A 57,671-nucleotide genomic window follows, 5' to 3' on the forward strand; every position below is an offset into this window, starting at 1 on the left:
TCAACACCAGGCGACATCAATCGTTCCCAAAAACCAACAAAACAGTGCGAACAAACCCCAGTTCATATCACATTGTTTGTTTCCTTTTTGGCTGCACGCCTGGTCTTGTTTTTCTTGTGGGTTGATGCTTCGGTGCTGGTGCTGGTGCTTGTAGCGGCGGGGTTATACTGGGGGCGTATTTCTTGCAGGGTGTCCAATACTGGGGAAGTGTTGCAATGAAGGCCATCGTTTTTCGTGACTGGCGTTTCTATAACAGGCCCACGAGGTGGGCCATGATCGTGGCCGTGCCGATCATGGTGATTCTGATGCAGGCGGGGTTCGCGATGGCGTTTCCTTTTGGCCATGACACCTTACTTCTTATGGCTATGATTTTCGTTGCTTGCGGTTCCTATATGGCGTATGTTCCGGCGTCTCTTGCGGTGGCTGCGGTGTTGGAGGATGTGGCTTCCGGTGTGGTGGTGTCGGTGCATCTGGCTGGCATGGGCATGTGGAGGTATCTGCTGTCGAAGATGGTGCTGCCGGTGGTGTTCACGTTCGGCGGTGTGATATTGGATTTGCTGTATCTGTGGTATGCCGGCGTGCTCACCACTGGGGTGATACCTGGTGTGGCGATCGGTTTCTCGATGCTGGCGGCTGGCACCCTGCCGCTGTTGCCGTTCTGCATGGGTACCGTCCCCGAGCGGGCGCATGGCAAGCAGAACAGTCTGAATTTCGTGCAGATTATCATCATGCTGCTGTTCATAGGATTGGCGTTTATCGGTGGGATCAACGGCACGCTGGTGCTGTATGGCGTGTGCGTGGCGCTGCCGCTGCTGCTTGCGGCTGCTGGCATGGTGGTGACGGTGGTTCGCCTGAATCGCATGTATCCCCGGACGGTCGTGGATTTGTAGCGTGGGGGATTGGTGCTGGCGTGTGTGCAAGCGTGTTGGGCGTTGTAGGCGAAGGGGGTTGCTGTGAGTGTTGATGGGGATGTGGCTGTCGCGGTGGAGCATGTGTGGTTCGGCTATCGCAAGGCCGGCAGTGTGCTGGAGGACGTCGATTTCAGGGTGCCTGCGGGGCAGTCGCTGGCGATACTGGGATATAACGGGGTGGGCAAGACGACCCTGCTGAATCTGATCGTCGGCCTGCTTCGGCCTTCCAAGGGTCGGGCCGTGATCAACGGGAAGCTTATTGCCTCGGTGCGTGAGGTGTTCGAGCTGACCGAGCGCAGCAATCTGATCGATTCGATGAGCGTGCGCGACAACATCCGGTTCCGTGATCTCCTGTTCTCGGGGCAGGGGCCTGCCCGGCCGACGCCTGGCATGGAGCATCTTGATAGGGAGCGGCTGGTCGTGGCGTTCGGTTTGGCGGAGCATCTGGACAAGCGGGTCGACGAACTGTCTTCGGGACTGCGCAAGCGTGCCGGCCTGGTGGCTGGACTGCTGTTCGACCCGCGTCTCATTCTGCTGGACGAGCCGACGAATTCGATTGATCCGCTGACGCGCAGCCTGCTGCTCGACTGCGTCGGCCAGCTGCGCGGGGATGGTCGCACGCTGGTGACGGTCACGCATGATCTGGACTACTGCTGGAAGGTGGCCGACCGGATCATCGTCCTCGACGACAAGCGCATCGCCCTGGATCGCATGACCCATGACTTCGCCGACTTCGACGCGTTCAAGAAAGCCGCCACCCTGGGAAGGCAAGCCACCCACACCGACTTCGGACTCACCCACGACACAGCCACCACCATCAAATAAACGAAGGAGTGTTAGACGTCTGTTTTGTTATGTGGTGTACGGTATCGCTTGGTGTGGTGTATTTGGTGCTCTGCCGTATTGCTGTGGTGGCTGTTGCCGGTCAGTCTTGGTGATGTTCGGGATGTTGGGATTTGATATGGGTGTTGCTGTGAATCGTGAGCGTAGGATTCAGACGGTTATAGGTCTGCTCGTCGTTGCCGTTGTTGTGCTGATCATCATGGGTGCCGGGGTTGCTGTGTATCTGTCCCATCGGCGTGCCGAACATGTTCAGACGAGTTCCTTCGATGAGCTTCAGCAGGTCGGCACTAAATCCGGGAGCGCAACGGACGAGGGTGGCATACCCGTTTCGGTCAACGGCCATGGGCATGTCGCCGATGCACCTACCGTTGAGGTTTACATTGATCCCATGTGTCCTGCCTGCGGACAGGTGGATCGTGCCCTGAACCCCACGTTGCTGCGGTTGGTTCAATCGGGGCAGGTTAGCGTCGAACTGCATCTGATTGCCTTCCTGGACAGGGCGTCCAGTGACAGCTATTCGACCAGGGCGTCTTCCGCCCTGGCGTATGTCGCCGAGCACGACCCTCGACATGCCGTTGCGTTCATGGGTGCCTTGTTCGAACCGGGGTATCAGCCTGACGAAACGCGCTATGTTCCCACGGGCGATGACAAGATAGCGAACCAGGCCATCCATGCAGGCATGGATGCCGCACTGGCACGCAAGGCCGTATCGGGAGAATACCGGCAGTGGGTCGATGCTGCCACTACGTATACGGTATCAAGAAAAGCATTGCAGGATCCCGACCGTGGCAGTTTCGCCACGCCCCTGCTGAGAATCAACCATAAGAACTGGCCGATCCCTGCGGTGGAACTCTCGACGCTCCCTGAAACGTTCTTGAAAAGCCTTGGTCTGGCACCGGAGAATATCGGCAGCGCCTCCATCAAACCAATCATAGGGGCCAACGGAACGCCAAGCTGACCAAGCCCAATAAACAGCCCAATGACGGAACAACTAGGGCGGGATAGTAGATGTTGATATTTAAGGAGGAGCACCAGTGAATCAGCACCTTATAGATCCTTCCAACGGGAAAAGAAGCATTCCATCTCCTACGCTAACTAGCGATGCCACTATCAAAATCAAAGACGGTAATTAATACGTATGTGAAGTGTGGAAGACATTTAACAATCACCGATATGCGATAGTCAGTAATGGGGAGGGGGAGAGTCTTGTCAATGCTCGAGAAAGCATTGAAGATACCATCAGGACGCAGTTTCAGAATGCCCAAGTAATTGAGTATTGGCCCTAAGAAGTCTCTTCAGGTCAAGATGTAACGGGATTCTATAAACCATATCCTTATGAGTTAACTAAAGACGAAATGAAAGGGCTGGGGCTGCAGCCAGCAAATACTTTACCGTGACGTTCCATTAATCGAAGGTTTAAAAGGAATGAAGTGATAAAGAATAGCAACAGCCATGCGGCAGCATCCTGTAGAAAGAGTCGATTGATGTGGGTGGTGGCGCGCCTACGTGCAGATGGTGTGGCCGGTGACTACCCGGTGACGGCGAGTTCGTGGTTCCCGCGACGGCGGTGATTGCGGTGGTGCTTCTCGGGCTACCGGCCGAACCTGTCGAGCTGGATCAGCTCAATCGTTGTCCTGGCGCACGAATCAAAAACGGCGTTGATTCGCTTGCCTATGGGGATAGGTGAATGCTGAGAGGGGGTAGGAGCAGCGATTTTTACCTGGTTTTGCATGTAGCGGTGGGGTTTTCATGTGTCTCGGGCGATGTTGTAAGAGAAGGTGGAGGGTTGAATGATGTTTATGAAATGGGTTTCTCGATGGTGGATAGTCGGGGCTGTAGTCGCGGTTGAAGCAGTGGCTTTTTGGGTGCTCTGGAATTCCGGGCACTTATCAAGGCATATCGGTGTGGTGGTGCAGATTTCGGTGACGGCGTTCACGACCGTGTTCGTTGGTGTACTTGGCAGAAACAACTCCAAGGAGCAAGGGAAGCAGGCGCGAGAGAGAGCCGAGGAAATCGATCTGCGGTCGCGTAGTAGTGAGCTGATGGGCCACCAGGCTGACGCCATAGATCATCTGGAATCCCAGAACGCAGTGGTCTGCGCTGCCGGCATCAGTGAGCTCGTCTGGCTCATTCGCGGATGGACCACGCTCACCAAGGATTCATTGAAGATCACGGGACACGAGGATGCACCGAAGCGCTGGAGCGAACACGTACAGGGGCTTGCAGATCTCGCCTTTGATAGGAACGTAGCCATACAGTTTTTGGAAGTCGAAATAAATGAAAGCGATGAGAAAAGAAGGCATTTCAATGATGTCCGTTCGAAGGATTTTCGCAGGGTTGTGTCTGAGTTGAAGAGGGCGACGGCATTCAAACCTCCCGATATCACTTTCAGAGAAGTTTCTCTGGATGGTCTCTGTTTGGGTGGTCTGAACTGTTCCACAAAGGAACACGATGGCCCATTCTGTACTGCTCATTTCGAGGGTGCTCATTTCGGGGGTGCTCACTTAGAGGGTGCTCACTTCGGGGGTGCTCACTTAGAGGGTGCTCACTTCGGGGGTGCACACTTAGAGGGTGCTCACTTAGAGGGTGCTCACTTAGAGGGTGCTCACTTCACGGATGCTAATTACATGACTGCTGACTCCATAAGTGTTCAATCAGAGAATGCTCACTTAGAGGGTGCTCACTTAGAGGGTGCAAGTTACAACACAGAGACAGAGTTCCCGTTTGATTTTAAGCCAAAGGATAAAAGCATGATTGATGTTTCTCAGAATGAACGGGATACGACTGTCCATTAATCGAAGGTTTTTATACAAATCGTGCCCATGTAATTATGGTGCAGTGTGCTGGATGAAATATGTAAATTAACCCGTCTATTTATCAATGGTAAGAATCTATTGTCCATTCATGTGCTGTTGGACAGGCGGCATCGGAAGGGCCGGCTACTGTGCAGTGGTCGGCCCCTCTGTGCGGGTTCGCTATTCAGAGCTGTTCGAATTCGCCCTTGTTGAGTGTTTCGAGATTTTGTTCCCAGAAGGCTGTATCTTCTTTGAGATCTCGGTCTCTCTTGGTGACGAAGTCAACAATTTCCGTTAATCGATATCCGTCGCTGGTTTTTTTGATTTCGTAGTATTCTGCCGCATCGGGCCCGAGACTTATTTTGTTGCGTGTGTCGGTACGTATAATTCTCGGTGCCCTTTCCTTTTGCTTGGTACCCATGATGCCATTTCCTTTTGTACTGTGTGCTGTTACTATTCCTGGATTGCTTTGTGCCACCTAGCGGTGCATACCATGAAATGTAGCACAAATGCTGAAATCGCGCAATCAGCAAGTGTGCGAATGCAGCAATGCTGCATTCGCATGGTACGATGGTGGCATGATCTTCAACAATCTCAGATTCAGCCCGGATGCGGCCAAGGAATACAAGTTCGTGAAGAGCACCAACCCACGATTGGCTGATGCCTACACGGTGACACTCTCTCAGATAGATGCTAACACCATCGTAGAGGATGGAAGTAGAAAGGTGGAGGGAGGGAAACTGTTTCATTTTGTGTGGGTCGATCTCCCGGGCGCCGATGAACCTAATCGAGTCGTCATATGGTTCACACAGAAAAACGGCATCTCATTCATCACGTATCTCGGATTGCGTCAATAGAGGTGGTCCCAGGTGATTATCGGCTATGCCAGGGTAAACCACCCTGGAGCAGAACGAGCAGTTGCAGACCGACGCGCTCGACAGAGCCGGATGCGAACGACCGTTCATCGACCATGCGTCGGGCGCGAAGGCGCAACGGCCAGAACTCGACCATGTGCTCGACACCATCCGCAAGGGGAACATGCTCGTCGTGTGGAAGCTCGACCGGCTTGGGCGTAGCGTGCAGAACCTCGTGGATCTCATGAACCTGCTGCAAGGAAGGGGAGTGGGGTTCAAAAGTCTGACGGAGAACATGGACGCCACCACGCCGGGAGGCGTGCTCGTCTTCAACGTGTTCGCCGCGAATGACAGTCCTTAATTTTCCACCCAACGGTCATAACTTTTTCTTCATGTTAATTCAAGCCTTCGCATGTTTTATGGTAGTGCCTGGTGGTTTGCGTACTTTTGATTCTGTCGGTCTATGTGCGTTTTCAGTTCTCCTCCTGTACGGTGTCGCCGAGGCGGGACATGTTAAGGTAACGTCGTGTGGACCAGTCGTTGTCGATGACATAGCGGATTCTTGCGCTGATAAGCATTAATGCAGATTTACCATCCGGGAACGCGCCCACGAGGTGGGTCCTGCGTCGCATCTCGCGGTTGAGCCGTTCAATCATGTTGCTGATGTGGATATGCCCGGGGGTTCGACCGGAAAGCCTCTCAACGGGTACGTGGTTGTCTCGCCGTTGCCCTTGCGCAGTCACTTGGCTGCTCCTTGAGTTTTCTGGACTATATCTCGGCCGCAACCGTCTTGGCGTTGGACAGCGCCGAGACGCGTGGCTCCATAGCAAACACGGCCTTCAGCGCGTCGGCGGCTCACAGGATGTGTCGCGGAGATCCCGGTGAGCACGCCCGCGCATGGAGTGCACCATGCAGCGTTGGTAGCGAGCCTCGGGCAGCGATTCACCGACTGTATTCACCAGCCCGGCGCACCGGTCACCATCCGCACGCCGTCCATGAACGCATTCGAGAGCAGTAGGCGCACGAGCAGCTGGACCGGCTCGTCGACAAGGTGCTTAGATTCCCAAAGACATGTCACGCAACCGAGGATCGTCCCATGCTTCGTTTCGCTCGGCATAAGGGGCTCGCAGACGTCAGAGCATAGTGAGTTATATAACTCACTAGTTATGCTTTGATGACGCTGTAGATGGTTTTCCGGCTGACGTGGTACTGGTCGGCTATCTCCTGCACCGTCAGACTACTCTCAGCATAGAGTTCGCGGATGCGCCCGCGCTGCTTTTCAGGGAGCTTGGATGGCCTGCAGCCGAGGTGTCCCCTGGCTCTGACTGTCTGGAGTCCTGCGCTGGTGCGTTCACGGATGAGGTCGTGTTCGAACTGCGCCATCGCGGCGAACACGTTGAAGATCAGCACGCCGCCGGGCGTGGTGGTGTCCATGCTCTCCGTCAGACTTTTGAACCCCATTCCCTTGGATTACAGCAGACCCATGAGATCCATGAGGTTCTGCACGCTACGCCCAAGCCGGTCGAGCTTCCACACGACCAGGGTGTTTCCGTCGCGGATCACATCGAGCATATGGTCGAGTTCGGGACGGTGCGCCTTCGCGCCCGACGCGTGATCGGTGAACAGCCGTTTTCACATCCGGCACTGTCGAGGGCATCGGTCTGCAACCCTTACCCTGGCATAACCCACGATCACGCTCAGGCGTCCTGCAACCGGTGGTGCTGGTGCTTCATCTCCTGCTCGATGAGCATGCGCAGATACTCGGACTTGTTGCGCAGTCCCGAACGTTCACGCTGCTCGTCCACGAACGCAGCCATCGACTCGGACGCCTTGAAATGAATTTGCACGCTCTTCTCCCGGGGCCTGTCCCCAAGGCGAGGCCTGCCCATCAGCACAGCCACGGCATCCGCAACATTATCCGTGCCGGCCGCCTCCATCAAATCGCGCTCGGCCTCGACCTGAGCCTGAGCGCCGGTACTCTCCACCGCCTGAGAATCATCCCACTGCCACGTCTCGTCCTGCAATGCCATCAGATTCACCTGACCTTTCAATCCTTGTCCCAGAAATTGCCCTGCTCCGCGTTCACATGGAACACCACGATGCCACGCCCCGGCATGATCTTCATCATGACCTCGATGCTCGGCACCAGCGGGTCACCGTGATGCCGTCCAGTGAACTTAAGATAGCGTTCACCACCACGCACCAGCAGCCTGCGACGAATCGGATGCTGATACGCAAACAGCACATCGGCAACCGTGAAGCCATGACGCTCGGCCGAGCGGGCAAACACCATTCTTGAAGACATGACATAAGTATAGCACACTTTCGTGCTACATACAGGTCATTATGTGAAGAAACTCAACCCAACCAAGCGATTACTGCACTCTGATTCTTACACGGGTTTATATATACGTTTCGGCATGAAAACGGCCTAGATCGACAGGACGCGGGACTGTATAGAAAACGTTCGTTTAATGCGATAACAGTGGGGTAAGAGTCGATATATAAAGTGTCGTTTCCTTCACATAAAACCTTCTCTTCGAGCTGATGCTTATTGTGTGCACTTGTCCTACGGCAAACCTTATTCCAAATGCTCTTAAGACACATACATAATCGCCCCGGATGACCACTTTGTTCTGACCCTGCCCGTCGGCCATTTTCGGGGCTTTCACCGCCTTCTTGGCCTTATCAGCGGCAGCCTACAACACCTGCGGATCGTTGTAATAGGTGATCCGCCCCCGCCCGATTCTCCTGCCATAGGCCGGACGCCCAGGCATCCTTTGGATGCTGCGGAATTGAGAACACGTCTGAAGGAAACAGGCTGTATGGTCCATGCCAATCATATTGTCGTCCGTGAAGTATTGCCGTCCGCGGAGAAGTGGTACCGGCCTGCGTTGACACGTTCGAGAAAGTCTTCAAGCCATCGTCGTTCTGCTATGAAAGCCTCTTGTTCGAGCCAGAATATTTCTTGCAGATACAATGTGTCGGAATCGTCGGGAAACCATTGCTTCATCTGATTGTCGAATGCATTGAGGAATGCTGTGATGCGAGTGATGCGACGCTGGCATGATTCAATAATCTCCTGCTTTGAGAGTGAAGGGAGGAAGCACAGCACGGGCAGCATGTCCAGTGGCTGCGGTTGTTGGTTGTTAAGTATGGCGTGCAACAAATCGAAAAATTCGTTATCCCCTTTTTCTGTGAGTCTGTATAGGTTTTTGCTTGGCATCTTTCCGGTTTGCGACACCGAGTCGAATTCAAGCATGCCCGTTCGGACCAGGCTTTTGAGCTGGTTGTAGACGGATCCTCTGGCGATGCCTGCCCATCTGTCGGAATTCCATGATTTGAGTTCCTTCTCAATCTCGTATCCGTATGTTGGTTGCCGTAGCCGTACGATTCCGAGTACCAGCAATCTTGTTGTCTGAACGCTCAACTGTGGTCATTTCCTTTGCCTGTATTCGTGCTTTTGCGTGTCGGTGGTCACGAATTGACCGCTACATCACAGTAACCGACTTTGACATTCTAGCAAGAACATATACTCTAATTTATATAGTCAAATTTGTTTAGTTTATATTGACTATAAAACATTGACCAAATAGAAAAGACAATCGTATGAAGATCGCAATGTCTACGAAAATTGAGCATCGTGCTGGGAATGTTCGGCCGTCGACCAAGTTCGGTGGTGGCGTTATTACAGGAGGCGCAAAGCATGACATCACGTGGCGGCATCTGCTCGTTTGGCTGCCGTGTTCGAGACCGTTCAACGGTTTGTCAAAGATGTGCCCCCCAATCTATCGGTCGTTTCTCTTTAAGGCGTGAGGCAGTATGCCGGAGCATGCTTCATGCCTTTCAAGGATATAAGGAGTACACCACATGATCGAAGTTCATGATTTAGTAAAAAGATACCGATACAGGGGAAAAGTAAAAACTGCCGTGTTAGACCTTTCATTTTCTCTGAACGACGGGAGAAGTTTGGGCGTCTTAGGACCTAATGGAGCTGGGAAAAGCACCACGATGCGAATTCTCGCAACTCTGATGAAGCCCGATTCCGGCGGTCAACGGCGCAGAGTCGACATCGCGATGGGGCTCGTCAATAATCCGTCGGCCGCTTTTTTGGATGAGCCATCTGCCGGGCTCGATCCTGATGCCCGTGAAGATTTGTGTAATCTCCTGCTGTCGGTTCGAAAACAGTTCGGGACTTCAATTGTGATTACAACCCACTATATTGAAGAGGCAGAACGGGTAGCCGACAACATTATGGTCATGGACAAAGGGTCTATAGTTTCCGAAGGATCGCCTCAGCAACTATCCAATCAATATGCGCAGGATACAATCACTCTTGCTATCAAAAATGCAAGGAAAGATGACTTGTCTTCGATCTTTTCTGCCATGTCGGCAATAGATGAATCGTTGCTGCTCAACGAAGATGATTCCATCTGTAATGTGCAGATTAAGGCATTGCATTCACCGAAAGTTCTTCCAGACATATTGAGGGAAATGAATCGAATCGGTGCTGAAATAACATCGATTGATGTGCGACAAGGGAGTCTTAATGATGCATTTTTGCGTCTTACAGGAAATGAGGCGACACCGTGAATGACAATGTTCAGATCACTGAAACGACGCTCATCAATTCGGTAAGTAGTTCTTCATGGGTAAAAAGTGTATGGCTGTCATTTGCTCGAGAAATGCGTCATACCTTTGCCAATCCGTATTTTATTATAGGTTCCTTGATGCCGCCAGGAAATCCTCATCAGGCGTTTACGATTCTTCAGTGCAACGGGGAATTGCAATCGGCGTCGTATCAGCAGCCGTCTCCTTCCTTCTGGCAGCGAAGGCATGTAATTCACGCAAATAAAAAATAAAATAGGGGGAGGAACTGTTATGAATTTTTTCACAAGTGACTTGCACCAAACCGACATCCATGATCCAAACTATGCCGATATCGGTATTCTGCTGCATAATATGGGCGCGACCGTGCGCGTTGGTGCCAATTTGGACATACGTTTCCGTTATTGCAAACCTTCCGACTTCCGTATATCTCGCGGCGCGAAATCGTTCGTCATCGAAAACACCGTGTCACCCGAGGAACATTTCGATCCGATGCATTGGTGGCGCTTCCCCCGTCTGGACATCATGCTTCCCTCCCAAGAGCACTTCCAGTCTTTGAGGCTGGAAGCGGATCATTCGGGATTGATTGTCTCTGATGTTTCCGTGCATACGATGTCGCTGCAGATCATAGATGGCTCATGCAAACTCAATCGAGTTATGGCAGACGAAACCTCCATTCACATCGATTCAGGGAGCATTCGGTGGCATGGACAGCCCAATGACATATCGCTTGATTGCAAAAACGGAAGCGCGAACATCCATGGCATGCCATCCGACTTCGGCTACGATGCGAATCTCCGCAACGGACACATGAGGCTAGGCAGCCGACGCCTTTGGGGAGGATCTTCTTCCGAGCACAAGACTGGTGCGCCATATGCCGCCGTTACCTGCCAAAACGGCACTGTCAGCATTGACTAGCATTCACTGCGGTCTGGTTTTCCCATAGGGGTGGATGTTCGGCGACTGAAATCGCACATAGACGATGGGCCATACTCTCCCAAGCCAAAGAGCTCAAGCACTTTTGTGCAATAAACCGGACGTTATCCTGCTAAGCGGACTGCTCAATACCAACATATGGACGCGGATACGACAAGCAATACGATCCCGATACGAGCCGCATCGCCGTCAAAGTCATGGTGTAGAACTCGTCCTTGAGATGGCCGAACACCTGTTCGGTGGCCGCGTTGTCCAGGCAGTTGCCTTTGTGGCTCATTGACTGGCGGATGCCAAGCGTATGCAACCGTTGCCGCCACCAGCGGTGTTGATACTGCCAACCCATGTCCGAATGCAGGATTGGGTGCCTGCCATGGGGCAGTCTGTCTTCCAGCAGGGCCAAAAGACGTTGCTGCTGCGCGAGATCGGGATGCCGGGATATATCCCAGGCGATGATCTCCTTGGTGGCCGTGTCGTGGACGGGAGCGAGATACGCCTTGGTGCCTTCAACTCACTGCATGCTTTGGAGTGTGGGGATTGCGTTCTCTGGTGGGGGAAAAGTCTCGCATAAAATGTACATGCTGTAGTATGTTATTCATATTGTGTATTTCGCTGGGAAGGGGTGTCTTCCTGGTGCGGCAAGCGACATTGTTAGTACGGATGGGGTTGGTGTGATGACTTACCACGAGGGTGTATCAGGGAAGGGGCGTGCCGCCTTCGCGCATAGTGCGGGGAGTGGGCGCGGGCATGCGGGTAATTCCGGGCGCATTGGTGACTTGGGGCATTCGGATAGTGTGGCGCGCAAGAGCAGCCTGAGGCATGGGGGCAGTCCGGCGCATAGGGGGCGTCATGTATCGCGCAGTGTTCGGCTATCGCTGTGGCTCACGTTTTTCGGTGCGTTGATCGTGCTGTTTCTGAGCATGTACTTCCGTCCCGCTCCCGAAGCCATCGCAGATCCACCTGCCTTCGGTCCTGATGGCTATTTCAGCACTTTGAATGTTGGTGACAGGCCGGTGGTATCGGATGGTTGGGATTCGGCGCGTCGGATTGTGTTTGGGAAAACCGATTCTTCGCAGACCTATCAGAATAAGTCGGTGTCTGGTGGGTATAAGACCTTGGCGAAGGGTGCCGTGGAAAGTGTTGCTGACGCTGATATTGGTGTGGGTCAGAGTTATTCGAAGTCTGCTACGACGTCAGTGCTTGCGGGTGAGGCGTTGCTGTTCGCTGATAATACGGTGACGTCAGGTTTTACGTTTGATTCGTCGGGTAACCCGTTTACAAATGATTTTGACTCCGGTGCTGCGAACACGGGGTATAGGTCTGGTCCTGCTCTGGCGTCTGTTGGTGTGGCATCGCAGAATTATTCCGTGTTCGAGCAGGGGTTGTTGCGTTCTGCCCCTGTTGAGGGTGTGTGTACGAATGCTTCTGGCTGTAAGTCTGGTAGTTACACGCAGCAGACTGATTCGGTGAATTCGTATAGAGTGTTTCCGTTGTCTACTGGTGATGTGAAGCAGTATTTCAATCACACAAGCGGCTTGTCGGTTGACTCCAATCTTGCTTGTCCTTCGAAAATTTGTGTTAATAATTCTTCTGGCTTTTGGTTGCGTTCTGCTAGATGGAACGGTGTGGCCTATGCGTACGATGTGTGGAACGACGGTGCACCGAGCTCTGACAATACGAGCTTCGGTAGTTACGGATTGCGTCCTGCTCTTCGTCTGAATCTTGATAATCTGTTGCTGTCGTCCAAAAGCACGGATTATGCACAGCCATCCAACTCTGATGCGGCGTCATCACTGACCTTAACATTCAAGGACGAATCGCTACCCGCACTCGGTGCAATAAATCTCGATAGCTCGAATCGCGTCGAAGAGAGCACTTTCAGCTTGCCTCTAGGTTCTACGTACCCGCTCACGGCAGGCAACGTGTCCGCATATCCTGATGGTCTCGGATGGAAGCTCGTAAACCAAAGCTCCTCTGACGGTACAGTTGCGAAGTCCGGTAGCGGTACCTCTCTGAGCACCCAGGATATATCTGCCGGCACGTATGACCTATATGTGTGGGGTTTGGACAAAGGCAGTGCCTCTGAAGGTGTCACGCACCGTGGCACAGCGCCACAACACTTCACAGTAACTATTGCTGAACCAGAAAGCTTCGAGTTCACCCTGAACATCACCGATCTCAACACGAACGTCGTTGTACCAGCAAATGGACTCGAGCACGCTGGACCGGATTATGGTGCCCCGTACATGTGGGGCGTCGACTGGTGGACTGGTACCAAATGGGAGGCGATTTCCTGCAGCACATCTGCCAACTCGGATACGGCCAATCAAACATGCAATGGAAACCTGACATTCCAAGGAAAGTCGCGAACGGGTACTGATGTTGGTCCGCAGCTAGGCAAACCTGCTAGCTGGGGTGTAAGCACTACGGGTAATCTACGCATGCGGTTAACTAACGCTTCCAATGGAGGCTCTACATCTTGGTTAAATGCGTTCGCGACCGCTTCGTTCGATGGTGTGCACCAGACAGCATCGATGATAACCGAAGTTGGAGATATACCCTTTCTTGGCATCAAGGACCCAGATGTGGCTGTGACTTCTGCAGGCAATGGCACTGGCAAGCATATGTTTAAAGGCGCAAGCAATCTAGTTCGCGTAGGTAGAGTGTTTTATAATGCCGACCCGGGATGGGCTTCTGTGACAAAGACAGAGGTCTCGTTTGCGCATCGGATGTTTGAAGGTACAACGAGTCTCGAAACAATAGGAGATGGGTCGTTCGATCTGTCCAGTATTACAAAAGTTGGAGATTTTTTTGGCGCAGATGTTTTTCATAATAGTGGAATTCAAATGCTTCCTAATGCTTCTTTTAATCTGAGTTCGATTTCTACTATTAATTCAACTACTCCGAGTTCCCGTGGCTATTTCTTAAGCGGAGCCTTTAGAGATGCAACTCGTTTGGCAACTTTGCCTCTTGGTTCGTTTAATACTTGGGCTCTAACCGGTGATGTATATAACGATTTTTTCAAAGACGCGTTCAAAGGGGCAACGTCGCTGACGTCGCTGCCGGACGGATCGTTTAATTTGTCGAATGTAACGGGGGCTGGCAATGCCTTCTTCGCCTCGGCTTTCCAAGGTGCTACCTCGCTACCTGGATTGCCTGCAAATTCGTTCAAATTCGGAACGAGTCTGAATACGGTTGGAGCGGACTTCTTTAACTCGACATTTAAAGATGCGCATGCTTTGAATGCCTTGCCTGCCGGCTCTTTTGATTTGTCGAACGTGACGACGGTTGGCGAACGATTCTTGAACATGACTTATGCGGGCACAACGGCTGCAACTGCACCTCAGCTGAATCGTGCTGCGGTGGTGCAGGTGGCATCGAAGTGGTCTTTGAATGAGGTCCCTAGCCAGGCGTCGGGCGTGTTCACGTCGACCTTTGAAAACGTGTCTACAGCAACGGGCAAGCTGCTGGAATCGGATGTTGCTCAATTGGCAAAGGATCCGGGGGACAAGAAAACGTTCCTCGGCACGAAGATGTGTACCGACTCAACGTACTCGCAGCACTGGGGCATGATGAACTGCCACTTCGAGTTCACGGTGAACATTCCCGCAAACAAGCTCGACGAGCAGCTTATCGTTCCCGCCAACGGACGGGGAACAAGTGAGACGACCTTTGAAGTTCCTTACCAATGGGATGTTGATATCTGGAATTCTGGTACTTCAGCTTGGACCCCGCTGGCGTGCGATTCGGGTGTAAATAATTCTGCCACGGATTACTGCATTAGTAGCACATTCGCCGGGCAATCGGCTGATCTTGCCAATTCAGGCCCCAAAGTCGGTACTCCAAGAACTTTGGGTCTGAGTTCGGCTGGCAACATCAAGCTCCGCCTTAAAAATGCGAATGCGTCGGAACAGCGTGGATGGTTGCGGGCTTTCGCAACAAGCGGGAGTACATCTGCGCATCAGACAGCAACCCTAATCACGAGCGTAGGAGATGTGCCTTTCATAGGAATCAGGGGTATTTCCTACGCAGGTTCAACCGGAAATACGGTAGCCATGAGTATGTTTGAATCTGCGGACCACCTAGAATCCATTGGAGCTATTCTTAATATCAATGATCCTGATTGGGCTGAAATGCAGACTGCTAATTGGTTTTTCTTTGAAAAAACATTTTTACATGCGCACGCCCTGTCCTCAATAGCTAGTGGTTCGTTCCACATTAACAATATTTCCGGAGCAACGGGATTTCGTTTCTTTTATCAAACCTTTAGGGACACGCCTAGCTTGAAATATCTCCCCGCTGGTTCGTTCGATACGTCGAACATTACCGATGTCCTGTCCGGGTACTTTGACCAGACGTTTTATGGTGCCACAAGTCTACTTGCATTGCCAGTAAGTTCGTTCAACACCGACCACTTATTAAGTGCCTCCGAGGGCGCCAATTTCAGCCATTTTTTGCGCGATGCCAAATCAATTAAACATTTACCTGACGGTTCTTTCAATATTTCGAACCTTCAGCATTTAGGGACGTATTCCTTCTTATCAATGTTCTCTGGTGCGAGCGCTTTGGAGGATCTTCCTGCAGGTTCGTTCGTGCTCAATACAAATGTGACTACGACCGGGGACCGCGTCTTTGAAAATATGTTCAAAAACGCGGCGTCGTTGACTTCGTTGCCTGTAGGATCGTTCGATACTTCGCACCTAAACTCTGTTGGCTTGAATTTCATGTTAGATACGTTTGCAGGGGATACGAAAGCACTCGCACCGAAGTTGAATCGTGCTGCGGTGGTGCAGGTGGCTTCAAAGTGGGCTTTGAGCGAAGCTAGCAGCCAGGCATCTGGAGTATTCACATCGACCTTCAAGAATGTGGCTACTGCTAAGGGCAAACTGCTGGTGTCTGACGCGGCTCAGCTCACGAAGGATCCCGGCAGCACGAAGCGCTCCTTTGCAGGCACAGGCTTCTGCACCGATTCGCCCCACGCTTGGAGTTGGGGACTGATCAATTGCAACTTCGAGTTCACCGTCCACGTTGACGATGCCTCAGCGAACCTCGTGGTTCCCACGAATGGACGGGCTAACGATGGAGGAACCTATGGTGCCACATACAGTTGGAGAATTCAGCGTTGGGATGGTTCAGACTGGGTGACGGTTCCGTGCCAGACTTCGTTGAATAATGGTTCAGGTACAGGGCAGGAGGGTTGCTCCGGGACCGACGTCTATACCGGTAAGTCGTATGATTCCTCGACCGCGGGTCCTCGGCTCGGTGCTCCGAGCGTTTGGGGTGCGGTGAATGGCACTGATGTGAAGCTTCGTCTCGTTGATTCACTGTCGTCGTCGAACATAAGCATTACGGGCACTCGTGGCTGGCTACGCGCATTCGGGACATATGGTGCTAGTGCGCACCAAACCGCGCCCAAGATTAGATCGGTGGGAGACATTCCCTTCATCGGTATCAAAAATGATGACAATGTTGAGAAGACTGGCAACTTTGCGGGATATCAAATGTTACGCAATGCGAGCGCGCTGACGTCGGTTGGCAAAGTGCTCAGCCCAGATGATCCTGATTGGGTTCAAGTCACAACTGTGGGCGAATATCTCTTAGGTCAGGCTCTGTTTGGAGCGAGTACATTGCACACTATTGGAAACACTTCCCTGCGCACCGACAATGTGGCGGGTGTTGTCGGACCAGGCTTCTTCCATGCCACCTTTAGTGGCAATGTTTCGCTTGAGAGCTTGCCAGCAGCATCGCTAAACACCTCAAGAATTACGACTGTTGGCGCTGACTTCTTCGACCGCACCTTTGACGGTGCTACAAGTTTGAGGACATTGCCAGACGGTTCACTTGATACGGAAAACATCATTTCCATTGGGAGCCAGTTCTTCCAAGGTACGTTCAGAAACACTTCGTCACTGACAGGGTTGCCTACCGGATCACTCAGTTTTAAGAACGTACCCAGCGCGAATTTCAACAATGTGTTCGAACAGACCTTCTTTGGGGCCACAGAACTGAAGGATTTGCCGGCTGACTCGTTTAACGTATCGAAGATTGCTGGGCCAGTAGGCGGTAACTTCTTCCACGCAACGTTCACTAGTACGACTTTGGAGAACCTACCAGACGGTTCGTTTAACATATCAAAGATCACCATTGTGGGAAATAACTTCTTTGACCAGACTTTCAACAACGTATCAAGTCTGAAATCATTGCCTACTGGTTCATTCGGTATTGACAGTATTACAGGTACTACGGGGAACTACTTCTTCTTCCGCACTTTCCGTAACACAGCGCTACAGGCTTTGCCTGACTCATCGTTCGTTTTGTCCAGCAACCTTATTGCTGTTGGTGACAATTCGTTCAAGGGAACGTTCTTCAATGTAAAGAATTTGAAGTCATTGCCTTCTGGCGCATTCAATACCTCGAAGATTGCCACTGTGGGAGCCGAGTTCATGAGTAACATGTTCTCAGGTGACTCCATTGCCAACGCGCCGAAACTTGCTCGACAAACCGTGCTGGATGTTGTGTCTAAATGGAATCTGGACGCGACGAACCTCACCAAGACTGGCGTATATGAGGACACATTCCGCAACAATAGGGTTGCGCAGGGCGAGATTCTCGTGGCTGACGCGACTCAGATTGGGATGAACCCGGGAGCGGTTCGCAATACCTTCACGGGTACATTCCTGTGCTCCGATTCCGAGTTCCGCGCTAACTGGGGATTGCGGGCGTGCTCACCTCCGACTGCATTGCCCTATACGGGCGGATTGCCGATTGCGCTACTCGTGGCGCTGATTGGGCTGGGTGTTCTCCTGCTCTCGGCTGTGCTGAACCGTGGTCGATACATCACACCCGAGCGCATGCTCTCGAAGTCCGTCGCCGGTCGGCGTGCGGGCGCAGCGGTGGCGGCTGGGTCTGCCGGTCCTCGTACTGAATCAGGTGCGGGTGCGCACGCAGCGCGTTCGCTCAAGCGAGGTAAACATCGCTAAAGGTTGTGAGGAACGAACTCGGGGATGGATAATGAATGGTTTGTGTATAGGCTGTTCTTCATTCATCCCCGAGCCTTTCTGGTTGGGACGCTCGGTGGGGGAATGATTTGAGTGTTTAGCGACATGCTGAGCACTTTTGAAACGTAGGGGATGACTGTATGCCGTAACATAATCGTTCGCTGACAGCGATACCTTATTCTTGGGGAAAAGATATGCGGATCAAGTATTCGCATTAGAAGGGAATAAGAATATCCATGAAACAATCACATAGGGGACGGTGGGGCGCGCTTGTCATTGCAGTTGCGATGCTTCTACCAACGGTTGGAACTGCGGCAGCGCACGCAGATACTCCACAATTAGGGAAGGTGCAGGTCGCCTCCCAGATCAGCAGAGGTTCCGGTACTATGCCGGTGTTCATCCAGACAACGAGCAAAAGCGCATTGTCGGTGACCACAAGCAAAAAACCTTCCGCCTTTGAAGGCAATAAAGAACTGCAAAACAAGGCGAAGGATGCTGCTAAGGACGCCAAAGACACTTCCAATGACGTACTGAGCGAGCTGAAAAAGCTTGACCCACATGAGAAGACTCTGTATTCCACGGCCTACACCGTTCCGGGGGTCGCCGTGTATGCAGATGCTGCTGCTCTGAGAAAGTTGGCTGAGCAGTCCGATTCAGTAATCAAGATTAATCCGATCAGTTTCAAGAAAGCTGCGGACAGCTCATCTGCGGACAATTCAAATGCGGACAGCTCAAAAGATACGCAAACCGCTAACGGTGCCACAAGCGAAAGTTCCCCCTCAACGGCTGGTGATACTGCGAAGAATCAACAGAGCCAGCCGTCTGCAAGCTCAAATTCAGCATCGAATAATTCATCAAGTGCTCAGCCAAGTGCTCAAGCAAGCGCTAAGTCAAGTGCTCAACCAAGTGCTGCGCCAAGTACTGAAGCCAACAAGGATTCATCTTCACAGCAAACACCAGCGAATTCGCAGAACTCTGAACAATCCCCAGCTGCAACAACACCCAATTCCAGCGCTGACAATGCTGCAATAGCCAATGCGGAACCAAAAAATGCTAACAATGATGCCTTGGTTCAATCTCTCAAGACATGGGCGCAAACCGGCAAGACCGGCAAAGATACCAACGTCGCCATCATCGACACGGGCCTTGATTATACCCACGCAGATTTCGGCGGCGCGGGAACCACACAGGCCTATGACACGGCGCTTGCATCCAAGAATGATCCTCTGACCGATCCGACACTCAAAGGCTTGCTTGACACCAACAAGTTCAAGGGCGGTTATGATTTTGCAGGCACAAATTATGATCCTGACAACGCCAGTATGTCCACCCCAACTCCAGACAGCAACCCCATTGACGGAAAAGGCGGACACCACGGTACGCATGTGGCAGGAACGGCACTTGGCTATGGCGTCACGGCAGACAACAAGACCTTCAAGGGCGATTACAGCAAACTGAGCGAAGCTGACTTGCAGTCCATGGAAATCGGACCAGGTTCTGCCCCTCAGGCTGGCGTGTACTCACTGAAAGTCTTTGGAGATAATGGCGGAACGACAGGTCTCGTCGGAGAAGCCCTCGACTGGGTTGGCGCTCAAATTGCCAAAGGCAAGTCCATCAATATCGTTTCCATGTCTTTGGGTGGCACCTATGGATCAGACGACGACCCTGATACGGCCAAGGTTGATGCGCTTACGGACAAGGGTGTACTCTCCGTTATCGCCGCTGGAAACGAAGGCGATTTCACCGACGTCCTCGGTTCACCAGGCAGTGCAAAAAGCGCTCTCACTGTTGCTGCGAGCAGCTCAGGCCGAACCTTGCAAGATAGCATCACCGCAACCGCGCCGAGCGATGTGGCAGACACCAAGCTTGCAGGACAATACTCAGCAAATTACTCTGACCTCAACAACATCAATGTTGAAGGCAAGGTAGTAAAGGTCACCGACCCGAACAATCTTGCTGGATGCGGCACATACTCCGCAGCCGATGCAGCCGCTGTAAAGGGCAATATCGCCTGGGTGCAGTGGGATGACAACAATTTGGTGTGCGGCTCCAAAAAGCGTTTTGACAATGCGCAGGCAGCAGGAGCAAAGGCCATTCTGTTCCAGTCAAGCAAAGACATACCGGATGCGGGTATCGCTGGTAACGCAACCCTGCCTGGTTTCCAAATCACGCCAACAGGTTTGGCAAAAATACAGCCAGCTCTGAATGCCGGAACGTTGAGAGTGAAACTGTCATCGGATCAGCGCTTGAGCATAAAGGTAGACTATGCAGCCAAATATGAGGACACGATGGCTTCGTTCACTTCGCGAGGCATCCATGGTTCGGCGGATGGAACCGTCAAGCCTGATGTGTCTGCTCCTGGTGTAGGCATCGTCTCCGCTTCTGCGGGCAGTGGTTTCAAGCCTGAAGTCATGAGCGGTACCTCAATGGCAACCCCATTGACAGCAGGTATTGCTGCACTCGCCCATCAAGCTCATCCAGCTTGGTCGGCGAGAGCCCTCAAGGCTCAGCTGATGAATACTGCCGATCATGATGTCCTCAGTGAGGATCGCAGCACGGCGATGGGTCCACTCCGCGTCGGAACTGGACGTGTGGACGCATATGAAGCCGTGAATAACGAGGCAACCGTGGCTGCAAAGACTGATCCGACTGCTGTCACCGGTGAATTTGGTATTGTTCAGGTGCCACGCGCCGGATATAGTGCCAGCAAAGCATTCACCGTCACCAACACGGCAAATACGCCAGTGACATACTCGCTGTCGTATCAGGCAAGGGTGAGCACTCCAGGGGTTGACTACAAGCTGGATAAGGACACCATCACCGTTCCTGCGAACGGGACTGCAGACTTTACCGTTACCTTGAGCATTCCTGACCAGTCCGCGCTGCGACATACTCGTGACAGTACCCAGCCAGTAAGGAACCCTGTGTCGGCAGATGATGACAGCAATTACGTCACCGATGCCAGCGGCATTGTACGTTTGGTGCCAAAGGACACTGCTAACGGCACCTTCTCCGCTTTGCGTGTGGCCTTGGTAAGTGCTCCAAAGCCTGTTTCCGAAACCAGCACCAGCCTTGAATTCTCCAAGGGTTCGACTGATGGCCAACTGGTGGTGAGCGGCAAAGGCTTTGCCAACGGTTCAGGTGCGACGGGCTACACGTCACAGATTGCACCCATGCAGCTCGCGGTGCAAGATCCGGTCGATGGATACACCACACAGGATTCCGCTCGAAGCCTCGCGGCAGCCGATATTCGTGAGGTTGGGGTGTCTTCCACGGCTCCACAGATCAACGACAAATCGCAAGGCTACCTCACCTTCGGCATTGAAACCGATAAGACCTGGTCACGCTTGGGCAACAATTTCTTCCCTGAAATTGTTCTCGACAGTAATGGCGATGGCAAGGCCGATATGCTCATCGGTGTAAACACCCTCAAGAACGGTGCACTGACCGACGCTGTCTGGGTGGAAACCACGAGGCTGAGTGACGGGGAAGTAATCGACAAGGAACCGATTGTTGATTCAACGGTTGCCGATTCCAATGTGGTTTTGCTGCCGGTGAAGCTCAGCGCGCTGGGAATCACCAAGGACTCGACCACCGCTCCAATGAATTTCTATGCACAAACCGAATCGATGTTTGCTGAAAGTGCCGAACACGCATATCTCGCTGATACGACAGATTCGGCCACATTCGATCCGCTGAATCCAGATCTTTGGTTTGGAACCAGCGGGCAGAATGGTTCGGGTTCTGCTGTGGATGCGGATAAGGCAGGGACCATTCCGGCCCATCTCAAGACTCCTGTTGCGAAGGATGCAGGGAAGAGTGCACGAGCAGGACAGAGTGCACGTAGCGAAGCAACTGCTCAGCCGGAAGCTTTGCTGCTGCACCTTAACGGTTCGGTTCCCGTTGACAAGGATGCAACCCCAGTGATTGATATCCAAAGCATCGCCGACCGTGACACGAGTGAATTGCAGCATCTTGTCGATGTGGCTAAGGGTCTGAAGGAAAGTAACTATTCCCCTGAATCCTGGAAGCAGTTGGCTCAGGCCCTTGGCGTGGCCGAGGACGTGCTTGCCGATGCCAGCTCCACCAACCAGCAGATCAACGATGCCTACAATGCGCTGAATACTGCCATCAACGGTCTGGTGAAGGTTTCTGCGAAGGTTGATACATCAAAGCTGCAAGCTCTGGTTAACAGCTTGCAGTCCTTGAAGAGCAAGGATTACACGTCTGAATCATGGTCTGCTTTTGAAGCAGCCATGAAGCAGGCGGAACAGGTGCTTGTCGATACCAACGCTACGCAGGATCAGGTCAACAGTGCATACGCTGCTTTGCTACGAGCTCAGCAGCTCCTGGTGCAAGGTTCGACCAGCCCAGCCGTCGATAAGTCTAAGGATCAATCGAAGGATCAGTCGAAGGCTTCCGCTGCCTCTGCAAAGAGCAACGGGAATTCGGGCAATCTCTCCAGAACTGGAAGTGTCGTAACCGGCGTGGTATTCGCCGCCTTCGTTGCACTGGTTGCTGGGACGACGCTGCTTGGGGTCCGTAGGCGTAACAAGTAATTCAGGATAGTTAACCGGAATCATAGTTAACCGGAATCATAGTTAACCAGAATCATAACTGCCTCAACAGAACGGTATTCCGTATGGATGTGCGCGTGTATATGCGCGTGTGCATGCGGAATGCTGCTGTTCTGTTGGGGCAGTTGTGTTTTCGGTGGTGTGATGGTGTGGGACTGTGGTGGTGAGGCTGTGGTGCTGTGGGGTTGCGATAGAGTGCTTCCGTAAGGCATCGAGTAGTGGGGAAGGTGGCGCTGGTTTGGGGAGCGGCGAAGGTTCAGAGGGTAGCAGGATGACTCGCGGGCGATGGTTCAAGATCTTTGGACGAATCATACTGAGTGCCATTGCTGCGATTGTCGGCATTGTCCTGCTCGCTTTGGTGGCGTTCAATGTCAGCCCGTGGCCGAGCGCACTGATATTCCGCAGGGCGTTCGAGTCTGGGAATGTGCAGAAGCCACGCGGGTATGCTGCCGCGCAGAAAGCCGTTGCGATAGAAAGCAGCCTGACCTATCCATCGCAGTATCAGCGCAATGATTTTGATCTCTATCTTCCCAAGTCCAGCAAGGATGCCACAGCATCGGCTGAAGTTTCATTGCCGATCATCGTCTGGGTGCATGGTGGCGGTTTCATCTCCGGCGACAAACTCGGAGTCTCCACATATGCGACCATGCTTGCGGCGCAAGGGTATGCGGTGGCGGCAATGAATTATGATTATGCGCCTGACGCGCAGTATCCGGCACCGGTGGTGCAGGTGGGAGAGCTGATTGTCCAGCTGTATCGGATTGCCGCGCGATATGGGCTGGATGCCAACCGCATCATTATTGGGGGAGACTCGGCGGGCGCGCAGATTGCGGCGCAGTTCGCTGCGATTGAAACGACTCCGGGCTATGCGGCGCAGGCTGGCATCCGCAAGATTGCTCTGCACCGACCGTTGGAGGCTGCTCTGCTGTTCTGTGGACCATATGATGTTTCCCAGATGACGGATATGGGTAGTTCCTGGATTGCCAAGCAGTTCGTGCAAACCGTGGGATGGTCGTATCTGGGGCAGAAGCATTGGCAATATACCAAGGCCGCGAAGACAGCGTCGGTCGTTGACTTTGTTTCTGCGAACTTTCCCCGTTCATACATCGTTGACGGCAACTATTTCTCGTTCCCCTCGCAGGCGAGGGAAATGTATGGCAGACTGCGGGCGCAGAAAGTTGCGGCCAAGCTTACGCTCTACCCGGACAATCCAAAGCTGCCGCACGAGTTCCAGTTCGATTTCTCACATCCGCAGTCGTATGAGGTGTGGAACAATACCTTGCAGTTCTTGAAATCCTGATGTTGTTGGTTTTGAATGATTGAGGTTTTGGACGTTTCAGGTTTTGGACGTTTCGAGCTGATCACAACGCAGTGTTGACCGCAGCTTCCTTCGCCCTTCGCCCGTCGCCTTTCGCAAAGGGGTCGTTGTCTGGGTCTTCGTTCCATACGTATTCGATATCGTGGGCGGTTTTGCGTGCCACCGTGATGCCAAGCTTGTCGTTGACGTAGCCGAGGGCCATATCCATTCCTGCCGAAACGCCTGACGACGTATAGATATTGCCGTCAACAACCCATCGTGCTTTGAGAACCCAGTTCACTGCTGGATTCAATGATGTCACCCAGTCGAAGGCGAGCTTGTTGGATGTTGCACTCTTCGCGTTCAACAATCCGGTTTTGGCAAGCAACGCAGAGCCTGTGCACACGGTCAGAACGTCCTTCGACTTGTTGGCTAGGATCTCAAGCTGTGTCAGGAATTCGTCATCGTTCACCAATGGTCTGGTACCCATGCCACCGGGAATCAGCAGTATGCCGTTCGATTCCACGTGTGCGAAACTCTGTGTCTGAGTTTGCAAGCCTTGTCTGCTCGTCACGAATCCGCCGTTCAACGAGAAGTATTCGATTCGGTACTCGTTGTTCAGACTTCCGAGAATCTCAATCGGTCCGCAAGCATCCAAGGTTTCGAAATTATCGAATAATACAACGTTGATGGTCTGCATGCGAACCCCTTGCCCTTGTGGAAATGCGTTTTGTTCCCCGTCGTTTTTATTCCCCGTATTGCTCATGAATATAACATGCGTTGGCAACGAGAATGAGGAGGGTGCAGGTGTGCTACGTCAGTGGCGTGTCATATTTTGGTGTTGGAAGTCTGCCTGTTCGATGCAAGGATGATAGAGACTATGCAGCCGAAAATCAATAATATTATGTTTGATTTCTGTGGAGTACTGCTTGATTGGCGACCGGAGCTGGCCTTGGAGGGTGAATATCCACAGGGCGTTGTTGACATGTTCTTTGATCCGCATGATCCTTGGGGTTTTGACTATTACGATCAGCTTTGCGATGTGGGGTGGAGCGAGAGTCGGATTCTTGCAGACTATGAGCAGCATCATGGTCCTGCGGTGGCGTGGGTTTTTCGGGTGTATTTCGAACATTTCGAACGCGCGTTTCATGGGCTGATTCCTGGGATGGGCGCACTGCTTCGCGATCTGCGGTCGGCCGGCATCGGCGTGTGGGGCTTGACGAATTTCACCAGGAAAAGTGTTGATGAGGCGTGCCGGCGCTTTTCTGAGCTTGCGTTGCTGAGTGACATTGTTGTTTCAGCGGAGGAACACTTGATAAAGCCCGATCCGCGAATATATCAGCTCGCATTGCAACGATTCTCGTTGCAGGCGGAGCATACGGTCTTCATTGATGACCGGAAAAGCAATGTCGAGGCTGCCCGGCATCTTGGAATTCACGGAATCCGCTTCACCAATGCGGATGAATTGCGCGAATCGCTCAAAACCTTGGACGTTTTGAGCTAACAACACCCCGCAACGACGATATCTCTGTTCATTGTGAACTCATCAAAGTATAAAAGCCCAAAAATCACTGTTTTGGGGTGCAAAAACGGCCTAATTCGGGCTTATATACTTTGATGAGTTCACAATGAACTTAATACAGCCCCCAAAAGGCCAGCGAACCCATCAGCAGCGCCGATCCGCAGAGCACGCAAAGCATGATGATTCGTTGCAAACCGTTGAAAACATGCGAAATCTCGTCTGGCTCGTTGCCTTCACTCCCAGTGAGGCGAACCAGCAGCGGATTCAAGAACTGCGTACACAGCCACGAGAAAGCCAAAATCACCACAATCGAAGCTACTCGAAGCACAATCCACAGCAAACTGAGAAATTTCGTGTCTTGCTGCAAGGTAAGAGCCTGCGATACGACAACAATCACGTATCCCAGGATTCCCAAGGTCGAGGCGATGCTGAGAAGACCGGTTATCCACATCGAAGCAATCAAAGGCCGAGAAAAGTTCGTGCTTACTGGCACTTGTGCCTGCATGGATGATTGCATTCGTGTCTGCGATTGCAAGTGCTGACCTTTGTTTCTCTGCCTTCGGATTGACCTTCGGATCGATTTTCCTATTGAGCGCAGCACACCCAGCAGGAATGCGATGACGCACAGTCCCGTGCCGAACAGCATCAGCGCGAAGAGCTGGCCGAGCGAGGTGATCAAACCAGCTGTAGTGCGCGGAGGTACCGCATACAACTGATTCGGCTGAGAACCTGCAATCATTGGCGTCTTCCAATCCTGAGCGGATGTTCCCGAAGCTATGCCATTAATCCAATCATCCAGATTTTGTGTATACCCGGTTGCGAGCGGAAGACGTGGGAGCGCCATGTTGTCGCCTATGCGCATCTGATGGTTCGCATCGTAGTAGCGAACCGTCACGTTCTGGTTGTTGTTTGCCTTGGCCTTGGCGAGTATGGTTACAGCCCCCTGTTCGATAGGCATGGAGAGGTCGCGCGTACCGTAATTGATCAGAGTTGGCTGCGTGAGATGCGAAATGTAGTTGAGCGAATCAAAGTCGGCATAATCCAGCCCCAACACTGAGAAATTCAGCGCAGTCAGCTTGGGAATGTCCCGTGTGAGAGCGAGCGGAGCACCGGCAGTTTTGAAATACGACGTTGCAGCAATCGCCATCTGTTGACGGCCAGAATATACAGGCGGGGAAGTGAGAATGGTGAAGGCTATGTCCTTGCGCTGCGCCGTCATGATAGATGAAATCCAAGTGCCTTCGGACTCTGCATACAGGCCGACCTTCTGCGCATCGACACCTGGCCAACGCTTCAGAATATCGAAGGATGTGCCATAATCATGAGCCATCGAAACATAGTTCCGGTGGAACATCGTGTAGTCATCCATGCGCTTGTCGGGGACCAGAGTGGTGATGCCTGCTGAAGCCATTGAAGAGGCCAGATCGCCAAACACTTCCGACGACTTGCCAGTGCCAGCGCCCTGCATCAGCAAACAGGCCGGCCGGTCTGCCGGAGCATCAATCGGTTCGCGAACCAGCGCGTGAACGGTGACCTTCGCAGTGAGCCTGATCTTGATGGGAGTTTGCCTTATCTGATACGTGCCTTCATGAGCAGGAACCGTAAGCTTTGAAGCAATCGTTGTGTCCTTCGACTGGACCGTGATGCGGGTTGTGTTCTTCTGAATCTGCCAATGTGGGGCCATAAGCGTCCCGATGAGTCCAAGCACAAGGAAAGTCGCCAAGGTGAGGATCGCATAGGTGCAGAAGAATGCGATTCTCAACTGTCTGGGTTGTCTGGGCTGTCTGGGTTGTCTGGGGGGTTTCGGCTGGCGCTGCGTAGATTCAAACACCCTCACTACTCTAACGAGCCTCCTGACGAAACGAGGTCTATACCTGAGAGATTATGCAAAGCTGAATATTTACTTAAAGCCATTGTGTCTGAGTTGTGTCTGAATTGTGACTGTATCGTGTGTTGAGCGATTGGGCTGTTTCTAAACAGAACTATGAATCCGCAGAAGCCCAGCTTATCGTTGATTTTCGCTAATCTGAGCAAGGTAGCGAACGGAGGAGGATTGCATTTCGCCAGAAAAATTTGAACCTAATGGCATCTGACGATCAATTTGTTCCGGGGTCATACCAATCTTGCGCATGGTTGCCCGTTTGACAAGTAACGCGAACATAGGGCATGAGGCCCTTTCCAAGAGATCATATTGTCTAGGAGGATTATTCATCTTCACAGACCAATAACGCAACTGGCTGGTGAGTGCTTTATCGAGAATGACAGCCGATGCTTCGGCGGCCAGACAGAAGAACTCGTCGGCACTGCAAACTTCGTATGGAAGAGTTTCAAGCTGATCTTCGCTGAGTTGATTATAGAGTTTGCGATCATTCGTCAACAGATACTCGCACTGCCCCTGTACGGTGGCCGCATGAACATGCAAATCGCCGGTATCTGCACCGATGAATGTCTCTTTAGCCTTCCTGCAATCGTATTCCTTGATTTCGTTCGCTATTTCCTGCAGCTGTGCTCGGATGGCCGTGATTTGGCCTCCTGATAATTCTGGGTTGTCATCACGTATGTGCGCCAGTGTTTCCGCATAAACATCCTCGCTTGAATACAGTTGAAACAAGGGACCGGCTTGATATAAAGCATAAAGCCAATCCCTTTGAGTCTTGCTGTATAAGACGTTTGCGTCTACGAATACTCTCTGCACAATTGATTATGATATCTTAGAGCGTGCTGTCAGATGCGCCGCATATTATTCGAGGGCGTCGAGCTCCTTACGCAAGGCTTCAAACGCAGCAATTTTCTTTTCGCGCTGTATATCCCTCAGCTTCAACACGTCGCTCGTCAGAAATCGCTTCTGCTTACCGACTCTGCTGAACGTCGTATCATGTTCCTTCGCCCATTTGAGGAAGGTTGGACGGGAAACGCCAAGCATATCCGCTGCTGTGTTGGCCGACACTTCTTCCGGTGTTGTGGAAATGGAAATACGAGTGCCTTTTCCGAGTGCTTCTAGAATGTTGAGCAACAACTTGGAAAGCTCATGAGGCATTTCAATGGTTTTCCCATTGGCCATAAGAGCGAGGTCAGAGCGAATGTCTCCAACATTGTTCATTACCTTGGTAACATCTTGCGCCATTGCCTCGTCGTCAACGAATAGCTCTAAAGCATCAGTTTTATCTAGAATCTCCATGATGAGTATCCTTTCTATGCAATTGTGATGATTCCAATCTGCCTCTTCTAAAGGAGCGCAATCTGATATCTCATACCCATCATTTTCGTGTTGCAGATATAACTGTAACCCTATTACTAGAAAACAGCAACTGATTTCGTTGCGGAGTGACTCCTCCACGCAGTCAAGAAAAAAGCGGTTTCGTGCCGAAGCATGAAACCGCATATTGTCGGGGTAGGGGGATTTGAACCCCCGGCCTCTTCGTCCCGAACGAAGCGCGCTACCAAGCTGCGCTATACCCCGTACAACTTGTCAGATGTTACACCGATGCATGCCCAAACTCCAACTCGCGCGCGATTGCATGGGCACAGTGAAGGCGCTGTTGGGGTGCTGCTGGGGTGCTGCTGGGGTGCAGCTGGGATACAACGAAGCTGCAACGAAGTCGCAAACAAGGTGCCACAAGGGGTATCAGCGAGATGCAATCAAGATACAGACAACGTGCAATCAAGGCGCAGGCAACGTGCAATGAAGATACAAACGAGCCGTGGCTTACAAAGATTCGCGACTTTCATGGCATCAGCGGCCCGGAACGGGCATCGCTGACGTACACTCTGCTCGTTACAATATGGCCATATGACCCAGAACAGCGATTCCGCACCAGTCCGTGAGACTGGCAAGCATGAGGATGCAACCCAGGAAGCAATGAATACAACAGATTTAGCAGGCGCAACAGCGAATGATTCTCGGAGCGCTGAGGCAGATCAGGCCCATAAGACGCAGCAATCAGAGAAGTCCGTGCAATCAGAGAAGCCTGTGCAGTCCGAAGAGCACGAGCAGTCCGAGCAGTCAATGACAACCGTCGAACGTGCTGAACTCCTTCTCAAGCAGGATGAGGCAATTCGCGACAATATCGATCAAGGCCAGGAGCTTGATGCGGCCATAGATCCGACCAACAAGGAATTTGGCGCACAAGCCCACCCTGAGCAGGTGCAGATGCGTGTGGCAAAGCGCGCGTTGATGATAAAAGAAGGCATCGAGCCTTACCCGGTGCATCTCGACGTGACTGACACCATCGCTGCCGTGTGCAACAAGTATGAAGGCAAGCTCAAGCCGGGAGAAGAGACGGAAGACGTCGTCGGCGTCGCAGGGCGTGCGCTGTTCATCCGCAACGGTGGTGGATTATGCTTCGTCAAGCTTTCAGCAGGCGATGGAACCACGTTGCAGGGCATGATTTCCAAGCGTGAAGTCGGTGCCGAATCCTTGAAGCGATTCAAGCAGCTTGCCGATCTGGGCGATCACCTCTATATCCGTGGCCGCGTTATCGCTTCCAAAACCGGCGAACTCTCCGTATTCGCGACGGATTGGGCAATCGCCGCAAAAGCTCTGCAGCCACTGCCTGCACTGCATAAGGATCTGAACGAAGAGCAGCGCACTCGCAAGCCATACATCGGCATGATTGCCGATGAACATATGCGTGACATGGTTCGCAAGCGTTCAGCCGCCGTCGCTTCGCTGCGTCACACCTTTGATCGTCACGAATTCTTGGAAGTCGAAACACCTATGCTCCAGACCGTGCATGGTGGAGCGGCTGCTCGGCCCTTCGTCACGCATATGAATGCCTTCGACATCAATCTATTCCTGCGCATCGCGCCAGAACTGTTCCTCAAGCGCTGTCTTGTCGGCGGCATCGAGCGTGTCTTTGAAATCAATCGAGATTTCAGGAACGAAGGCGTAGACGGCACTCATGCGCCAGAATTTACGATGGTCGAGGCGTATCAGGCATATGGAACCTATGACACCATTGGCGCTTTGGTGAAGGAACTCATTCAAAACACTGCCAGGGAAGCCTTCGGCTCCACGAAGGTGACCTTGCAGGATGGCACGCCGTATGACTTCGGTGGTGAGTGGAAATCCATCACGATGTATGGTTCGCTTTCCGAGGCTTTGGGCGAAGAGATCACCCCCGAGACGAGCGTCGAGCATCTGCGCAAGATTGCCGACAAGCTGGGTCTGGAGCAGGAAGCGGCAGAGAACCACGGCAAACTGGTCGAGCATCTGTGGGAGCACTTCTGGCAGGACAAGCTTTATGAACCCACATTCGTCCGTGATTTCCCGGTTGAGACTTCTCCGCTGGTCAAGTCGCATCGCAGCATTCCAGGCGTTGTCGAGAAATGGGATCTGTACGTCCGTGGTTTCGAGCTGGCTACCGGATATTCCGAATTGAACGATCCTGTGGTGCAGCGTCAACGCTTTGTAGAACAGGCAAAAATGGCCATGCAAGGCGATGTTGAGGCCATGGATATTGACGAGGACTTTCTGGAGGCGCTCGGCGTGGGCATGCCTCCTGCAGGCGGCATGGGCATGGGTGTCGATCGTCTGCTGATTGCGCTTACGGGTGCAACGATTCGTGAGACGATAACCTTCCCGCTGGTGAAGCCGCTGAACTGAATGCTTCCCGAATGGGCGTGCGGGCAGGCTCAAGCGAGGAAGTCAGAGAGGGCAATGCAATGACAGGATCGTCGGTATCTGAATCAGAGAACGCGAATCATTGGGGCACTCCTTCGCTGTGGGTGCAGGCGTTTCGACCGCGGACGCTGCCCGCAAGCATTGCGCCGGTGTTTGTCGGCATCGCGTCTGCCATTCCTGTGTTTCGTGAACTCCGCACATGCGTGGACATCTATCCGAAGCCGCATCAGTGCGTGGTGAATGAGCAGATGTACCAACAGGCGATGGGTCGTTTCTGGTATGTTGCCGTGGCATGCGTTGTGGTGGCGCTGTTCTTCCAGATTGCCGTGAACTTCGCGAACGACTATTCCGATGGCATCCGTGGAAGCGACAGTGAGCGTAGCGGCGAAGAACAGGCCAGCGACAAGCCCCAACGTCTTGTCGCCAGCGGTGTTACACCCACATATGTTGTTGCGGCCGCAGCGATTTCAGCGTTGATCGCCGCGATTGCAGGCATCGTCGCCATCGTGCTCACCGGCCATTACTGGTTCCTTCTCATTGGTGTGGCATGCCTGGCGGCGTGCTGGTTCTATACGGGTGGCAAGCATCCATATGGATACATCGGGCTTGGTGAGCTTTCGGTCTTTCTCTTCTTCGGTCTCGCAGCAACCTTGGGCACGCAATATCTGCTTGCCGGAGCAGTGGACTGGACGGGAATTCTCGGCGCGATCAACACCGGCTTGCTTTCCAGCGTGATGCTCATGGTCAACAACATCCGCGATATCGACGATGATCTGATCTCGGGCAAACGTACTTTGGCCGCAAGGCTTGGGCACACGTGGGCCGAGCGTTCCGTGTATCTGATGCTGGTGATTCCAGTCGCCACGGTTATCTTCCTGGCGATTACTTCAATGCTTTACAGCCGCCTTGGGTGGCTTGTCGTCATTCTCGCGTTGCTGAACGTGACGTGTGCGACGATTGCGGTGCGCACATTGCATAGTTCCAATCCGCATAAATTCGGCAAAGCCCTGGCATTCAGCGGCTTCATACTGCTGAGCTATGCCGCTGTGCACGTTGTCGCCATGCTGGAATTTCTGTAGGGAAACACCTTTGTCATGCACTCTGACGGTCATAGTGTCCCCTTACAATAGCGTGGTATGACATACAAACTAGTTCTGCTCCGGCATGGCCAGAGCGCATGGAATAAAACCAATCAATTCACAGGCTGGGTCGATGTTCCGCTGACCGAGCAGGGTGTACAGGAAGCCAAGAATGGTGGCGAACTGCTTGCCAAGCGAGACGTTCTTCCTGACATCGTCTTCACCTCACTGCTCAGAAGAGCAATCAACACGGCAAATTATGCCTTGGATGCCGCAGATCGCCTTTGGATTCCTGTGAAGCGTTCATGGAGACTCAACGAGCGTCATTATGGTGCCTTGCAGGGCAAGGACAAGAGCCAGATTCGCGAGAAGTACGGCGATGAGCAGTTCATGACATGGCGTCGTTCTTACGGCACCCCGCCACCAGAAATCGATCCTGATGACGAGTTCTCGCAGGATGGCGACCCACGATATGCGGGTGAGCCAGTTCCAAAGACCGAGGCGCTTTCCAACGTCGTTGAGCGTGTGACGCCATATTGGAAGAATGAGATCATTCCTGAGCTCAAGGCCGGGAAGACCGTGCTGATTGCCGCCCACGGCAACTCGCTGCGCGCAATCGTCAAGATGCTTGACGGTCTGAGCGAAGAGGAGATTTCCAAGGTCAACATTCCTACAGCCATCCCATTGCTGTACGAACTTGACGAGAACTTCAAGCCGGTCAAGCCACGCGGTGAATATCTTGACCCAGCTGCTGCCGCCGCAGGTGCTGCAGCCGTTGCAGCGCAAGGCCAGCAGAAGTAACAGATTCCATAACGATAATGTCCCTTTTCAGATCATTGTTTTCAGATCATTGAAAAGGGACATTTCTGTTTCTGTTGCTACTGCTGTTGCTAACTCAGTCGGGATCCTGCTCGGTGGAGTTCTCTGGCTCCTTGGATGGATCGAAGCCCGAGACGATATAGACGACGCGACGAGCCGCAGAAACGGCATGGTCGCCAAGGCGTTCCATGAAGCGGGCGATCAGAACGAGGTCAATGACCTGCTGCTTCGAACCGGACCAGTCTTCGGCAAGTGCCAGATCGAAGGTCTGATGATGCAGCTCGTCCAGCTTGTCGTCATCGATGATGATCTGTTCGGCTGTGGTTGCACTGCGATCGGACATCATATTCACCAGACGGTCGGCTGTCATCGTGAGAAATTCCTGCATCTGAGTGAACAGATCCGTGCATTCGGGTGGCAGAGTGGGCTGCGGGTAAGTTCTGCGAGCTGTCTCTGCAATATGGCGGGCCAGATCGCCCATGCGTTCAAAGGTTGCTGCGAGCCGTAGTGTTGATACGATAACACGTAGATCGGTGGCCACTGGGCTTTGCTTGGCGAGCAATCTGATGCACTGCTCGATGATGCTCGATTCGAGCGCATCGATTTCGATATCGCCATCGATGACTGTTTGGGCTGCTTCAATGTCCGATTTAAGAAGCGCATCTCCGGCGCCGTTAATAGCCTTCCGAACGTCCTGCACCATGTGATCGAGATCGTCGGAGACTTGTGCAAGCTCCTCGTTGAAAATTACGCGCATGTCGTATGCCTTCCTGGATTCTGGTTCTCCCTGCAACAGTTTATTAGTCTAGCGGTTAATATTGCTACACGCTTCAACAAATGACACCAGAAGTTCGCCTTGCGTTCATGTGTAGAGCATGCGAATATCATGTAAACTGTGTGTGCCCAGCATTCATGACATAGTTTCGAGCTGTGAGGCAACGCAATCTCGAATATGCATGGCTTCTGGATTCAACGGCATCTCGAGGGGAATTCGGTGATGAATGCATTGGTGAAGCAGCTCATGAAAGTGCGTATGTGGCGGGGTATGGGCAAGTCGGGCGAGTATGAGGATTCCTCCGAAGAATCCGATGATCTTGATGAATCTACTGCCGCCTTGCTTTCCATGCTGCCCAACGCGTCGATTGTCGTTGACCGACAGAATGAGGTCGTCAGATCCAGCCCCCAGGCGTATATGCTCGGAGTTGTTGCGAATGACGAAATCATTCAGCCGCGCGTTCTTGAAGCCATCGATCATGTTCGCGAGTCCGGTGGCAAAACCAAGTTAGACTTGGAAACTCAGACGCCACAGGAATTCTTGGGTGTGGCCGAAGATCTGGTGGACTCAGCTGTTCCGTCTGAAGAGGAGCGAAAGGGATCGCTGGCGCACGCTCACGCGAGTTCGAATGCCGTCAAAGCGGATGAACTTCAGGCGACCTCGCGCCCGAATTGGTTGAAGATAACCGTGGGCAGAATCAATCGTGACTTTGTGGTCGTGCTGCTGGCAGATGTCAGTGAAGCGATACGATTCGCCCAAACACGAGACTCCTTTATTGAAAATGTTTCCGAACAACTGTTGCAGCCTACGTCTGCATTGTCCCAACTCTCGCTCGATCTTGAACACGCCAATGGTTCCAGCCCCGAGGTTCGCAAGGACGCAGAGCTGGTGCGCAGGCATTGCAGCCATCTTGAGCATATGGTTGCCGATTTGATGCTGCTGATGAAGGCGCAGGAGCCGATTGTCGCCAGCGACAACAATAGAATCAATCTGCTTCAGCTCGCCCGTAAAGTTGCAGAACAGCTCAGAAGCAAGGCCGATGCCGAGGATATTGCGCTCCATGTTGGCGGTGATGCGGATGTCACGGTTAACGGAGACAGCCAGCAAATCAAGGCGGCGCTCGTTAAACTCGTTGAGAATGCCCTGGGCTACTCGTCATCTGGCTCGTCGGTCAACATTGCGGTTTCGCAGAGCAAGGACGGCGAACATGCTCTGCTTCGCGTGCTGGATCAAGGTATTGGTATCCCTAAAGACGAGCAGCGACAGGTTTTTGAACGCTTCTATCGAGGCACACATCAAACCGATGCCACACACGAAGGCATCGGACTGGGGCTGGCAATTGTCAAGCATGTGGCGCTTACGCACCATGGATCGGCAACCGTGTGGAGTTCGCAGGGTCACGGCAGCACCTTCAGCATGGTTTTCCCACTCGCCCCGCAGCACATGGAGCAGTAGTAGGACGCATCCAGGAAGTGGGCATCCCGAGGCCTGTTATGAACGAGTGGGGTCTACTCGGCGAGCCTGCGATAATTCCAGCGATTGAAGAATTCCCATATCAGCAGCAGAACGCCTATCGCCACGCCCGACGCGCTCACACCGATGGCGGCCTTGGCATCAACGCCACAGAACTCGAGAATGATGAAGCATATGAGAGCTGCAAACCACACGAGTGTGCCCGTGAGGAATATCTTTCGCAAATCAACTTGCACCGGCTTCGGTGACGGTCTGCGCGCTTTCTGCGAAAAAATTGGTGCAAGCTTCATGCCATTCAGTGTATATCTCGGGGTAACCTTGACGGGTGTCGTACATGAGTATGATGCGATGAAGGGGAGGTGCCGTTGTATCGAATCGAAGCCGTTCCCAAGCATTATGCCTGGGGTTCCAGAACTCGTCTGCAGACGATGTTTCATCTGCACTCAGGCGGGCAAAGGGATGAAAGACTTGCAGAAATGTGGTTCAGCGGTCATCCGCAATCGCCGTCACCTCTGGCCTTGCCAACAGGCGAGAAGCATGATCTGCTCAGTGAGATTCACGCCGATCCGGTTGCGATGGTGGGGGAGCAGGCATCGCAGGAGTTTGGCCCGGTCATGCCCTATCTGTTCAAGATCATTGCCGCCGAGATTCCTCTGTCGCTTCAGGTTCACCCAGTGGATTTTGAGGCTCGGGCTGGGTTCAACCGTGAGAATGATTTGGGTATCGCCCTTGATGCGTCTGAGCGCTCGTTCAAGGATTCGCTGGCTAAGAACGAAATGCTGGTGGCGCTTGAACCATTTTCGGCTTCAGTGGGCTTTGCAGCGCTGAACGAGCAGCTGCGACTCTTGCGGGCAGTCGATCATCCGGTCGCCCGGAGCATGGTTCATGCGCTGACGGCGCGGACTTTTCACGTCGGCCAACCCCCACAGGAATATGCCGCCTCCGATGTGATGATGCCCATGTCTTCGATTGCCTGGCCAGATTCCCGCAGACGCATTTTTCGTGCCTTTCACGTTGCCATCACAGCGCCCCCGGTCAAGGCAGGCTCTCTTGAGGTGGCGCTGCGCCAAGCACTTGACGGTCTTCCTGAATTGGGAAAGACAAGGGCGGAGGCGGCATTGCATAACGCCATCGAGGCGGCCCAGGCTTTCGAAACGGACGCTTCGGTACTGTGTCTGTTGATGATGAATCCGGTTGAGCTGGCGGAAGGCGAGTCGGTATACATTCCTGCAGGATTGCCGCACGCATACATTCACGGCACGGCTGCCGAGATCATGACCAACTCCGATAATGTGTTGAGAGCTGGGATGACGGTGAAGCATAAGGACATCGCGAATCTTCTGCACAGTCTGAACTGTCAGCCCGCGACGCCCATCGACCCTTCAAGTTCGGCATTCGCGGCCCTGGCCATTCAGGATCTGATCACCTACCGTCCGAAGATTTCTGAATACATGCTTGCCTATGGACGCGTTGACAGTGCTTCTGGAGCGTGGCCCATCACGGGCAGGCTTATTCAGCGCTACGGTGAGCTGATGCAGAAATATGGCCCGCAGCGGCTGCAACTGCCTTCGAGTGGGCCTCGCGTGCTGCTCTGCACGGAAGGCTCGCTGCTGTGCACGACGGATCGTCAGCGTGTAAAGCTTACGCAAGGCGAGGCCGTGTTCATTCCGGCCGAGGACGGCCACGTTGACATTGGCGTGGATACCAGTGAGACGGTGAACACTGCTGGGGCGGGCGCTGCTGGGTCGAGCGCTGAGGTGTCTGTGGCCTCACATGGTTCGTATCTCTTCGCCTCGACCCCATTCTGATCTTCCGCGCATGCTACTGCACTCTCACATGTGGGCAACGACGTAATCTACGCAGTTGAGCAAGGCCTCGACGTCGCGAGGTTCAACAGATGGGAATACGCCGATGCGGAGCTGGTTTCTGTGCAGACCTCGGTATCCGGAAACGTCAACGATGCCATTCTGACGCAGTATGCCGATTATCTGGTCGACGTTAATCATGTCGTCAACGTCGATGGTCGCCACAGAGTGGGAACGAGATTCGGCATCCTTCACAAAAGGCTGCACGTAGGGGACTCTTTCTGCCCAATCGTAGACGAGGGATGCCGACTTGCTGCATCGTGCAGTTGACCATGCCAGACCGCCGTTGTCGTTAAGCCATTGAATCTGGTTGTTCATCAGGATGAAGTTACCGATGGAGGGCGTGTTCAGTGTCTGATCCTTGCGGGAATTGTTCAAGGCCTTCGTCAGCGAGAGGAATGAAGGCACCCAGCGCGTGGCACCGTCGAGCTTTGCCGCCTCTTCGATTTGGCTGGCTCGTTCAATGGCCGCAGGCGACAGCATCGCGAACCAAATGCCGCCTTCTGAGCCGAAAGCCTTCTGAGGTGAGAAGTAATACACGTCGGTCTGTGAAATATCGATTTCGATTGCACCGGCGGCGCTGGTGCCATCCACTATGGTCAGCGCAGACTCTGGAAGACCCTCGGGTGCGGTCTGCAAGCCCTCGATGCGCCTGACGGGTGCGTTGACTCCGGTGGATGTTTCATTATGCGCCCAGCAGTAGGCATCGACGCCTTCTGTGGGTTTCGGCAAAGTATAGGTGCCTACGGGCGACTCGTATATCACCGGCTCTTCGAGAAATGGAGCATTGGCCGCGCAGTCTGCGAATTTTTTCGTGAACGAGCCGTAGACGCCAAATGCCGCCTTGCGATTGATCAAACATGCGCATGCCATATCCCAGAACGCTGTCGAACCGCCATTGCCAAGCGCGATCTCATAGCCGTCGGGAAGATTGAAAAGCTCCGAAAGCCCATCCTTGATTGAGGAGACGATATGCTTCACGGGTGCCTGACGATGGGAGGTACCAAGAAGGGTCTTCCACTCGCCGGACAGCTCGGTCATCTGATCGTGGCGGATTTTGCTAGGCCCGGAGCCGAAACGGCCATCTTCTGGCAGAAGTTTCTCAGGAATCGTCAAGTTATTGGTCATACCGCCAACCCTAATCAGACCGATGGATTGGACTTCAGCGTGTCGCGGAAGAACTTTCGGGCGTGTGTTGCAGTAGGGAAATGTGTTGAAAAGGTATTGATTTTCTTGATTTTTTGAAGCTTGAGGCTTCCTTGCCAGCATTCGGCGTCACAAGTTGGTAACCCATTTCGATTGGACGTTCGACATAGTGTAGTTGTATTCTCATGTATTGGAGTCATCCAACAGGGTGCTTGCAACAGATTTTCGTAGACGTTCAGGAGTCGTATCAATGAGACATGCTTCGCATGGCAAAGCCTCGTCCGAAGTTTTACGCAATGTAAAAACTTACGGTGCGAGACACTGTGCCGCTCATAGCGCAGCGCATCGTGTCAGCCGCAAGGCGCATGGGTCTCATTCCTCCAGAGCCTTCGCACAAAGCCATTCTTCGGCAGTGCAGCTCATTCCAGCGCTTGCTTCCGGTACTTCACTCAATCTTTCACAAATCGAACTGGCAGTAACCACACGCCTCAATCAGATGTCACCCGTCACCCGACGATCCTTCAGAGAAGCCGCTCGACGCAAGACACGAAAGTCCCAAATGATGGCGGGAACGGCACTCGCGGCCTTGTTCGGAACAGCCGCAACCGCAATGGTTGTGCTCGGGCCCAATGAGCAGACTTTGGTGGCGCATGCGTCACAGACCTCAAGCTCACAAACGATTGCCGGCAGCGCAAAGGGGACATCGCAAGAGGACGTATCGCGATCCGAATCCCGCGCCGCATTGAATAAGGAAGCGGTGTCAACCAACGGTGGCGCTGGTTCATGGTCTATGAGCGATGACACGGTTGATGTCTCCCAGCTTTCTCGCTCCAAGGCTCAGAATTCGACAGTCGCCAATCTGATGGATGCCGATGCATCGGCCGTTCCTGCCGGATTCAATGCCGATCATGCAACTGGAGACAGCGGCAATGCCTATGAATTCAGCCAGTGCACCTGGTGGGCATATACGCGTCGTCATCAGCTTGGGCTGCCGGTTGGCTCGCATTTCGGCAATGCGTATCAGTGGGCTGCTTCGGCCAGGGCATTGGGCTATTGGGTTGATAACACACCGAGGCATGTGGGCGATATCATAGTCTTCGGCCAGGGTCAAGAAGATTCGTCCTCTGCGTATGGGCATGTAGCCATCGTTGAAAAAATCAATGCGGATGGATCAATCGTCACCTCGGAATCTGGCGAGGTCATGGCCGGCAAGACTTATTCCAGAACACTGACCAACGTCAATAACTTCCAATACATCCACTACTGAGTTGACCTGCTTTAGTGCCCCAGATTTTGGATTTCGTTGTGAATTGTGTTGTGAATCGACCATTGTTTTGAGCTATTCAAGACTAAAGTACATTCCACTCGTTTTTTGGAACTGGAGTTTGAGAGATCATCTTCATGTGATAATGTGTCATTTTGATGAAGATAACTAGGAAATCTATAGCAATTGTTGTGGCGACAGCTTCGGCAGCTTCTATGCTGTCATTTGCTGCGCCCGTTGCGGGGGCAGCGACCAACACAGCCGTGACTTCTTCACGTTCATTTCCCAAGGTGAATGCGCCGAGAAAAAACCTTCTTGCTGAATCAACTTCTACCAATGTGGAGAAGAACAGCAATTGGGGCGGCTTGGAATCAATGAGTGTTCCCAAGACCCAGTCCACAGCAGAGAAAGATGCTGCTGCAAAGGCTCAGCAAGAGGAACAGGAACGGGCAGCAGCTGCTGCTGCCGCCGCTGCGTCTGCTGCTCAGCAGTCAGAGGCTGCAAGTCGTAGCGCCGCTCGTACATCTACAAGTACTTCGACTGCCACGACTCAGCAGTTCACCGTAACCCCTCCGAATGCCAAGACTGCCGCTGCATTGGTGTCATACGCCAATCAGTTCATCGGCCAGGTTCCTTATGTATACGGTGGTTCGACCACCAGTGGTTGGGATTGCTCCGGCTTCGTCATGTATGTGTATGCTCAATTCGGTATCAGCCTTCCTCATAGCTCTGGTGCACAGGCGAGCGCAGGAAGCGCGGTTGCAAGCCTTGCCCAGGCTCAGCCAGGCGACATCATCGCCAACGGTGCCCACGCCGGCATCTATATCGGCAACAACATGGTAGTAAACGCATTAAATCCAAGCGCAGGAACGACCACCACTCCCGTGAGCGTCGCCTTCACCGGCTCCTACTCAATTCGCCGACTCCTTTAGCATGTGGCGGAGTTCATTGTGAACTTGCCGCAGTATGAAAACGCTTACATCGACGTATATGACCCCATTTTTCTTCAAAAATGGGGTTTTATACTTTGTCGAGTTCACAATGAGCGCAGACTCTGCTTTTCGGGCATGCTCGAAGAGTCGAAATTCACCTGATACCATCGACACAGGCCACAACATCGAAGGCAAAGGGGAGAAACAGCGATGTTGATTGGTTGGAAAACGCCGTTTTGCAACATCCGGCGGTATTCTATTGGTAGAACGTGCCTAGCAGCCGTTCACTAACCCAAGGAGGTCGTGATGGTTAACGACAAGGCAATACTCGTCGGAGTTGACGGGTCAGATGCAAGCTATAAAGCCACTTGGTGGGCCGCAAACTACGCCAAGCATGCAGGTTTGACGTTACAGATCGTATGCGCATACTCACTTCCCAGCTATGCTGCCGTTTCGTTCGATGCAACGTACACAGCGCTCGGTGATGACAACGCAGCCCATTCAGATGCACAGGAGATTCTTTCACGGGCGAAAGCAATCGCCGATGAACAGGGAGTCGAAGCAGCCACTTTGATCGTCACTGGCGACCCTGCTTCCGTATTCGTTGAACTCTCTCGAAACTACAACCTGATTGTTATCGGCAACAGAGGTAAGGGTGGTTTGGCGGAGAGGCTTTTGGGCACAACGAGCTCAAGTCTTCCTGCATACGCATACTGCCCGATTGTCGTGGTTCCTTACACCGATGATGACGGAAATCTGATGCATTTGAACAACACGATTGCGAAGATCGCTGTTGGTTCGGATGAATCAAAGTGGGGACTCAAAGCTTTGGAAATCGCTGCAGGGTTCGCCAATGGCTGGGGAGCTGAACTGAACGTGCTCTCTGCCGTACCAAACATTGATGGACTCACCGGATCTGATTCACCCGAAGAGCGTGGAGTCATGGAATCGTATATGGAAGATTTGGATGCGCGCATCAAGCCATTGCAGGTGCTCTATCCGAACCTCCGCATCTACAAGTCAATCGTTCCCGGTTCCGCAGTCAACGCGCTTACCAAGGCAAGCCACAACTACGACGTGGTAGTGGTGGGTTCTCGTGGCCGTGGCGGATTCACTGGCCTGTTGCTAGGCTCCACAAGCCAGGGCCTGCTTCAGCATGCCGTATCACCTGTATACGTGGTTCCTCGCAAATATGTTGAGGCTACCGAATCCGGCGATAAGAACAAGCAGAGCGCCGCCAACATGACGGCGATGTCACTTGATCAGATAAGCGGTGTCGAAAGCGTTGACGTCGAGAAGGCGAAGCCAGAGCAGATTCGCGATATCGAGGAGCATATCGATCCTTTGTACAAGGACTGAGATCAGGCAACGAGATTCGTCTTCTGCACACAACGGATTTCGTCAGAACATACAGTGATGGCCCAGAGCTTCACGCCTCTGGGCCATCACTGTATTGCACGGTCGCCTTCAAGGATTGTGCAGAGCCTGTACTTATAGAACCGTGCTCACAGACCTATACTCATCAACCCGGCATTGCCAAGAACTTGCCCCGAACTTGTTGCGACTTGTTGCTTGTTGCTCAGTGACGAACCGTAACGTTCAATCGAACCGGTTCTTCTCGTTCCAGGCTGTGCTTGACGGTGCAGGACTTGTCAATGTGGCGGATGATGCGTTCCTTCAACTTAGCTGCATCTTCATCGCTTAGGTCCGCATCGGTTGCGTCGACGGTGAGCTGCTCGTCAAAGGAGAGGAATGCGTCATCGTCGTCATCATATGTGCCGTCAACCACGATGTGAGCGCCCTTGCCCTCGCCAAGCGCGCTTTCGACCGCGAAACTGCTCGATAGCGCTCCACAGGCTGCCAGAGAAATCTTCAGCAGGTCACCTGGAGAGAAGAGGCCCTTGCCTTTGCCAAACTTGGCATGAGCGCCGTCTTCAGAGAAAGCGTCCCAAGAACCGTCCTTGTTGCGTTCCACCCATAGTCTTTTTCCCATGATTCCTCCTATTACCTATTGCTACTGCTGCTGCATGCGGCTGCCATGACCACATGCACTTCGTCGAAGATCGTTGTTCGGGCTGGTGCAGGGCTACAGAACGATGAAGATTTGATCCTTCAGTCGTGTCGCACAATTGTTTCTCACAATCATGTTCAACAATCGTGCCCAACAATCGTGTCGTTCAATCACATCGTTCAGTCGCATCGCTCACTACAACAATCTATCGTCTTGCGTCGTCATTCCTACGTTACGCTTCAAGCTTTTCCGAGGGGCGTTCCGGCGCATAGATTAGATTAGTGCCTATGGCCTTATCGCAATCGCAACTTGATGACATTCGAACACGCATACCGCGCCCAAACTCGACAGACATCCCCACTCCCTATGAGGATTTGCTGAGGAAGATACTGGAAGAGGGAGCTCTGAAATCGGATCGCACCGGAACTGGCACGATTTCGCTGTTCGGTCAGCAGATGCGCTTCGATATTCATGATTCATTCCCTCTGCTGACCACGAAGCGCGTGTTCTTCCGTGGGCTTGCGATGGAGCTGCTCTGGTTTTTGAAAGGTTCCAGCAATGTGCACTGGCTTCAGGAGCATAACGTTCACATCTGGGACGAGTGGGCAGATCCGCAGACAGGGGAGTTGGGACCGGTTTATGGCGTCCAGTGGAGAAGCTGGCCGGCACCTACCGCAGATAATCCAAATCGAACCATCGATCAGATATCAAACGTGCTGAAGCTGATTCGCACCCAGCCTGATTCGCGACGCATGATCGTGAGTGCCTGGAATCCGGCCGAAGTAGAAAAGATGGCGCTGCCCCCATGCCACGCATTGTTCCAGTTCTACGTTGCTCAGGGCCGTTTAAGCTGCCAGCTATATCAGCGCTCCTGCGACATGTTCCTCGGCGTACCCTTCAACATCGCCTCGTACGCTTTGCTGACCCGCATGATTGCACAGCAGACAGGTCTCGAACCAGGGGAATTCGTATGGACCGGAGGAGACTGCCACATCTATGACAACCACATTCCTCAGGTTTTGGAACAGCTTTCGCGCGAACCATACCCTTACCCTCAGTTGGAGCTCGACAAGGCACCGTCACTGTTTGCATATGAGTACGAGAATTTCCATATTCTCAACTATCAGCACCACGCAACGATCAAGGCACCGATTGCGGTCTGAGGGACTTATTAGCATTGTGCAGACAGGCAATAAGGAGCGATGTATAGATGGAGCACGAGAGTAGTAGCCATAACGGCTATCACGAACCCAAGCCCGGAAGAGCCGGGCGATATGATCACGAAGACGACTGGAACGATCCAGAAGAGTCCCGTAACGATCATCATGATGGCCGAGTCTCGGTCAATCTGATTTGGGCACAGGCAACGAGCAAGAATGGTCGGCAGGCTGCCATCGGCTTTCAAGGTGGCATGCCGTGGCATCTTTCTGAGGATTTGAAGCGTTTCAAGGAACTTACCGTTTCCCATCCGGTCATCATGGGCAGAAGGACGTGGGAATCGCTTGGTGAGCGACACCGCCCTCTGAAGAACAGGGATAACATCGTAGTTTCCAGAAATGTTCATTATCATGCCGAGGGAGCAACGGTCGTTGAAGACATTGATGCGGCGCTGACGATAGCAAACCAGGAGTCTATTCCTGATGACGGCATTGATCGCAGTGAAATATGGGTTATCGGCGGTTCTCAGCTTTTCCAGGCGGCGTTGCCTCATGCAGACAAGGCCTATGTAACCGAGATACGCGCCGAGGTGGAGGCAGACACATTCGCACCGGATATTCTGCAGCTTGTCGATGCCGGTCTGTGGCGATTGGACAATGAAACCCCATGGATTCAGCCTCACGATGTGACGAACGAGATATCAGACTTTCGTTTTGTGCAATACGAGCGAGTGCACTGACTAGAGGCATCTGGCGCAAACGCATGGCTGGGCTTGGTGAGCGCTGGGTTTGGTGAGCGCTGGGTTTGGCACGTGTGTGAGCAGAGCACGTGTGTAAGCAGAGCTAGGAAAGATTGAAGTTGTATAAGGAGATTGAAGCATCACGATGACCGCAGAGCAACATCCCTATACGGTAATGACAGTGTGCACGGGCAATATCTGCCGTTCCCCCATGGCTGAGATCATTCTGAGGCATTTCTTCGAAGAGCGTGGCCTGGATGCTTCTCAGGTGCGTGTGGAATCCAGTGGCGTCAGCGACGAGGAATACGGTAACCCGATTGACAGGCGCGCTCAGCGTGTGCTGAAGGAAAGAGGGTATGAGATTCCGCGCGAGCACTTCGCTCATCGCATCACGCACGAAGAAATCGAAGAGTCGGATCTGCTGCTGCCGATGACCGCTGCCCACAGGCGTGCCTTGCTGCGTCTCTTACCGGAGAACAAACGCGCTGAGGTGCATCTCTATCGCAGCTTCGACCCCAGTCTTCCAACACCTGCTCGCGGACATGATGATGAACTTGATCTTGTCGACCCTTGGTATGGGGGTCCTCACGAATTTGAAGTCGCCATCGACCAGATCGAAGAGGTCGCGCCATACATCGTCGCATGGGTCGCCAGCAAGCTGCAATAGGCTAGGTCTGCGCCCTTGTATGAAGGTCTTGTGGGCTAAAGCTTCTCTACCATGCGACCTGTGACGTCGTGCCTTCGTCTGATGGTGAGGCTTTCCGACTTGGCGCTTTTCGCTGAGGAGTGCAGTATTGCGGATGTGACTCTGCCCATTGTTCGAACTGGCGTGACAGCCTCACATTGTTTCGCACAATGCGTGCTATCGGCATAATTCCCAGGAATGCGAAGGCGCAAGCGCAGAGCAGTGTGACGGCGAGGATTGCCAGACGCGGCCCGATTGTGTTCGGTGCAAAGCTTGCGCACAGCAGTGCCAGCAGGGCTATGAAGGAGTACAGCGTTCGCTTTGCAAGGATGCCGAGACTTCGCGAATTCTCGTTCAGCGTGGTGAGAAGCGCTATTTCACTATCCAATTCCTCTTCGCTCAAACGATGAGGCTGAACCTTCCAATCGTCATCTGTGGGCAGCACCTGATCTGCATGGTGATATCGCAGTTGTTCTTTTTGCAGATTACGCAGGGCAGTGGATGCAGAATACTTGGGACGATATTTCATCGCGAACCATATGATGACGCCCACGCCGACCAGAGTCAGTATGAACATTGTGGCGATGTAGAGATAGGTAAACAGCATAGGAACAGTGTCTCAGCTTGCTGCGACGGGAATCGCTGTGTGCCGGTATCGCTGCGGGGTCGATAACACTGTGGGACTGATAATGCTGCGGGGCCGATATCACTGCGGATTGGAATGACTCGTACGTATCGCGACATGAAGACAGAGCATTGAGCTTACAGAAATTTCGAAGAATGTATATTAATTAAAGCTACTAAGATTTTTGTAGTTGCTCGTTCGTCGTCTCGAAATGTCAGGAGGTAGTCATGGCGCATGGTGAGGCTTCAGTCTCGTATGTCAGGACTGCGTCGATTGCTTGCGATGGGTTTCTCGCAGCCATTGACATCATCGACCGACGGTGGAGCAGTCTCGTGATACAGGCAATAGCCAAGGGATGCCGAACGTTCTCGCAGATATCCTGCTATTCAAACAAGATCAACGATTCCTCATTGTCGAAAAGACTTAAGGAACTCGAAGAGCAGGGGATAGTGAAGCGAACGATTGTGGACACCAGACCACCCAGAGCCATGTATCACCTTACGCAATCAGGATTGGAACTGGTTCCCATCCTCGATGCGCTCACGGAATGGGGCAATCGGAATCTGCTTGATCAGTCAGATTCCAGCGGCAACGCAGATTCGTGAGGCGCGTCGCAACACGTTCATTTTTTGGATCACAGTGGAGGAGAAGGAGAACAAACGATGTCATCAGTTACTGCGGGGCAGGCTCTTGCCAAAGTGCTCGAACGATGGGGCGTTGATCATGTCTACGGCATTCCTGCCGATTCGATCAACAACGTGGTGGAAGGCCTGTGGAAGGAACGTGAGGGGATACGTTTTATCCAGGTTCGCCACGAGGAGGCCGGAGCTCTGGCCGCTGCCGCCGATGCCAAGCTCAATGGCACGATTGGTGTGGCATTCGCCTCGGCAGGTCCCGGTTCCGTGCACATGCTCAACGGGCTGTACGATGCCAAGATGGACAATGTTCCTGTGCTGGCCTTGGTAGGGCAGGTGACCACGCGATTCCAGAACACTCATTTCTTCCAGGAACTCAGCGAGATCCCCATGTTTGCAGATGTGGCCGTATATAACAGGCAGGTTTCCAATGCTGAGCAGATTCCAGCGGTGATCGAAGATGCGATCAAGGCGGCCTATACCAAGCGTGGGGTTGCCGTGGTGATACTCCCCGAAGACCTTACCGGCACGACGATTGAATATTCAGAAACCAGAACCCCTGTGACTTCGCGTGCGCAAGTGAGCTACATGCTGGATCAGCACGAGCTTGACAGGGCATCGGAGGCAATATTCAAGGCCGAAAGGCCGGTGCTGTGGATAGGGCAGGGCATGAAAGGCAAAGGCGAGTCGGTGATGAAGTTCGCCGAACACTTCCATATGCCCGTCATCTCCACTGCGCCCGGGACTGGCGTTGTTCCACAACTGTGGCCGAATTATATGGGAACGCGAGGGCGACTCGGTGACAAGCCCGCCTTCGAAGCTTCGCAGCTCGCAGACCTGATACTGTTTGCCGGCACCAACTATCCTTTTGGAAGGTTCATGCCTCGTGACAAGACCATCATTCAGGTAAATACCAATCCTTCTGATATCGGCAATCAGCTCGAAGCCAGCATCGCCTTCGTCGCTGACGGCGCTCAGGTGCTTGATGAGCTGGTGAAGCGTTCTGGCAATGATGTGGCGCAGGTGTCGCTTAAGGCACAGTCCTTCGAAAAGGCTGCTCAATTGAATCGTCAGAATTGGCTCCGATGGCTTGACAAGCTTGCGGACGATGATTCCCATGGTTTGGCGGCGGAGTCAGTGATTCGAGAAATCGGGCGCAATGCCTCTGATAGAGCCATTTTTAGTCTTGACGTTGGCAATAACACGGCATGGTCGTTGCGGCAGCTTCCCTTTGAGCAAGATCAACGCTTCACGATGTCGCCGTGGTACGGGACTATGGGCTACGCCGTTCCTGCGGGTCTGTCTGCTGCCGTATCGCATCCTGACCGAGACGTGTGGACCATATCAGGGGATGGTGGGTTTGCCATGGTCAATCAGGAAATCCTGACCGAGGTTCGATACAAGCTTCCTGTGGTCAACGTGGTGCTTGAAAACAAGGCGTTCGGCTTCATCAGGCACGAGCAGATCAAGGGAAAGTTGGGCTTGTATGGAACCGATCTCGAAGGCGCAGACTGGGCTGGGATGGCGCGCAGCTTCGGAGCAATCGGCCTGACTGCCACCGACAATGCTTCGCTCAAGGCGGCATTCGTCAAGATACGTGAGTATAAGGATGCTGGTGATGCACGGCCTATTGTGCTTGATGCCAAACTTCCCTATATCGATCCGATAGATACGTCGTTCATTCCCCTTGATGAGAAGAAGTTCGGGGTCGGGGCGGCTGATGGGTTCCGCAAGCTGTACAACTTGGACGATGAGCCGTCACTTGCCGAGATTATGGATGACGAAGCCTGATTTTCTTCGTGCATGAGTCTGAAATATGGCAGATTCGTGCATGATTATCGAGTTTTGTTGCCTTTATTCGGTATACCCGGAGTTTTTGTCTGTTCTGGTCTTAGAACTTCAATGATTTTCAACGGTATATTCGAATAAAGGCAACAAAACTCGACGTCACTCATCATTTTGGGGTCTTTTAGGGCTGAGTGACGGGTTTTGGGCCCGGAATGTCGTGGCGAAAAGCGGTGGTTCATACGCAAAACCCTCATCCAGAGGCGATGGCCATTGGGTGAGGGTTTTTCAGTGGTGGCTCCGAGCGGCATCGATCCGCTGACCTAGCGATTTTCAGTCGCTCGCTCTACCAACTGAGCTACAGAGCCAGAGAACAGTTGAAAAAACCCGGATAAACCGGGCTTTCACCATTCTTGCGACCCCGGCCGGACTTGAACCGGTGACCTCCGCCGTGACAGGGCGGCGCTCTAACCAGCTGAGCTACGGGGCCATGACTACAAAAAGCAGCCAAGTGGATATCTTACAAGAAACCCGGCGAGATGACAAACCGTGGCGAGTTTTCTGCTGTGTGGCGTGTCGCAAGGCATGAGGAAATCGATTGCTGGTGGTGTATCCGCCGAACAGTAAATGCAATGAGGAGAACGCCTTCAAGGGTTCTTCGGGCTACTCTGCGGCAGCTCAAGAGCTTGATGATTCCTCGAATTGCGCATGGGTTCTGACAGCATCGATTGAACGCTGGATCATTGCTTCCCGTGTTCCCTGGACTGAAACTTCGATGCCCGGTTCATCCGGTTGCAGAGGCTCCAGGTCTGCGAATTGACTGGGGAGCAGCGTGGCAGGCATGAAATGTCCCTTCCGGGCGTTAACACGCTGCTGAATTAGCTTCTGCGATCCGACAAGGTGGATGAAGAACACAGGCACACCCTTGCGCAGTATGTTTCGATACGAGCGTTTCAGCGCGGAACACGATACCACGGTGGACTCGCCCAGGGCATCGCGATGAAGCATCCATCGATTGATCAGTTCAAGCCAAGGGAGCCGGTCGGCATCGGTGAGGGGAATGCCTCGAGACATTGTGTCGATGCTGGCCTGTGAATGAAAGTCGTCACCCTCGGCCATCGTCAGCCCAAGCCGGTCGCGCAGTGCTTTGGAAACCGCAGATTTTCCGCAACCGGATACACCCATGACAACAATGTGGATGGGTCTACTGGGGGCATCTTGTTTTTCGCTCATTTGCATGCTCTCGCTTTTCTCCGCGCTTTCCTCCTTGCTAACGTCACGGGCATACGGAAGTCAGCGCCATGGCGTTGCTGCAGATGCCGCAGTAGGAATTTCCACGGTATTGAAAGCCTGGTCGAGATAACTGCTGTCAATCGAGTCGTCGCCGGAATCGTTGCTTGAGCAGGAATAGCCGGAACAGCTCGGGCTCTCGTAGGAAAATTCTCCTGTCCCAACCATTGAGATACCCCAGAGCATGAGACCTATCAATATCACCGTGAACAGGGAAAAAATTGCTCCGAGAACCACTCCGCCAACCGCAAGGCCCTGACCGCGTTCGCGGGAGCGATGAAGCTGAACCAGTGCGACGATCGAAAGAATCAAGCCCACCGGAGGCATGAGGAACGACACGACAAAACCGACGATAGACATGATATTCCAAGGCTGACCGGGATTGTGCGGTGGATATCCGTATGATCCAGCATATGGAGGGAAGTTTTGGTACGGCTGCTGAGGCTGCTGAGGAGGATACTGCGGACCGTTCTGGTATTGACCGCCTTGATACTGGTTACCCTGATACTCACCGTCCTGGTATTGACCGTTCTGATACTGACCACCTTGCGGAGCGCCTGGACCCGGCTGGTATCCATAGTCCATCGAGTCCTGGGGATTGTGCTGATTCCATTGCTGGCCGTATTCATTCTGCGGCGGCATGCCGGCATTCTGGCCGTCGTTGGAAGTTGGCTGGCCATATTGTTCCTGGGAAGGTTGCTGTCCATTCGCTTCGTTGTTGTTCCATTGATTGTGTGCATCGCTCATACGGTCAGTCTAGTGGAGCATCTGGTCTTGCATGAAGGGATTTGCTTGAAAACAGAAATTCGTCAGGCGCAGAGAGTCTGACCTGCCGACGGTAGGGGTGTTTGCCTTCCAGATATGCGAAATGGGTCTCACCTAGGGAAGAGGCAATCCCCCTAGGTGAGACCCATTGATGAGTTGAGCGGGTGCTCAGGCGTTCTGCTTCCAGTTTTCGACATCGATGTGATGTTCTGGATTGGCCTGCCATGCGTCCCATGCGGACTTGACGATATCTTCGACACCGTACTGTGCGTGCCATCCCATTTCTTCATTGATGCGCTTTGGCGAGCCGATGAGGTGCGGCGGATCGCCCGCGCGACGAGCCATGACTGCCTCGGTGAAGGGGAGTCCGGTGACTTTCTTGACTTCGTCAACAATCTGGCGTACCGAAGTGCCTTCGCCTGTACCAACGTTGAAGGCATCGTACTTGCGCTCGTCGCGGTCGAGATAGCTCAGGGCTGCAATGTGAGCGTCGGCGAGGTCGGCAACATGAATGTAGTCACGAACGCATGTGCCATCCGGCGTTGGATAGTCATCACCGAATATTGCAGGTGCTTTGCCCTTCTTGAGACGGTCGAAGAGCATGGGGATCAGATTCAGGATTGCTGGATCCTCGAGCTCAACTGGTCCGCAGCCGGCGACGTTGAAGTAGCGAAGAGCGCAGAAGCGAATGCCGAAAGGCTCTTCGCATGCTCGTGCCATCCACTCTCCGAAGAGCTTGGTCTGACCGTAAGGGTTGATGGGGACCATCGGAACGACATCCTCAGGAACGACGTCCACAGGGGGCACGCCATAGGTTGCAGCAGAGCTGGAGAACACGAGCTTCTTTGCTCCGGCCGTTGCCATGCCTTGCAGCACATTGAGCATGCCGTTAACGTTCTGTTGGTAATACCACAGCGGTTTTGCGACCGATTCACCGACCTGCTTGCGGGCTGCGAAGTGAATGACCGAATCGACATCGTTGTCTTTGATGATTTCCGCGATGCGCTCATCTGAGCCTGGGGCGGAAACGTCTGCTCCGTACAGGCGTGCGCCTTCGATTCGAGTCGGTTTTCCATAGCTCAAATCGTCTACGACGACGACCTTCTGACCTGCCTGATGAAGGGCATGAACAACATGGGCGCCAATATATCCGCATCCACCAGTGACGAGAACTGTCATAAGTTGCCTTTCTAGGAAGTGATGAACGAGTGCGCAGCAGTGCAGATTGCATGCAACAAGCCTGCGAACTTTGTTCACATTTGCTTCATTATGTTCGATTTCTTTCGGTTTTAGTATATCACATGAACATCAATGAACAACAATCCTTGATGTTTCTCCGGTCTCTTATGAGTCAACCGTGTTGATGATATCGTTTACTGTCGGTTGTACAGACATATGGTTGTACGGACAAACGGTTGTACATATATACAGATATATAAGGAGTGCTGCATGAGTGCAGAAGTGCCGATGGATTCCCACAATGCTTCAGCCGAATACGCGGGACGCCGTTCCATAGTGTCGTATGTGCGCCGCTCCGGTCACATTGATCCACGGCTGCTACGCGCGTGGGACACTTATCACGACCAATACCTTATTGATCTGACTCTCGGCGCTCAAGGAAGCTCGCTTGAATCGGCAGAACAAGCAGAGCATGCAAGTCTTGAAGTTCCTCAAGACTTCACACTGAATCAAGCATTCGTGCGTGAGACCTGGGGCACCACACATCCCCTGATTGTTGAAGTCGGAAGCGGACAAGGTGAAAACATAGTCGCTGCAGCAGCCAGTCATCCAGACAAGAATTTTCTGGCCTTGGAAGTGTACACCGCAGGTTTGGCCCACACCATGCTCATGGCCGGAAAGCAGGGATTGACCAACCTGCGAGTCGCTCAGGTCAATGCTCCTGAACTGCTGGCATCGTGCGAGCGGGGGAGCGTTGCGGAAGTGTGGACCTTCTTTCCCGACCCGTGGCCGAAAATGAAACATCATAAGCGGCGAATCATTCAGCTTGACTTCGCGCAAAGCATTGCGTGCGCACTTGAGCCATATGGTGCATGGCGCATAGCTACCGATATCGATGACTATGCACTCCATATTCATGAGGTTTTGGATTCCTGTGGCTTTCTGCGCAATGATGGCAATCTCGCGGTCCAGCTTCCGCTCGAACACGTTGGCAAGGGAACTGCGATGGATGCAGACAAGCTTCCCCATGGAGAATTCAGCGAGTCGTCTCGATTTGAAGGTCGCGTCCTGACCAATTTCGAGCAGAAAGGTCTTAAAGCCGGTCGGATCATTCATGATTTTACCTATCGTGCCGAAATATCCAGTGAGTCATGCATGAGGTCGTAAGCCTTCTGACGTGGTTCTTTGGGCATATCCGTGGTTTGTTAAGCGCATTCTTGAACTGGCACATATGCTGTGTTGCTTGCGCGAAACTGCAGAAATTCTGAAACCAGAACACCTTGGACGCTCGGGTCGCGGGGTGCCTTCTTCGTGGCGAACACGGCAAAAAATCGTTCAGTGCGACACGAAGGCACGCCAGTTTGCCCTATTGGAGAGTTTTGCATAGAATGTTTTTGTTTGCCCCCGTCGTCTAACGGTTAGGACACCAGACTTTCAATCTGACAACGAGAGTTCGACTCTCTCCGGGGGTACTTCTACTGCCGCAAGGGTTTGCGGCACCTACCTCAAGACCTTAAAATTTGGGTCATGGGTTTACTGTGGGTTTACAAGTACCAAGTTTGTGAGCTTTCAGGAGCGTTGCGAGGTTCAGAAAACGAAACTCTCGAAGCAATTTTGACCCCTCACCGATATCTTTACTTAACCATCACGGTGATGGTCGGTCTCGATCTTGAGCATTTCTGCGCGCATGAATCAGGCAATGTGATTTCTCTTGATGTGGTGTGTGGATTTTGAGTGGTGAAATTGGGGTTGATGGCTTCATTTTTCGCCACGTTTCGAGTTTTGTTGCCTTTTTTGAGTATTCCTTGAATTTGGTTGTGTTGCCGCGTTGTTATGAAGCTCTTTTTCGGCGGGTTTGATGGCTTGCTGGCCGAAATTTTCTGAAGCTACTTGAAAAAGGCAACAAAACTCGCATCCCGCAGTGAATATGTGCAATGAGCATGGCCGTTCACCCATCGGATTGTCATAGTAGCTGAGTGGATGACCTCACATGCTGGGATTGCAGTGGAATGAGTGGTTGATCGCGCGTGATGCTTCCAGACCAACATCCCTGCAGTTGAGGTGCCAGTGCAGTTCCATAGCGGCTGCGTTCATTCCATTCGAATGTCAATCTCTTAACAATCGTTGTATACAAATCAAAGCAGTATTAACGATGGTGTGCAGGTGACTTTCGAATATGAGGCAGGCGAAGCCTTCCCTATAGACTGAAGGCCGTTGAGCTCAGCCATAGCGCGGTTATTGCCGCTATGATGCACAGAGATGTGGAAACCAATCCGATCCAGGTAAATTGGAGCAGTTCGACTTTTTTCCCGGTTCTTATCAGAATGCGTCTCCATAGTATGTTCGCCAATGAGCCGATGTATGTCAGATTGGGCCCAATGTTGACTCCGATCAATACGGCCATCGCCATGACAGGGCTGTGACTTGCTGCGAGGGGAATCAACAGCATTGCAGCAGGCAGATTGTTCAACACGTTGCAAGCAAGCACGGATACCGCGGCGACGAGTAGTAGTGTCAGCAAAGTGACCGGCCGGTGAAATATGGGAAGCAGCAGAGTATTCACTCCATTGTTGGATAACGCTGCAACCACGACGCTCAGCGATAGAACGAAAATCAGGAATGAGAGATTGAACGACTTCCAAGACGTTCGCAGCTCTTCGGAAAGTGTCGATTTCTTCGAGAGGGATCGTTTCAAAACCAGCGCTATGCATCCAGACAAGGCCACCCAATAGGGAGGAATGTCAAGCATTCCGGTGATGACGAATCCTATCAGCGTCAATACAACTGCAACCATGGCGAATACAGGGGGATGGGTGAAGGTTTGATCAGGAGATTGACCATTGACTGGCTGGGTCTGAGATGGACGGCTCTTATGCAGCGATGCGTGGAACATCACAAACAATGAAAGGAATTCGACGAGAAGAGCGATAAGCCACGGCAGCCATGACAGGCGGATGAACGTCATGAAACCCATGTTTCCGTAGGCTATGAGCAGCAAGTTGGTCAGGTTGGACACAGGAAGAAGCATGGATGCCGTGTTTGCAAGATGCACCGTGACATACGAAAATGGACGGTGGTCGAGTCGCAGGCGACTTGCTGCTTGGAGCACGATGGGTGTAAGCAGCAGAATCGTGGCGTCGAGGCTCAGAACAGTGGTGACTATCGCGCAGAGTGCAAATACAAAAAGAAACAGAAGTCTCGGTTTTTCGCGGCATAGCTTGCCGACTGCGTATCCTAGATATTCGAAGAGCCGCTCCTTCTCGCACAATCGGGCAAAAGTCAGGCAGCATCCAAGGAAGAGAACGGTCGGCAGTATTTGTGTGATATTCGACACGGCAACTGAATAGCTGGTTGCATGAATCGCGAGCAGCAGCCCTGAACCGACGATGCCGACGACACCTTCCACCCAACCGTTCTTGGCAGTAACGGTGATGTAAAGCATTACCCCGAGCAACAGTGCCGTTATTGCAAGGTATTCCAGATGAATCACGTTGCGTCCCCAGTTCGTTATCCTTCGAGACGAGTATACCCAGCCCAGATGCCGAGTGACTCGTGGATTGAGTCATGGCATGAAATAATTCTTACATATATTAGAGATGTTGGTATTCTAATTTCACATTGACTTCATGCAAGGATCCTACATGCAGAAATTTGAGAGGACTGGAACAATATTTACTATCACATCGTCACCTGAATCCGTGTTGTGGGGAGTGTTGCCCAGTCAACGTGATGAGCCCCTGTGCACGGTGGATTCGGGATCCATTGTCACCATCGATACGCTCAGCCATGAAGGTGTGCTTGAGGATCAGGGAAGCGATCCCATTGCATTCTTCGGCGCGCAAGGCATTGATGCGGATCAGGTTCTTCCTGATGCGGTGAACCTTGTCAACAATGTTCCGCATATCAAAGGTGCAGGTCCGCACATAGTCAATCGAAGGATAGACATTGCCAATGCGCATGCTGGCGATTATCTGAAGGTAGAAGTCCTTCAACTCACGCCGCGGGTTCCGTATGGCATTATCTCAAACCGACATGGGAAGGGAGTGCTCACTCGCCGTTTTCCCCAAGGGAAACCAACGGTAAGCGTTTTTGCCCAACAGATCACCCGTAATGGAGCGATGTGGGGTGTGATTGACAAGACCGGTCCGGATGCGCTTGCACGTTATGAAAACCGGCTGAAGCAGTCGGACCCGCTTGATGATGCCATTGTGCAAGCAGATAGCATCGGTGAAGGTGGAGCAAACGCGACTTTGCCCCTTGCAAACACGTCTCTGTCCTTTGCGGGCGGGCAGCGGGATTCGAGTGATGGTCAGGCTGAGAGAATCGCCTTCCCTTTGGCTCCGTTCTTGGGAATCATGGGAGTCACCCCAGCGACCGACGAACATTTGAGCACAGTTCCTCCGGGGGATTTTGGAGGCAATCTCGACATTAACCTGCTGGTATCCGGCTCGACGCTGTATCTCCCCATTCAAGTTGAGGGAGCAGGCTTCTATGTTGGCGATCCGCATTTCGTGCAGGGCAACGGCGAGGTCTCGCTGACAGCGCTTGAGGCCTCGTTGCATGCACAATTGAAACTGACCGTGATACCTCGCGTAACGTTCAAAGCCCATGTTGGCGCGCTAGAGGGACCTATGATCGAAACGCCTGATTACTGGGTCACCACAGGAAGAGCGCTTACCCTCGATGAAGCACTCGAGCATTGCGTTACGGAAACTATCACGGCCCTCAACCATCTGTATGCCATGGATGATGCCCATGCATATGCCCTGGCAAGTGCATGCATAGATTTCAATATCTCCGAAGCTGTGGATATCGTCAAGGGAGTTCATGCATGCATTCCCAAAAGCCTATGCCCTATGCAATGACCTTAATGCCGATGTAGGCTTGGCGCCTTTGCCTTCATGCAGTGAGAATCAGCTGGCTCCCAGAGCGATTCCGATTGCGAGCACTATCAGGCCGCCGAGCGTGACCACGAGGAGCGAATTCTTCATCGGGACATGCAGGAAGCGGTAGCGCACCCATGCAATGACAACGAGTTCAATGGCTACCACGATGAATGCAACTATCAACGATAGGTGCAGGTCGGGTATCAGGAAGGGGAGTGTGTGGAAGGTGCCACCGATGGTGGTCGCAGCGCCGGTGATCGCTCCTCGAACTATGGCTGAACCGCGACCTGTCGTCTTTCCATTGTCAGACAGTGCTTCTGACCAGCCCATGCTTACTCCAGCACCGAGTGCGGTTGCCATGCCGACGATGAACGCGGCATGAGAGCCGGAAAAGATAGCGGATGCGAATACGGGTGCGAGCGTACTCACCGTTCCATCAATCAGACCGACGAGACCCGGCTGAATGTAACGCAGCACAAATGAACTGTCGTTGTGATCGTACGATAATAGTTTTTTGGCAAATGCGGCAGGTGATGAACCCGCTGGCGATTGTTTGGCTGTCGTATTCGAAGTTGCTGAGTCCGAATAAGCCATCTCAGAATCAATGTTCTCTGAATGAGTCATATCAAAACCTCCATTTCTTATTTTAATTGATTTCTAATAAAATGCAAATTAAGAGAACAAATTCATTGAGATAACGGTCAAAGTTGTCTAGAATGGGTCATATGCAAGCAGCACAAGACGAACGTACAGTTCAGACGAATCTCGACAAGGTTCTTCATGACAAAGGTTTACGAACCACCCCACAACGCAAGTTGATCTATCGCATCATCACTGCAACGGCGCAGCATGTCAGTGCTCAACAGATTCAGCAGGAACTTGAGGAAGTTTTTCCCGGCATCTCACTGCCTACGGTCTATTCCACTCTTGAGCTGTTCACCCAGCTCGGTGTCATCCACAAAATGGCAATCAACAATGGCGAGATGCTCTATGACACGGGATGGAGTCATCCACATGCCCATATGAGGTGCAAAAAGTGTGGAAGAATCATCGATTTGGACATCCCGCCCGTCACGCAGCAAGATATACGGTCTGCGGCTGAGGCAGGATTCAGCGTCGATTCGGGTGATTTGCTGCTGTATGGATTGTGCAAGGAATGTGCTGCACAAGAGTCGAAGAGCGCGACTGTCTGAATTGTTCCGGGCTGTTATCCCATCGTAGAGCCGTGGGCAAGTATGGCGCCGTGGGGTGTAAGACGGTCGAACGGCAGTCAGATTGAAGCGGTGAATGCAGTGAAATCATTCGCTGCACCTGATGTCAAGTTAACAACAATGCCGACCACGATAATCACTGACAGCAGGCTTGCCAATCCGACGAGAATTGAAGAAATAAGACGCATCAGACTACCGGAGCCTCTTGCAAAAATCCGAAATACGATGGCGACTATCCAAGAAACGGCCAAAAGGCCAAGTAGGGAAGTGACGGATAGAGAGACCAGGTTGGCGTAGACCGCGCTTATCGCCGTCCAACACCATTGGCCTATGTCCACCAATACGGTATCCATGTCGCTGTTATCCTCCCAAGTTAGCTATCGCTTCA

Annotated in this window: 46 protein-coding genes, 4 tRNA genes and 6 pseudogenes (1 of these 56 cut by a window edge); 31 read left to right on the plus strand and 25 right to left on the minus strand. The window is 52.7% G+C overall.

The window, feature by feature from the left end; genetic code table 11:
- The 6 genes and pseudogenes from QN215_RS03035 to QN215_RS03060 form a co-directional block, all read left to right on the plus strand.
- Window positions 1-154 carry the final stretch of an integrase core domain-containing protein gene (locus QN215_RS03035; protein ID WP_404978504.1) on the plus strand. It extends 371 nt beyond the left edge of the window, so only the last 154 of its 525 coding nucleotides appear in the window; the start codon falls outside the window, past its left edge; its stop codon occupies window positions 152-154.
- A 61-nt stretch (window positions 155-215) separates the two neighbouring features.
- A complete protein-coding gene (locus QN215_RS03040; RefSeq protein ID WP_369344354.1) occupies window positions 216-890 on the plus strand; it encodes a hypothetical protein in 675 nt (224 codons plus the stop codon).
- A gap of 63 nt (window positions 891-953) precedes the next feature.
- Window positions 954-1,736, plus strand: coding sequence for an ATP-binding cassette domain-containing protein (locus QN215_RS03045; RefSeq protein ID WP_369344653.1), 783 nt, complete (start codon window positions 954-956; stop codon window positions 1,734-1,736).
- A 136-nt stretch (window positions 1,737-1,872) separates the two neighbouring features.
- Window positions 1,873-2,712, plus strand: coding sequence for a DsbA family protein (locus QN215_RS03050; protein WP_369344654.1), 840 nt, complete (start codon window positions 1,873-1,875; stop codon window positions 2,710-2,712).
- A 1,407-nt stretch (window positions 2,713-4,119) separates the two neighbouring features.
- Window positions 4,120-4,332: pseudogene (locus QN215_RS03055) on the plus strand (pentapeptide repeat-containing protein); the annotation flags it as partial.
- A pseudogene (locus QN215_RS03060) lies at window positions 4,235-4,549 on the plus strand (pentapeptide repeat-containing protein); the annotation flags it as partial. The pseudogenes QN215_RS03055 and QN215_RS03060, both read left to right, overlap by 98 nt.
- A 184-nt stretch (window positions 4,550-4,733) precedes the next feature.
- Here QN215_RS03060 and QN215_RS03065 read toward each other — a convergent pair.
- Window positions 4,734-4,970, minus strand: coding sequence for a hypothetical protein (locus QN215_RS03065; protein ID WP_369344655.1), 237 nt, complete (start codon window positions 4,968-4,970; stop codon window positions 4,734-4,736).
- Window positions 4,971-5,058: 88 nt separating this feature from the next.
- On the opposite strand from QN215_RS03065, the gene QN215_RS03070 reads away from it, so the two are divergent.
- Complete coding sequence (locus tag QN215_RS03070; protein ID WP_369344656.1) at window positions 5,059-5,406, plus strand: hypothetical protein; 348 nt, start codon at window positions 5,059-5,061, stop codon at window positions 5,404-5,406.
- A gap of 12 nt (window positions 5,407-5,418) precedes the next feature.
- Window positions 5,419-5,749, plus strand: a pseudogene (locus QN215_RS03075) (recombinase family protein); the annotation flags it as partial.
- 127 nt (window positions 5,750-5,876) lie between these two features.
- Here QN215_RS03075 and QN215_RS03080 read toward each other — a convergent pair.
- From QN215_RS03080 to QN215_RS03105, 5 genes and pseudogenes are all read right to left on the minus strand, one after another.
- Window positions 5,877-6,383: pseudogene (locus QN215_RS03080) on the minus strand (transposase); the annotation flags it as partial.
- Window positions 6,384-6,567: 184 nt separating this feature from the next.
- Window positions 6,568-7,070, minus strand: a pseudogene (locus tag QN215_RS10075) (recombinase family protein).
- Between the two features lie 30 nt (window positions 7,071-7,100).
- Window positions 7,101-7,442: a hypothetical protein gene (locus QN215_RS03095; RefSeq protein ID WP_369344657.1), complete on the minus strand. Its 342-nt coding sequence runs from the start codon at window positions 7,440-7,442 to the stop codon at window positions 7,101-7,103.
- An 8-nt stretch (window positions 7,443-7,450) separates the two neighbouring features.
- Window positions 7,451-7,708 (minus strand): hypothetical protein, encoded by a 258-nt coding sequence (locus QN215_RS03100; protein WP_369344658.1) that lies wholly within the window; start codon window positions 7,706-7,708, stop codon window positions 7,451-7,453.
- A 534-nt stretch (window positions 7,709-8,242) separates the two neighbouring features.
- Window positions 8,243-8,833 carry a PadR family transcriptional regulator gene (locus tag QN215_RS03105; RefSeq protein WP_369344659.1) on the minus strand — a complete coding sequence of 197 codons (591 nt, stop codon included), beginning with the start codon at window positions 8,831-8,833 and terminating at the stop codon, window positions 8,243-8,245.
- Between the two features lie 440 nt (window positions 8,834-9,273).
- On the opposite strand from QN215_RS03105, the gene QN215_RS03110 reads away from it, so the two are divergent.
- Both QN215_RS03110 and QN215_RS03115 read left to right on the plus strand, forming a co-directional pair.
- Window positions 9,274-9,996 (plus strand): ATP-binding cassette domain-containing protein, encoded by a 723-nt coding sequence (locus tag QN215_RS03110; RefSeq protein ID WP_369344660.1) that lies wholly within the window; start codon window positions 9,274-9,276, stop codon window positions 9,994-9,996.
- Between the two features lie 288 nt (window positions 9,997-10,284).
- Window positions 10,285-10,929: a DUF4097 family beta strand repeat-containing protein gene (locus QN215_RS03115; RefSeq protein ID WP_369344661.1), complete on the plus strand. Its 645-nt coding sequence runs from the start codon at window positions 10,285-10,287 to the stop codon at window positions 10,927-10,929.
- Window positions 10,930-11,149: 220 nt separating this feature from the next.
- On the opposite strand, the pseudogene QN215_RS03120 reads toward QN215_RS03115, so the two are convergent.
- Window positions 11,150-11,443: pseudogene (locus tag QN215_RS03120) on the minus strand (DDE-type integrase/transposase/recombinase); the annotation flags it as partial.
- A gap of 175 nt (window positions 11,444-11,618) precedes the next feature.
- Between QN215_RS03120 and QN215_RS03125 the strand changes: the two are divergent.
- From QN215_RS03125 to QN215_RS03135, 3 genes are all read left to right on the plus strand, one after another.
- Window positions 11,619-17,924, plus strand: a complete 6,306-nt coding sequence (locus QN215_RS03125; protein WP_369344662.1) for a hypothetical protein — start codon at window positions 11,619-11,621, stop codon at window positions 17,922-17,924.
- Window positions 17,925-18,178: 254 nt separating this feature from the next.
- Entirely contained in the window at window positions 18,179-22,501 is a 4,323-nt protein-coding gene (locus QN215_RS03130; RefSeq protein WP_369344663.1) for a S8 family serine peptidase, read from the plus strand.
- Window positions 22,502-22,790: 289 nt separating this feature from the next.
- Window positions 22,791-23,819, plus strand: a complete 1,029-nt coding sequence (locus tag QN215_RS03135; protein ID WP_369344664.1) for an alpha/beta hydrolase — start codon at window positions 22,791-22,793, stop codon at window positions 23,817-23,819.
- A gap of 61 nt (window positions 23,820-23,880) precedes the next feature.
- Here QN215_RS03135 and QN215_RS03140 read toward each other — a convergent pair whose 3' ends face one another.
- Complete coding sequence (locus tag QN215_RS03140) at window positions 23,881-24,516, minus strand: DJ-1/PfpI family protein (protein ID WP_369344665.1); 636 nt, start codon at window positions 24,514-24,516, stop codon at window positions 23,881-23,883.
- 204 nt (window positions 24,517-24,720) lie between these two features.
- Here QN215_RS03140 and QN215_RS03145 point away from each other — a divergent pair, with 204 nt between their 5' ends.
- Window positions 24,721-25,320: an HAD family hydrolase gene (locus QN215_RS03145; RefSeq protein ID WP_369344666.1), complete on the plus strand. Its 600-nt coding sequence runs from the start codon at window positions 24,721-24,723 to the stop codon at window positions 25,318-25,320.
- Window positions 25,321-25,450: 130 nt separating this feature from the next.
- Here QN215_RS03145 and QN215_RS03150 read toward each other — a convergent pair whose 3' ends face one another.
- The 4 genes from QN215_RS03150 to QN215_RS03165 all read right to left on the minus strand — a co-directional run bounded on the left by QN215_RS03150 (window position 25,451) and on the right by QN215_RS03165 (window position 28,798).
- On the minus strand, window positions 25,451-27,100 hold the full coding sequence (locus QN215_RS03150; protein ID WP_369344667.1) for an alpha/beta hydrolase family protein: 1,650 nt from the start codon (window positions 27,098-27,100) through the stop codon (window positions 25,451-25,453).
- A gap of 243 nt (window positions 27,101-27,343) precedes the next feature.
- Window positions 27,344-27,949, minus strand: coding sequence for a hypothetical protein (locus tag QN215_RS03155; RefSeq protein WP_369344668.1), 606 nt, complete (start codon window positions 27,947-27,949; stop codon window positions 27,344-27,346).
- Between the two features lie 129 nt (window positions 27,950-28,078).
- On the minus strand, window positions 28,079-28,516 hold the full coding sequence (locus tag QN215_RS03160; RefSeq protein WP_369344669.1) for a helix-turn-helix domain-containing protein: 438 nt from the start codon (window positions 28,514-28,516) through the stop codon (window positions 28,079-28,081).
- A 208-nt stretch (window positions 28,517-28,724) separates the two neighbouring features.
- Window positions 28,725-28,798: transfer RNA gene (locus QN215_RS03165), tRNA-Pro, on the minus strand.
- Between the two features lie 546 nt (window positions 28,799-29,344).
- On the opposite strand from QN215_RS03165, the gene lysS reads away from it, so the two are divergent.
- From lysS to QN215_RS03180, 3 genes are read left to right on the plus strand one after another with little or no spacing between them, the layout of a single operon-like run.
- Window positions 29,345-30,943, plus strand: coding sequence for a lysine--tRNA ligase (gene lysS, locus QN215_RS03170; RefSeq protein WP_369345042.1), 1,599 nt, complete (start codon window positions 29,345-29,347; stop codon window positions 30,941-30,943).
- Between the two features lie 11 nt (window positions 30,944-30,954).
- Window positions 30,955-32,040, plus strand: a complete 1,086-nt coding sequence (gene menA / locus QN215_RS03175) for a 1,4-dihydroxy-2-naphthoate octaprenyltransferase (protein ID WP_369344670.1) — start codon at window positions 30,955-30,957, stop codon at window positions 32,038-32,040.
- A 57-nt stretch (window positions 32,041-32,097) separates the two neighbouring features.
- Window positions 32,098-32,841, plus strand: a complete 744-nt coding sequence (locus QN215_RS03180) for a phosphoglyceromutase (RefSeq protein ID WP_369344671.1) — start codon at window positions 32,098-32,100, stop codon at window positions 32,839-32,841.
- A 94-nt stretch (window positions 32,842-32,935) separates the two neighbouring features.
- On the opposite strand, the gene phoU is transcribed toward QN215_RS03180, so the two are convergent.
- Window positions 32,936-33,616: a phosphate signaling complex protein PhoU gene (gene phoU / locus QN215_RS03185; protein WP_369344672.1), complete on the minus strand. Its 681-nt coding sequence runs from the start codon at window positions 33,614-33,616 to the stop codon at window positions 32,936-32,938.
- Between the two features lie 264 nt (window positions 33,617-33,880).
- On the opposite strand from phoU, the gene QN215_RS03190 reads away from it, so the two are divergent.
- Window positions 33,881-35,089, plus strand: a complete 1,209-nt coding sequence (locus QN215_RS03190; protein WP_369344673.1) for a sensor histidine kinase — start codon at window positions 33,881-33,883, stop codon at window positions 35,087-35,089.
- A 53-nt stretch (window positions 35,090-35,142) separates the two neighbouring features.
- Here the strand turns inward: QN215_RS03190 and QN215_RS03195 are convergent, their stop codons facing one another.
- Window positions 35,143-35,397, minus strand: coding sequence for a DUF2530 domain-containing protein (locus QN215_RS03195; protein ID WP_369344674.1), 255 nt, complete (start codon window positions 35,395-35,397; stop codon window positions 35,143-35,145).
- A gap of 69 nt (window positions 35,398-35,466) precedes the next feature.
- Here QN215_RS03195 and manA point away from each other — a divergent pair, with 69 nt between their 5' ends.
- The gene (gene manA / locus QN215_RS03200; RefSeq protein WP_369344675.1) at window positions 35,467-36,915 is read left to right on the plus strand and encodes a mannose-6-phosphate isomerase, class I; all 1,449 of its coding nucleotides are present in this window, start codon (window positions 35,467-35,469) and stop codon (window positions 36,913-36,915) included.
- Between the two features lie 24 nt (window positions 36,916-36,939).
- Here the strand turns inward: manA and serC are convergent, their stop codons facing one another.
- The gene (serC, locus tag QN215_RS03205) at window positions 36,940-38,100 is read right to left on the minus strand and encodes a phosphoserine transaminase (protein ID WP_369344676.1); all 1,161 of its coding nucleotides are present in this window, start codon (window positions 38,098-38,100) and stop codon (window positions 36,940-36,942) included.
- Between the two features lie 268 nt (window positions 38,101-38,368).
- On the opposite strand from serC, the gene QN215_RS03210 reads away from it, so the two are divergent.
- From QN215_RS03210 to QN215_RS03220, 3 genes are all read left to right on the plus strand, one after another.
- Entirely contained in the window at window positions 38,369-39,385 is a 1,017-nt protein-coding gene (locus QN215_RS03210) for a CHAP domain-containing protein (protein WP_369344677.1), read from the plus strand.
- A gap of 155 nt (window positions 39,386-39,540) precedes the next feature.
- Entirely contained in the window at window positions 39,541-40,314 is a 774-nt protein-coding gene (locus QN215_RS03215; protein ID WP_369344678.1) for a C40 family peptidase, read from the plus strand.
- 306 nt (window positions 40,315-40,620) lie between these two features.
- Entirely contained in the window at window positions 40,621-41,673 is a 1,053-nt protein-coding gene (locus QN215_RS03220) for a universal stress protein (RefSeq protein ID WP_369344679.1), read from the plus strand.
- Between the two features lie 220 nt (window positions 41,674-41,893).
- Here the strand turns inward: QN215_RS03220 and QN215_RS03225 are convergent, their stop codons facing one another.
- Window positions 41,894-42,307: an OsmC family protein gene (locus QN215_RS03225; protein ID WP_369344680.1), complete on the minus strand. Its 414-nt coding sequence runs from the start codon at window positions 42,305-42,307 to the stop codon at window positions 41,894-41,896.
- Window positions 42,308-42,612: 305 nt separating this feature from the next.
- Here QN215_RS03225 and QN215_RS03230 point away from each other — a divergent pair, with 305 nt between their 5' ends.
- The 3 genes from QN215_RS03230 to QN215_RS03240 all read left to right on the plus strand — a co-directional run bounded on the left by QN215_RS03230 (window position 42,613) and on the right by QN215_RS03240 (window position 44,889).
- Window positions 42,613-43,488: a thymidylate synthase gene (locus QN215_RS03230; RefSeq protein ID WP_369345043.1), complete on the plus strand. Its 876-nt coding sequence runs from the start codon at window positions 42,613-42,615 to the stop codon at window positions 43,486-43,488.
- A gap of 47 nt (window positions 43,489-43,535) precedes the next feature.
- Window positions 43,536-44,222 (plus strand): dihydrofolate reductase, encoded by a 687-nt coding sequence (locus QN215_RS03235; RefSeq protein ID WP_369344681.1) that lies wholly within the window; start codon window positions 43,536-43,538, stop codon window positions 44,220-44,222.
- Between the two features lie 145 nt (window positions 44,223-44,367).
- The gene (locus tag QN215_RS03240; RefSeq protein ID WP_369344682.1) at window positions 44,368-44,889 is read left to right on the plus strand and encodes a low molecular weight protein-tyrosine-phosphatase; all 522 of its coding nucleotides are present in this window, start codon (window positions 44,368-44,370) and stop codon (window positions 44,887-44,889) included.
- A gap of 46 nt (window positions 44,890-44,935) precedes the next feature.
- Here the strand turns inward: QN215_RS03240 and QN215_RS03245 are convergent, their stop codons facing one another.
- Complete coding sequence (locus QN215_RS03245) at window positions 44,936-45,514, minus strand: hypothetical protein (RefSeq protein WP_369344683.1); 579 nt, start codon at window positions 45,512-45,514, stop codon at window positions 44,936-44,938.
- 245 nt (window positions 45,515-45,759) lie between these two features.
- Between QN215_RS03245 and QN215_RS03250 the strand changes: the two genes are divergently transcribed.
- Both QN215_RS03250 and QN215_RS03255 read left to right on the plus strand, forming a co-directional pair.
- Entirely contained in the window at window positions 45,760-46,137 is a 378-nt protein-coding gene (locus tag QN215_RS03250; RefSeq protein ID WP_369344684.1) for a winged helix-turn-helix transcriptional regulator, read from the plus strand.
- Between the two features lie 57 nt (window positions 46,138-46,194).
- On the plus strand, window positions 46,195-47,958 hold the full coding sequence (locus QN215_RS03255) for a thiamine pyrophosphate-dependent enzyme (RefSeq protein ID WP_369344685.1): 1,764 nt from the start codon (window positions 46,195-46,197) through the stop codon (window positions 47,956-47,958).
- A gap of 286 nt (window positions 47,959-48,244) precedes the next feature.
- Here the strand turns inward: QN215_RS03255 and QN215_RS03260 are convergent.
- From QN215_RS03260 to galE, 5 genes are all read right to left on the minus strand, one after another.
- Window positions 48,245-48,320 (minus strand) — tRNA-Phe (locus tag QN215_RS03260).
- Window positions 48,321-48,368: 48 nt separating this feature from the next.
- Window positions 48,369-48,442, minus strand: a tRNA-Asp gene (locus QN215_RS03265).
- A 188-nt stretch (window positions 48,443-48,630) separates the two neighbouring features.
- A complete protein-coding gene (locus QN215_RS03270; protein WP_369344686.1) occupies window positions 48,631-49,185 on the minus strand; it encodes a gluconokinase in 555 nt (184 codons plus the stop codon).
- Between the two features lie 60 nt (window positions 49,186-49,245).
- Window positions 49,246-49,989 carry a DUF4190 domain-containing protein gene (locus QN215_RS03275; RefSeq protein WP_369344687.1) on the minus strand — a complete coding sequence of 248 codons (744 nt, stop codon included), beginning with the start codon at window positions 49,987-49,989 and terminating at the stop codon, window positions 49,246-49,248.
- 186 nt (window positions 49,990-50,175) lie between these two features.
- Window positions 50,176-51,186, minus strand: coding sequence for a UDP-glucose 4-epimerase GalE (gene galE, locus QN215_RS03280; protein WP_369344688.1), 1,011 nt, complete (start codon window positions 51,184-51,186; stop codon window positions 50,176-50,178).
- 288 nt (window positions 51,187-51,474) lie between these two features.
- Here galE and QN215_RS03285 point away from each other — a divergent pair, with 288 nt between their 5' ends.
- Window positions 51,475-52,353, plus strand: a complete 879-nt coding sequence (locus QN215_RS03285; RefSeq protein ID WP_369345044.1) for a tRNA (guanosine(46)-N(7))-methyltransferase TrmB — start codon at window positions 51,475-51,477, stop codon at window positions 52,351-52,353.
- Between the two features lie 233 nt (window positions 52,354-52,586).
- Window positions 52,587-52,658: transfer RNA gene (locus QN215_RS03290), tRNA-Glu, on the plus strand.
- 725 nt (window positions 52,659-53,383) lie between these two features.
- Here the strand turns inward: QN215_RS03290 and QN215_RS03295 are convergent.
- The gene (locus tag QN215_RS03295) at window positions 53,384-54,676 is read right to left on the minus strand and encodes an SLC13 family permease (RefSeq protein ID WP_369344689.1); all 1,293 of its coding nucleotides are present in this window, start codon (window positions 54,674-54,676) and stop codon (window positions 53,384-53,386) included.
- A 151-nt stretch (window positions 54,677-54,827) separates the two neighbouring features.
- On the opposite strand from QN215_RS03295, the gene QN215_RS03300 reads away from it, so the two are divergent.
- Complete coding sequence (locus tag QN215_RS03300) at window positions 54,828-56,051, plus strand: acetamidase/formamidase family protein (RefSeq protein WP_369344690.1); 1,224 nt, start codon at window positions 54,828-54,830, stop codon at window positions 56,049-56,051.
- Window positions 56,052-56,099: 48 nt separating this feature from the next.
- Here QN215_RS03300 and QN215_RS03305 read toward each other — a convergent pair whose 3' ends face one another.
- The gene (locus tag QN215_RS03305; protein WP_369344691.1) at window positions 56,100-56,696 is read right to left on the minus strand and encodes a hypothetical protein; all 597 of its coding nucleotides are present in this window, start codon (window positions 56,694-56,696) and stop codon (window positions 56,100-56,102) included.
- A gap of 101 nt (window positions 56,697-56,797) precedes the next feature.
- Here QN215_RS03305 and QN215_RS03310 point away from each other — a divergent pair, with 101 nt between their 5' ends.
- Window positions 56,798-57,265, plus strand: a complete 468-nt coding sequence (locus QN215_RS03310; RefSeq protein WP_369344692.1) for a Fur family transcriptional regulator — start codon at window positions 56,798-56,800, stop codon at window positions 57,263-57,265.
- 77 nt (window positions 57,266-57,342) lie between these two features.
- On the opposite strand, the gene QN215_RS03315 is transcribed toward QN215_RS03310, so the two are convergent.
- A complete protein-coding gene (locus tag QN215_RS03315; protein WP_369344693.1) occupies window positions 57,343-57,636 on the minus strand; it encodes a hypothetical protein in 294 nt (97 codons plus the stop codon).
- Window positions 57,637-57,671: the final 35 nt, after the last annotated feature.

Source organism: Bifidobacterium sp. WK041_4_12 (assembly GCF_041080795.1).
Classification (GTDB): domain Bacteria; phylum Actinomycetota; class Actinomycetes; order Actinomycetales; family Bifidobacteriaceae; genus Bombiscardovia; species Bombiscardovia aquikefiricola.

Excerpts from the sequence above, each read along its gene's own strand:
- QN215_RS03040 (WP_369344354.1), top strand. The coding sequence starts at position 216 with ATGAAGGCCATCGTTTTTCGTGACTGGCGTTTCTATAACAGGCCCACG.
- QN215_RS03050 (WP_369344654.1), top strand. The coding sequence starts at position 1,873 with ATGGGTGTTGCTGTGAATCGTGAGCGTAGGATTCAGACGGTTATAGGT.
- QN215_RS03065 (WP_369344655.1), bottom strand. The coding sequence starts at position 4,970 with ATGGGTACCAAGCAAAAGGAAAGGGCACCGAGAATTATACGTACCGAC.
- QN215_RS03070 (WP_369344656.1), top strand. The coding sequence starts at position 5,059 with ATGCTGAAATCGCGCAATCAGCAAGTGTGCGAATGCAGCAATGCTGCA.
- QN215_RS03100 (WP_369344658.1), bottom strand. The coding sequence starts at position 7,708 with ATGTCTTCAAGAATGGTGTTTGCCCGCTCGGCCGAGCGTCATGGCTTC.
- QN215_RS03110 (WP_369344660.1), top strand. The coding sequence starts at position 9,274 with ATGATCGAAGTTCATGATTTAGTAAAAAGATACCGATACAGGGGAAAA.
- QN215_RS03115 (WP_369344661.1), top strand. The coding sequence starts at position 10,285 with ATGAATTTTTTCACAAGTGACTTGCACCAAACCGACATCCATGATCCA.
- QN215_RS03125 (WP_369344662.1), top strand. The coding sequence starts at position 11,619 with ATGACTTACCACGAGGGTGTATCAGGGAAGGGGCGTGCCGCCTTCGCG.
- QN215_RS03130 (WP_369344663.1), top strand. The coding sequence starts at position 18,179 with ATGAAACAATCACATAGGGGACGGTGGGGCGCGCTTGTCATTGCAGTT.
- QN215_RS03135 (WP_369344664.1), top strand. The coding sequence starts at position 22,791 with ATGACTCGCGGGCGATGGTTCAAGATCTTTGGACGAATCATACTGAGT.
- QN215_RS03140 (WP_369344665.1), bottom strand. The coding sequence starts at position 24,516 with ATGCAGACCATCAACGTTGTATTATTCGATAATTTCGAAACCTTGGAT.
- QN215_RS03145 (WP_369344666.1), top strand. The coding sequence starts at position 24,721 with ATGTTTGATTTCTGTGGAGTACTGCTTGATTGGCGACCGGAGCTGGCC.
- QN215_RS03160 (WP_369344669.1), bottom strand. The coding sequence starts at position 28,516 with ATGGAGATTCTAGATAAAACTGATGCTTTAGAGCTATTCGTTGACGAC.
- lysS (WP_369345042.1), top strand. The coding sequence starts at position 29,345 with ATGACAACCGTCGAACGTGCTGAACTCCTTCTCAAGCAGGATGAGGCA.
- menA (WP_369344670.1), top strand. The coding sequence starts at position 30,955 with ATGGGCGTGCGGGCAGGCTCAAGCGAGGAAGTCAGAGAGGGCAATGCA.
- QN215_RS03180 (WP_369344671.1), top strand. The coding sequence starts at position 32,098 with ATGACATACAAACTAGTTCTGCTCCGGCATGGCCAGAGCGCATGGAAT.
- phoU (WP_369344672.1), bottom strand. The coding sequence starts at position 33,616 with ATGCGCGTAATTTTCAACGAGGAGCTTGCACAAGTCTCCGACGATCTC.
- QN215_RS03190 (WP_369344673.1), top strand. The coding sequence starts at position 33,881 with ATGAAAGTGCGTATGTGGCGGGGTATGGGCAAGTCGGGCGAGTATGAG.
- QN215_RS03195 (WP_369344674.1), bottom strand. The coding sequence starts at position 35,397 with ATGAAGCTTGCACCAATTTTTTCGCAGAAAGCGCGCAGACCGTCACCG.
- serC (WP_369344676.1), bottom strand. The coding sequence starts at position 38,100 with ATGACCAATAACTTGACGATTCCTGAGAAACTTCTGCCAGAAGATGGC.
- QN215_RS03210 (WP_369344677.1), top strand. The coding sequence starts at position 38,369 with ATGAGACATGCTTCGCATGGCAAAGCCTCGTCCGAAGTTTTACGCAAT.
- QN215_RS03215 (WP_369344678.1), top strand. The coding sequence starts at position 39,541 with ATGAAGATAACTAGGAAATCTATAGCAATTGTTGTGGCGACAGCTTCG.
- QN215_RS03220 (WP_369344679.1), top strand. The coding sequence starts at position 40,621 with ATGGTTAACGACAAGGCAATACTCGTCGGAGTTGACGGGTCAGATGCA.
- QN215_RS03225 (WP_369344680.1), bottom strand. The coding sequence starts at position 42,307 with ATGGGAAAAAGACTATGGGTGGAACGCAACAAGGACGGTTCTTGGGAC.
- QN215_RS03230 (WP_369345043.1), top strand. The coding sequence starts at position 42,613 with ATGGCCTTATCGCAATCGCAACTTGATGACATTCGAACACGCATACCG.
- QN215_RS03235 (WP_369344681.1), top strand. The coding sequence starts at position 43,536 with ATGGAGCACGAGAGTAGTAGCCATAACGGCTATCACGAACCCAAGCCC.
- QN215_RS03240 (WP_369344682.1), top strand. The coding sequence starts at position 44,368 with ATGACCGCAGAGCAACATCCCTATACGGTAATGACAGTGTGCACGGGC.
- QN215_RS03245 (WP_369344683.1), bottom strand. The coding sequence starts at position 45,514 with ATGCTGTTTACCTATCTCTACATCGCCACAATGTTCATACTGACTCTG.
- QN215_RS03250 (WP_369344684.1), top strand. The coding sequence starts at position 45,760 with ATGGCGCATGGTGAGGCTTCAGTCTCGTATGTCAGGACTGCGTCGATT.
- QN215_RS03255 (WP_369344685.1), top strand. The coding sequence starts at position 46,195 with ATGTCATCAGTTACTGCGGGGCAGGCTCTTGCCAAAGTGCTCGAACGA.
- QN215_RS03270 (WP_369344686.1), bottom strand. The coding sequence starts at position 49,185 with ATGAGCGAAAAACAAGATGCCCCCAGTAGACCCATCCACATTGTTGTC.
- QN215_RS03275 (WP_369344687.1), bottom strand. The coding sequence starts at position 49,989 with ATGAGCGATGCACACAATCAATGGAACAACAACGAAGCGAATGGACAG.
- galE (WP_369344688.1), bottom strand. The coding sequence starts at position 51,186 with ATGACAGTTCTCGTCACTGGTGGATGCGGATATATTGGCGCCCATGTT.
- QN215_RS03285 (WP_369345044.1), top strand. The coding sequence starts at position 51,475 with ATGGATTCCCACAATGCTTCAGCCGAATACGCGGGACGCCGTTCCATA.
- QN215_RS03300 (WP_369344690.1), top strand. The coding sequence starts at position 54,828 with ATGCAGAAATTTGAGAGGACTGGAACAATATTTACTATCACATCGTCA.
- QN215_RS03305 (WP_369344691.1), bottom strand. The coding sequence starts at position 56,696 with ATGACTCATTCAGAGAACATTGATTCTGAGATGGCTTATTCGGACTCA.
- QN215_RS03310 (WP_369344692.1), top strand. The coding sequence starts at position 56,798 with ATGCAAGCAGCACAAGACGAACGTACAGTTCAGACGAATCTCGACAAG.
- QN215_RS03315 (WP_369344693.1), bottom strand. The coding sequence starts at position 57,636 with ATGGATACCGTATTGGTGGACATAGGCCAATGGTGTTGGACGGCGATA.